Origin of the sequence: Kribbella monticola (assembly GCF_003261635.1) — a bacterium.
GTDB classification, from domain to species: domain Bacteria; phylum Actinomycetota; class Actinomycetes; order Propionibacteriales; family Kribbellaceae; genus Kribbella; species Kribbella monticola.
The window spans coordinates 453,566-511,236 of sequence record NZ_QFXK01000010.1 but is presented as its reverse complement, the minus strand read 5'-3'; the positions used below and the strand labels follow the sequence as shown (position 1 = coordinate 511,236).

Annotated in this window: 45 protein-coding genes (2 of these 45 running past the window's edge); 21 read left to right on the top strand and 24 right to left on the bottom strand. The window is 68.2% G+C overall.

Annotated features, from left to right (window positions below):
• The 3 genes in view from kamD to kdd are tightly spaced (at most 4 nt apart) and all read right to left on the bottom strand, a layout consistent with a single transcriptional unit that may run on beyond the window.
• Nucleotides 1–446, bottom strand: the start of a protein-coding gene (kamD, locus tag DIZ26_RS08315) for a lysine 5,6-aminomutase subunit alpha (protein ID WP_232828189.1). It extends 1,132 nt beyond the left edge of the window; the window shows 446 of its 1,578 coding nt (coding positions 1–446); its start codon is at nucleotides 444–446; its stop codon lies off the left edge, out of view.
• On the bottom strand, nucleotides 434–2,035 hold the full coding sequence (locus DIZ26_RS08310; RefSeq protein ID WP_198675972.1) for an amidohydrolase: 1,602 nt from the start codon (nucleotides 2,033–2,035) through the stop codon (nucleotides 434–436). The genes kamD and DIZ26_RS08310 overlap by 13 nt, the downstream gene beginning before the upstream one ends.
• Before the next feature lie 4 nt (nucleotides 2,036–2,039).
• Complete coding sequence (kdd, locus tag DIZ26_RS08305; protein WP_112239091.1) at nucleotides 2,040–3,101, bottom strand: L-erythro-3,5-diaminohexanoate dehydrogenase; 1,062 nt, start codon at nucleotides 3,099–3,101, stop codon at nucleotides 2,040–2,042.
• Between the two features lie 168 nt (nucleotides 3,102–3,269).
• Between kdd and DIZ26_RS08300 the strand changes: the two genes are divergently transcribed.
• The gene (locus DIZ26_RS08300) at nucleotides 3,270–4,730 is read left to right on the top strand and encodes a KamA family radical SAM protein (RefSeq protein WP_112239090.1); all 1,461 of its coding nucleotides are present in this window, start codon (nucleotides 3,270–3,272) and stop codon (nucleotides 4,728–4,730) included.
• Nucleotides 4,731–4,832: 102 nt separating this feature from the next.
• Nucleotides 4,833–5,180 (top strand): DUF4288 domain-containing protein, encoded by a 348-nt coding sequence (locus DIZ26_RS08295; protein WP_112239089.1) that lies wholly within the window; start codon nucleotides 4,833–4,835, stop codon nucleotides 5,178–5,180.
• A 1-nt stretch (nucleotide 5,181) separates the two neighbouring features.
• On the opposite strand, the gene DIZ26_RS08290 is transcribed toward DIZ26_RS08295, so the two are convergent.
• Both DIZ26_RS08290 and DIZ26_RS08285 read right to left on the bottom strand, forming a co-directional pair.
• Nucleotides 5,182–6,384, bottom strand: a complete 1,203-nt coding sequence (locus DIZ26_RS08290; RefSeq protein ID WP_198675971.1) for an MFS transporter — start codon at nucleotides 6,382–6,384, stop codon at nucleotides 5,182–5,184.
• 33 nt (nucleotides 6,385–6,417) lie between these two features.
• Complete coding sequence (locus DIZ26_RS08285) at nucleotides 6,418–6,858, bottom strand: Lrp/AsnC family transcriptional regulator (protein ID WP_112239087.1); 441 nt, start codon at nucleotides 6,856–6,858, stop codon at nucleotides 6,418–6,420.
• Between the two features lie 95 nt (nucleotides 6,859–6,953).
• Between DIZ26_RS08285 and DIZ26_RS08280 the strand changes: the two genes are divergently transcribed.
• Nucleotides 6,954–7,874 carry a 5'-3' exonuclease gene (locus tag DIZ26_RS08280; RefSeq protein ID WP_112239140.1) on the top strand — a complete coding sequence of 307 codons (921 nt, stop codon included), beginning with the start codon at nucleotides 6,954–6,956 and terminating at the stop codon, nucleotides 7,872–7,874.
• Between the two features lie 22 nt (nucleotides 7,875–7,896).
• Nucleotides 7,897–9,096, top strand: a complete 1,200-nt coding sequence (locus tag DIZ26_RS08275; protein WP_112239086.1) for a M20 metallopeptidase family protein — start codon at nucleotides 7,897–7,899, stop codon at nucleotides 9,094–9,096.
• 43 nt (nucleotides 9,097–9,139) lie between these two features.
• Here the strand turns inward: DIZ26_RS08275 and DIZ26_RS08270 are convergent, their stop codons facing one another.
• Entirely contained in the window at nucleotides 9,140–10,399 is a 1,260-nt protein-coding gene (locus DIZ26_RS08270; protein ID WP_157979644.1) for an alpha/beta hydrolase, read from the bottom strand.
• Between the two features lie 109 nt (nucleotides 10,400–10,508).
• On the bottom strand, nucleotides 10,509–11,327 hold the full coding sequence (locus DIZ26_RS08265) for an SDR family oxidoreductase (protein WP_112239084.1): 819 nt from the start codon (nucleotides 11,325–11,327) through the stop codon (nucleotides 10,509–10,511).
• A 103-nt stretch (nucleotides 11,328–11,430) separates the two neighbouring features.
• Here DIZ26_RS08265 and DIZ26_RS08260 point away from each other — a divergent pair, with 103 nt between their 5' ends.
• Together DIZ26_RS08260 and DIZ26_RS08255 are read left to right on the top strand one after the other, a co-directional pair.
• A complete protein-coding gene (locus DIZ26_RS08260; protein ID WP_112239083.1) occupies nucleotides 11,431–12,336 on the top strand; it encodes a LysR family transcriptional regulator in 906 nt (301 codons plus the stop codon).
• Between the two features lie 48 nt (nucleotides 12,337–12,384).
• The gene (locus tag DIZ26_RS08255; protein WP_112239082.1) at nucleotides 12,385–13,197 is read left to right on the top strand and encodes an alpha/beta fold hydrolase; all 813 of its coding nucleotides are present in this window, start codon (nucleotides 12,385–12,387) and stop codon (nucleotides 13,195–13,197) included.
• A 95-nt stretch (nucleotides 13,198–13,292) separates the two neighbouring features.
• Here the strand turns inward: DIZ26_RS08255 and DIZ26_RS08250 are convergent, their stop codons facing one another.
• From DIZ26_RS08250 to DIZ26_RS08240, 3 genes are read right to left on the bottom strand one after another with little or no spacing between them, the layout of a single operon-like run.
• Entirely contained in the window at nucleotides 13,293–15,380 is a 2,088-nt protein-coding gene (locus DIZ26_RS08250; protein WP_112239081.1) for an ABC transporter ATP-binding protein, read from the bottom strand.
• Entirely contained in the window at nucleotides 15,377–17,110 is a 1,734-nt protein-coding gene (locus DIZ26_RS08245; protein WP_112239080.1) for an ABC transporter ATP-binding protein, read from the bottom strand. The genes DIZ26_RS08250 and DIZ26_RS08245 overlap by 4 nt, the downstream gene beginning before the upstream one ends.
• Nucleotides 17,110–17,712 (bottom strand): TetR/AcrR family transcriptional regulator, encoded by a 603-nt coding sequence (locus DIZ26_RS08240; RefSeq protein ID WP_112239079.1) that lies wholly within the window; start codon nucleotides 17,710–17,712, stop codon nucleotides 17,110–17,112. Before DIZ26_RS08240 ends, DIZ26_RS08245 begins: the two co-directional genes overlap by 1 nt.
• 301 nt (nucleotides 17,713–18,013) lie before the next feature.
• Between DIZ26_RS08240 and DIZ26_RS08235 the strand changes: the two genes are divergently transcribed.
• The 4 genes from DIZ26_RS08235 to DIZ26_RS08220 all read left to right on the top strand — a co-directional run bounded on the left by DIZ26_RS08235 (nucleotide 18,014) and on the right by DIZ26_RS08220 (nucleotide 26,579).
• Nucleotides 18,014–19,885 (top strand): ABC transporter ATP-binding protein, encoded by a 1,872-nt coding sequence (locus tag DIZ26_RS08235; protein ID WP_198675988.1) that lies wholly within the window; start codon nucleotides 18,014–18,016, stop codon nucleotides 19,883–19,885.
• Nucleotides 19,886–20,076: 191 nt separating this feature from the next.
• Nucleotides 20,077–22,938, top strand: coding sequence for a DEAD/DEAH box helicase (locus DIZ26_RS08230; RefSeq protein WP_232828188.1), 2,862 nt, complete (start codon nucleotides 20,077–20,079; stop codon nucleotides 22,936–22,938).
• 168 nt (nucleotides 22,939–23,106) lie between these two features.
• Nucleotides 23,107–24,474, top strand: coding sequence for an SWIM zinc finger family protein (locus DIZ26_RS08225; RefSeq protein WP_112239076.1), 1,368 nt, complete (start codon nucleotides 23,107–23,109; stop codon nucleotides 24,472–24,474).
• 332 nt (nucleotides 24,475–24,806) lie between these two features.
• Nucleotides 24,807–26,579 (top strand): gamma-glutamyltransferase family protein, encoded by a 1,773-nt coding sequence (locus DIZ26_RS08220; protein ID WP_112239075.1) that lies wholly within the window; start codon nucleotides 24,807–24,809, stop codon nucleotides 26,577–26,579.
• A gap of 7 nt (nucleotides 26,580–26,586) precedes the next feature.
• Here the strand turns inward: DIZ26_RS08220 and DIZ26_RS08215 are convergent, their stop codons facing one another.
• Nucleotides 26,587–27,270 (bottom strand): GntR family transcriptional regulator, encoded by a 684-nt coding sequence (locus tag DIZ26_RS08215; protein ID WP_112239074.1) that lies wholly within the window; start codon nucleotides 27,268–27,270, stop codon nucleotides 26,587–26,589.
• A gap of 398 nt (nucleotides 27,271–27,668) precedes the next feature.
• On the opposite strand from DIZ26_RS08215, the gene DIZ26_RS08210 reads away from it, so the two are divergent.
• On the top strand, nucleotides 27,669–28,544 hold the full coding sequence (locus DIZ26_RS08210) for a GNAT family N-acetyltransferase (RefSeq protein ID WP_112239073.1): 876 nt from the start codon (nucleotides 27,669–27,671) through the stop codon (nucleotides 28,542–28,544).
• A 178-nt stretch (nucleotides 28,545–28,722) separates the two neighbouring features.
• On the opposite strand, the gene DIZ26_RS08200 is transcribed toward DIZ26_RS08210, so the two are convergent.
• Nucleotides 28,723–30,507: a M1 family metallopeptidase gene (locus DIZ26_RS08200; RefSeq protein ID WP_112239072.1), complete on the bottom strand. Its 1,785-nt coding sequence runs from the start codon at nucleotides 30,505–30,507 to the stop codon at nucleotides 28,723–28,725.
• A 175-nt stretch (nucleotides 30,508–30,682) separates the two neighbouring features.
• Here DIZ26_RS08200 and DIZ26_RS08195 point away from each other — a divergent pair, with 175 nt between their 5' ends.
• Nucleotides 30,683–32,239 carry an adenylate/guanylate cyclase domain-containing protein gene (locus tag DIZ26_RS08195; protein ID WP_112239139.1) on the top strand — a complete coding sequence of 519 codons (1,557 nt, stop codon included), beginning with the start codon at nucleotides 30,683–30,685 and terminating at the stop codon, nucleotides 32,237–32,239.
• A gap of 15 nt (nucleotides 32,240–32,254) precedes the next feature.
• Here the strand turns inward: DIZ26_RS08195 and DIZ26_RS08190 are convergent, their stop codons facing one another.
• From DIZ26_RS08190 to DIZ26_RS08180, 3 genes are read right to left on the bottom strand one after another with little or no spacing between them, the layout of a single operon-like run.
• Nucleotides 32,255–33,001, bottom strand: coding sequence for an SDR family oxidoreductase (locus DIZ26_RS08190; protein WP_112239071.1), 747 nt, complete (start codon nucleotides 32,999–33,001; stop codon nucleotides 32,255–32,257).
• Between the two features lie 19 nt (nucleotides 33,002–33,020).
• Complete coding sequence (locus DIZ26_RS08185) at nucleotides 33,021–33,812, bottom strand: GNAT family N-acetyltransferase (protein ID WP_112239070.1); 792 nt, start codon at nucleotides 33,810–33,812, stop codon at nucleotides 33,021–33,023.
• 21 nt (nucleotides 33,813–33,833) lie between these two features.
• A complete protein-coding gene (locus DIZ26_RS08180) occupies nucleotides 33,834–35,339 on the bottom strand; it encodes an SDR family oxidoreductase (RefSeq protein ID WP_112239069.1) in 1,506 nt (501 codons plus the stop codon).
• Between the two features lie 140 nt (nucleotides 35,340–35,479).
• On the opposite strand from DIZ26_RS08180, the gene DIZ26_RS08175 reads away from it, so the two are divergent.
• Complete coding sequence (locus DIZ26_RS08175) at nucleotides 35,480–36,271, top strand: ArsR/SmtB family transcription factor (RefSeq protein WP_112239068.1); 792 nt, start codon at nucleotides 35,480–35,482, stop codon at nucleotides 36,269–36,271.
• A 16-nt stretch (nucleotides 36,272–36,287) separates the two neighbouring features.
• Here the strand turns inward: DIZ26_RS08175 and DIZ26_RS08170 are convergent, their stop codons facing one another.
• The 3 genes from DIZ26_RS08170 to DIZ26_RS08160 all read right to left on the bottom strand — a co-directional run bounded on the left by DIZ26_RS08170 (nucleotide 36,288) and on the right by DIZ26_RS08160 (nucleotide 40,360).
• Nucleotides 36,288–38,411, bottom strand: a complete 2,124-nt coding sequence (locus DIZ26_RS08170) for a RecQ family ATP-dependent DNA helicase (protein WP_112239067.1) — start codon at nucleotides 38,409–38,411, stop codon at nucleotides 36,288–36,290.
• 144 nt (nucleotides 38,412–38,555) lie between these two features.
• On the bottom strand, nucleotides 38,556–39,035 hold the full coding sequence (gene soxR / locus DIZ26_RS08165; protein WP_112239066.1) for a redox-sensitive transcriptional activator SoxR: 480 nt from the start codon (nucleotides 39,033–39,035) through the stop codon (nucleotides 38,556–38,558).
• Nucleotides 39,036–39,088: 53 nt separating this feature from the next.
• Entirely contained in the window at nucleotides 39,089–40,360 is a 1,272-nt protein-coding gene (locus DIZ26_RS08160) for an MFS transporter (protein ID WP_232828187.1), read from the bottom strand.
• A gap of 70 nt (nucleotides 40,361–40,430) precedes the next feature.
• Here DIZ26_RS08160 and DIZ26_RS08155 point away from each other — a divergent pair, with 70 nt between their 5' ends.
• On the top strand, nucleotides 40,431–41,420 hold the full coding sequence (locus DIZ26_RS08155) for a GlxA family transcriptional regulator (protein WP_112239138.1): 990 nt from the start codon (nucleotides 40,431–40,433) through the stop codon (nucleotides 41,418–41,420).
• Nucleotides 41,421–41,454: 34 nt separating this feature from the next.
• On the opposite strand, the gene DIZ26_RS08150 is transcribed toward DIZ26_RS08155, so the two are convergent.
• Nucleotides 41,455–42,582, bottom strand: a complete 1,128-nt coding sequence (locus DIZ26_RS08150) for a M24 family metallopeptidase (RefSeq protein ID WP_112239064.1) — start codon at nucleotides 42,580–42,582, stop codon at nucleotides 41,455–41,457.
• Nucleotides 42,583–42,693: 111 nt separating this feature from the next.
• Between DIZ26_RS08150 and DIZ26_RS08145 the strand changes: the two genes are divergently transcribed.
• From DIZ26_RS08145 to hrpA, 6 genes are all read left to right on the top strand, one after another.
• A complete protein-coding gene (locus tag DIZ26_RS08145) occupies nucleotides 42,694–43,491 on the top strand; it encodes an alpha/beta fold hydrolase (protein ID WP_112239063.1) in 798 nt (265 codons plus the stop codon).
• A 186-nt stretch (nucleotides 43,492–43,677) separates the two neighbouring features.
• Nucleotides 43,678–44,559 (top strand): SDR family NAD(P)-dependent oxidoreductase, encoded by an 882-nt coding sequence (locus DIZ26_RS08140; RefSeq protein ID WP_112239062.1) that lies wholly within the window; start codon nucleotides 43,678–43,680, stop codon nucleotides 44,557–44,559.
• A 50-nt stretch (nucleotides 44,560–44,609) separates the two neighbouring features.
• Nucleotides 44,610–46,262 (top strand): AMP-binding protein, encoded by a 1,653-nt coding sequence (locus tag DIZ26_RS08135; RefSeq protein ID WP_232828186.1) that lies wholly within the window; start codon nucleotides 44,610–44,612, stop codon nucleotides 46,260–46,262.
• Between the two features lie 100 nt (nucleotides 46,263–46,362).
• The gene (locus tag DIZ26_RS08130) at nucleotides 46,363–46,770 is read left to right on the top strand and encodes a universal stress protein (RefSeq protein ID WP_112239061.1); all 408 of its coding nucleotides are present in this window, start codon (nucleotides 46,363–46,365) and stop codon (nucleotides 46,768–46,770) included.
• Between the two features lie 332 nt (nucleotides 46,771–47,102).
• Nucleotides 47,103–47,504 carry a VOC family protein gene (locus DIZ26_RS08125; RefSeq protein WP_232828196.1) on the top strand — a complete coding sequence of 134 codons (402 nt, stop codon included), beginning with the start codon at nucleotides 47,103–47,105 and terminating at the stop codon, nucleotides 47,502–47,504.
• Between the two features lie 585 nt (nucleotides 47,505–48,089).
• Nucleotides 48,090–52,010: an ATP-dependent RNA helicase HrpA gene (hrpA, locus tag DIZ26_RS08120; RefSeq protein ID WP_269815376.1), complete on the top strand. Its 3,921-nt coding sequence runs from the start codon at nucleotides 48,090–48,092 to the stop codon at nucleotides 52,008–52,010.
• 80 nt (nucleotides 52,011–52,090) lie between these two features.
• On the opposite strand, the gene DIZ26_RS08115 is transcribed toward hrpA, so the two are convergent.
• From DIZ26_RS08115 to DIZ26_RS08095, 5 genes are all read right to left on the bottom strand, one after another.
• Complete coding sequence (locus DIZ26_RS08115) at nucleotides 52,091–54,739, bottom strand: discoidin domain-containing protein (protein ID WP_112239058.1); 2,649 nt, start codon at nucleotides 54,737–54,739, stop codon at nucleotides 52,091–52,093.
• Nucleotides 54,740–54,920: 181 nt separating this feature from the next.
• On the bottom strand, nucleotides 54,921–55,370 hold the full coding sequence (locus DIZ26_RS08110) for a MarR family winged helix-turn-helix transcriptional regulator (protein WP_112239057.1): 450 nt from the start codon (nucleotides 55,368–55,370) through the stop codon (nucleotides 54,921–54,923).
• Between the two features lie 20 nt (nucleotides 55,371–55,390).
• Complete coding sequence (locus tag DIZ26_RS08105) at nucleotides 55,391–56,014, bottom strand: DJ-1/PfpI family protein (protein ID WP_198675970.1); 624 nt, start codon at nucleotides 56,012–56,014, stop codon at nucleotides 55,391–55,393.
• A 39-nt stretch (nucleotides 56,015–56,053) separates the two neighbouring features.
• On the bottom strand, nucleotides 56,054–56,929 hold the full coding sequence (locus tag DIZ26_RS08100; RefSeq protein ID WP_112239056.1) for an alpha/beta fold hydrolase: 876 nt from the start codon (nucleotides 56,927–56,929) through the stop codon (nucleotides 56,054–56,056).
• Between the two features lie 132 nt (nucleotides 56,930–57,061).
• Nucleotides 57,062–57,463, bottom strand: coding sequence for a VOC family protein (locus tag DIZ26_RS08095; protein WP_112239055.1), 402 nt, complete (start codon nucleotides 57,461–57,463; stop codon nucleotides 57,062–57,064).
• Nucleotides 57,464–57,628: 165 nt separating this feature from the next.
• Between DIZ26_RS08095 and DIZ26_RS08090 the strand changes: the two genes are divergently transcribed.
• Nucleotides 57,629–57,671: the beginning of a fructosamine kinase family protein gene (locus DIZ26_RS08090; RefSeq protein ID WP_112239054.1), read on the top strand. The gene runs 731 nt beyond the window's last position; the window shows 43 of its 774 coding nt (coding positions 1–43); it begins with the start codon at nucleotides 57,629–57,631; its stop codon lies off the right edge, out of view.

Here is a 57,671-nt window from a genome sequence, read left to right as displayed (position 1 = left end):
ATCAACCGGTCACGTTCCTTGCGCCGGGCATCGACCTTCTTCAGCCCGGCGGCCGCGGCCTTGCGAGACGCAGTACGGGCTCTGGTCGCGTCCTTGCCTTCCGGCAGCCGGAAGGTGACCGACCCGGAGGCGGCCTTCTGCGCAAGGACGGACAGGTCTTCCGCCTCACCGCGCAGCAGCGCGTCCCAGACGGGTAGCGCGAGACCGTGTTCCAGGCCGACGTCCGCACGCACGGTGTCGGCCAGCCGGTTGACCCACGGGATGCCCTCGCTGTCGGCACCCGCCAGGCCGGCCAACCGCAGTACGGCACGTTCCACTGAGACCGTGGTGTGCTGCTTGGCGATGTTGACGATCGGCTTACCGGCCTTGCGAGCCAGGGTGCGCGCCTTGCGGACGGTGACCGGGTCGAGGTCCAGCTTCTTCACTGCACGGGTCACGAGGACCATCCTTCTGCGTCGAACACGGTGCGGCCGCCAACCACGGTCCGCCGACAAACAGGCACGGGTGCCTCGTCACTGAGATCCGGCAACACCGGTACGCCGGCGCGCGGATCCGTCGACCAGGCGGCCACCCGCTGATCCGGTGTCTGCACGACCAGCTCCGCGTCGCTCTCCCAGACGGCGTACGTCGCTGCCGTGCCGGGCGCGAGCACTCCCGCGTCGTCGATCCCGGCCGCGCGCCAACCACCCCGGGTGTGAGCGGCGAAGGCGGCGCGCACCGTGATGCGCTGCTCCGCGTCGTGGTGGAACGCGGCCGCCCGGACTGCCTCCCAGCCACCGAGTTCGGTCACCGGCGCATCGGATCCGAAGGCGAGTACGACGCCTGCGCGGGCCAGCGAGCCGAACGGGTTCATGCCCTTCCAGCGTTCGCCGACGCGTTCGGCGTACATGCCGTCCGGGCCACCCCAGTGGCCGTCGAACATCGGCTGCACGCTCGCGACGACACCGCACCGGGCCAGCGTCGCGATCGCGGCGTCGTCGACCATCTCGACGTGTTCGAGGCGGTGGCGCGCGGCAACGAGTGCCTGGACGCCGACCTTCTCGGCGGCGAGCTCGAAGCCGCGCGCGATGTTGTCGAGGGCGGCATCACCTATGCAGTGGAATCCGGCCTGGACGTTCCGCTCGGTGCACGCGATCACGTGCTCGGCGATCTGCTCGGCGGTGAGGTATGCGTGACCACGGTGATCCGGACGATCGGCGTACGGGTCGCGTAGCGCCGCAGTACGGGAGCCGAGCGCGCCGTCCGCGTTGAGGTCACCGGCCAGGCCGGCGAGCCCGTACTGCGTGACGTTGTCGAAGACGCCCGGCTCTCCCCAATAGAGCGTCGCGGCGAGTCCTGCTTCCTCGGCTGCCTGGCGGACGAGCGGAAGTTCCCAGAGCGGTCCGATGTGCGGGGCCGCCATCTCGTGGAACGCGCCGATGCCGCGCTCCCCCATCGCCTTGACCGCCGCACGCGCATCGGCAAGCCGCTGGTCAGGTCCGACCAGCTCACTGAGTGCATCCCGTACGGCGTGGTGCGCGTCGCGCTCGACCCGGCCGTTCTCTTCATACCCAGCTTGCCCCTGCAGATCCGGCACTGCAGCAGCGAGGGACGACGAGATGACACCAGAGTGACCGTCGACCCGGGAGAGGTAGACGCGGCGTCCGTCAGCAGCGCGATCCAGCTCGGCGTTCGTCGGCGGGCGCCCCTCCGGCCACTTGGTCTCGTCCCAGCCCGAGCCGTCGATCACCGCGTCCGGCGCCAGGGTCGCCGCGAAGGCTGCGAGACGGTCGAGGGCCTCCGAGAGATTCGTCGTACCGGCCAGGTCGAGCCCTGTCAGCAGAGCGCCCGTCTGTGCGGTGTGGACGTGGGCATCGACGAAGGCTGGCGTGACGAGCTTGCCCCGCAGGTCGACGACCTCATCAGCACCCGACGCGTAGGCGGCGGCGCTGGTGTCGTCGCCGAGCCAGCTGACCACGCCGTCGTCGAAGGCGATCGCGGTGGCGTGGGGGTCGGCGGGTGAGTAGACGGAACCGTTGGTCAGAAGTGTGCGCACAGGGCTAATCCTGCCCCTCCGCCGCGAGCCTGCCCTCGAACAACTCCCGGACACCCCGCTCCGACCGGAGCAGGTCCATCGCGTAGTCGGCGTGGCCCGGCACATAGCCGTTGCCCACCAGCATCGTCACGTCGGCCGCGAGGCCCTCCGCGCCGAGCGCGGCGGCCGAGAACGAGGTCGCCATGGAGAAGAAGATCACCGTGCCGCCGGCCGCCGTGGACAGCACAGCGCCGTGCTCACAGCCCGGTACGTCGACGCAAACAACCGTGATGTCGGCCGGTCCCCCGGCCGCTTCGACCGCCTGGGCGAGCGCCACCGGGTCGCGGGCGTCAGCAAGTGCGACCTGGTCGGCGAGCCCGGCGGCTTCGAGCTTGGTCTTCTCGGCCTCGACGGGCACGATGCCGATGGTCTTGGCCGCGCCCGCGCGACGGGCCGCTGCCAGCGAGAGCGAGCCGGATTTCCCTGCGCCGCCAATTACTGACACGACAGGCTTTGTGCCTTTGTCGACATAATGGGCCACCACTCGCGCGGTCAGAGCGGGCGCGCCGCAGACGTCCATCACCGCAAGCGACAGCTCCGGCACCAGGTCGTCGGGCAGCTTCGCGACGATCGACCGGGCGAAGAGGATCGCGTGTCCCTCGGCGGGGACCTGTTCACCGCGGCCGTCCCAGCGAGCCAGTCCGTCGGTGATCTGCAGCGGCGTCAGGGTCAGCGAGACGAGCGTCGCGACCCGGTCACCCTTCTGGACCCCGAGCGGCGACTCCGGGCCCACCTCCTCGACGACGCCGACGAGCATCCCGCCCGAACCCGTCACCGGGTTCTGCATCTTGCCGCGCTCGGCCACGATCCCGAGCACCGCCTGCTTCACCGCTTCTCCGTCGCCGTGGTGCGCCTCGGCCAACTGCCGGTACGACGCGGCGTCCAGGTTCAGCCGTTCGACCGAGATCCGGACCTCGTCCGGCCACAACTCGGGCGACGCGTCGAGCTTCCGCGCGGCCTGCGGCAGTACGCCGGCCGGTTCGAGCACGCGGTGCAGTCCGACAGGTGAACCAGCAGTGTTCGGCACAGGGCCTCCTTCGTCGAGCGGCTGGTGGCGAGACTCGCCGATGGCCGGGCAAAATACTACTCTGATAGACATCTGACGGAAATCTTGCGGTGTTCCGTTGGATCTACCATAAGTTCTATCGCTATCCTCACATGAGACCGACGCCGTAGTGGAGCCCCAGGAGGACTCGTGACCGATCTGATCAGCCCGGAGCTTGCCGCTGCCGAACTCAACGGGCAGCCGTACGCGTATCACCGGGCCGAGCTCGTCGAGCCCGACTGGACCCGGATGCCGGGGTTCAAGGACGTGACCGCCGAGGAGTGGCGCTCCGTGCAGTGGCAGCGGTCGCACTGCGTGAAGAACGTGAAGCAGTTGCGCGACGTGATGGGCCACCTGCTCGAAGAGCGCGTCTACGAGGACCTGGAGCGCGACCAGGCCGAGCGGGCCACGATGTCGATGCTGCTGCCGCCGCAGATGCTGAACACGATCGTGCCTGAGGGCGCCGACGACTACACGGCTGCCTTCTATGCAGACCCGGTACGCCGGTACATGCTGCCGATGTTCACCGATCGGCGCACCGACTGGGCGTCGCACCCGCACGCGACCCGGGACTCGCTGCACGAGCACGAGATGTGGGCCACGGAGGGGTTGACCCACCGCTACCCGACCAAGGTGCTGGCGGAGATCCTGCCGACCTGCCCGCAGTACTGCGGTCACTGCACCCGGATGGACCTGGTCGGCAACTCGACGCCGGTGATCGACAAGCTGAAGTTCACCATCAAGCCGCAGCAGCGACTCGACGACATGCTCGACTACCTGCGCCGTACGCCGGGTGTGCGCGACGTGGTCGTGTCCGGTGGCGACGTGGCGAACATGCCCTGGCCGCGGCTGGAGTCGTTCCTCACCAGCCTGCTGGAGATCGAGAACATCCGCGACATCCGGCTCGCCACCAAGGCACTGATGGGCATGCCGCAGCACTGGCTGTCCGACGACGTACGGGCCGGTGTCGAGCGGGTCGCTCTGCTCGGCCGTCAGCGTGGCGTGATGATCGCGATGCACACCCATGTGAACGCGGCTCAGTCGGTGACTCCCCTGGTGGCCGAGGCGACCAAGGCGATGTTCGAGGCGGGTCTGCGCGACGTACGCAACCAGGGCGTGCTCATGCGCGGTGTCAACGACTCGGTGCCGCAGCTGCTGGACCTGTGCTTCGCGTTGCTCGACGGCGCCACCATCACGCCGTACTACTTCTACATGTGCGACATGATCCCGTTCTCCGAGCACTGGCGGGTCTCGGTGAAGGACGCGCAGCACCTGCAGCACGGGATCCTCGGGTACCTGCCGGGCTTCGCGACGCCGCGGATCGTCTGCGACGTGCCGTACGTCGGGAAGCGCTGGGTGCACCAGTTGTCGGAGTACGACGAGGTGCGCGGCATCTCGTACTGGAAGAAGAACTACCGCACCGGGATCGAGCAGCAGGACCCGGAGGCGCTGAACCGCACCTACGAGTACTACGACCCGATCGACACCCTGCCGGCCGAGGGCCAGGAGTGGTGGAAGCAGCACGCCGGCGACTCGATCGCCAAGGCGACCGCTCAGGCCGCCGCCTCCCGCGAAGCCGCCGAGTCCCAGAAACTGATCCAGATCAGCTGACCCCTACCCCGCTGGTGTCGTCGCACAGGGGACCCCGACACCAGCGGGCGGTTTCAGTTCCCCTCCCACTCTCAGCTGCCAACAAGTAGGGTTCGGGGACTGATGGGGGTGGGTGCCATGGGCTGGTACAGCGTTCGGTGCGTGTTCCAGTTGATCGATGAGAACGACGACGAGTCGCCGTACGAGGAGCGGATCACGCTCTGGCAGGCCTCCGACTTCGAGACCGCTATCGAACTGGCCGAGGACGAAGCCGCGGAGTACATCGAGGGCACCACCTGGGCCTATCTCGGCCTCGCGCAGTGCTTCTACCTGGGCGACGACGTCAGCACGATCCTGTCCGGCACCGAGGTCTACTCGCTGATCCGCACCAGCACCCTCGCGCCCGACGACTACCTCGACACGTTCTTCGACACCGGCAACGAGTACCAGCGCCACGTCGAAGACAGCTGAGCTAACTCCTCAGCTTCCGCAGAATCCAGGCCAGCCCGCCAAAAGCGATGACGTTTGCAACCAACACGAGCTCGACGGCGAGCGAGATGCTCCGGTCGTACGCCGCTCCCAGCAACGCGCCCGCGATCAGCAGCCCGAGTCCGCGCACGAAGGCCAGCCATCCGAACGCCACGGCTCGCGAACTGCTCGGCACCAACTCCGTCACAACGGCCTTCACGGTGGAATCCAGAACCCCGTTGACCACACCCCAGATGGCAACGCCGATCCAGATCCACAACACACTGCGGCTGAACGCGAGCGCCGACGCGGCCGCAGCAACCGGTACGGCAAGCAACGTGAGCGGTCCCCACGAGTCGTAGACCCGACCCATCACCAGCCCACTCGCGCCGTCCACGAACATCGCCACGGCGAACAGGATGGGCACCTGCGCATCAGTCAGCAGCCCGTTGGTCTGCGCGTGGTACGCGAGCAGCGGGAACGAAGCGACGCCACACGACAGCACCGCCACAGCTGCCACGTACTGCCAGTACCGCGCAGGCAAGCGCTGCGAGGTCGCGGTGCCTGACTGAGGCTTGTCTGGGCTCTCTTCGTAGGCCAGCGGGTTCGGCACCCGCCGGCGCAGCCAGAACAGCAACCCGAGCACCAGCACGCCCGGGAGAGCCAGCACACCGAACGCGAGTCGGTAGTCGCCGTCGCGCCATCCCAGTACTGCGGCCAGCAGCAGCGGACCGAGCATCGCGCCGGTCTGATCGAGCGCCTGATGTACGCCGAACGCCCGGCCGCGACCCGTCTGCGCCGACGCGTGGGACAGCAGCGTGTCCTTGGCCGGCGACCGCACAGCCTTCCCGAGCCGCTCCGTGCCATACAGAAGCAGCGCCGGCGTCAGCACGCCGGTCACCCCGATCAGCGGAACACTGAGCACAGTGAGCCCGTAGCCGAGGATCGTCCACGTCCAGTAATGAGCAGTACGCCGTACCGCGTACCCGGAGACCACTCGCAGCCCGTAGCCGATGAACTCACCGGCCCCGGCAACCACTCCGACCACGGTGGCCGACGCGCCCAGTGTCGCGAGATACGGCCCGATGATGCTGCGGGCGCCCTCGTACACCATGTCCGCCAGCAGGCTGACGATGCCGAACGCCAGCACGAAATGCCACGGCCGCAGCATCCCGCGGCCCGGCGCGACACTCGGCGAATCAGCCACCAGCCCTCCAGATCTCAGCGCCGCGGGAGAGGATCAGAGCGCGGGCGGGCGGCGTTCGTACGGCGTACTCAGGACGATCGTCGTCGTCGTGGAGACGTTGGCACGGGCCCGGATCACGGCCAGCAGGTTCTCCAGCGCGGCCGGCGTGGCGACCCGGACGATCAGGACGTAGCTGGAGTCGCCGGCCACCGAGTAGCAGGACTCGATCTCGCGAACATCGCGCAGCCGCTCGGGCGAGTCGTCGGGCTGGGACGGGTCGATCGGGCGGATCGAGATCAGCGCAGTCAGCGGCAGGTCGAGCGCGGAGTGGTCGATCGTTGCCGCGTACCCCAAGATGATGCCGCGCTGTTCCAGCCGCTTGACCCGCTGGTGCACGGCCGAGGTCGACAGGCCGGTCGCCTTGCCCAGGTCGGTGAAGCTCATCCGCCCGTCGGACGCGAGCAGCTCGACGATCTTGCGATCCAGGTCCTCCACGAGTGTGACCCTACTGCCGCGAGACCCCGGCATGAAAGCATCGCCTCATGGCTGAGACGACCACCTCCACGACTGGTATCGCCGGACAGCGGCTGATGCTGCTCGACACGGCATCGCTGTACTTCCGCGCCTTCTTCGGCGTGCCCGACACGATGAAGGCGGCCGACGGTACGCCGACCAACGCGATCCGCGGGCTGCTCGACTTCATCGCCCGGCTGGTGGAGAACCACCGCCCGACCCATCTGGTCGCGTGCTGGGACGACAACTGGCGGCCGTCCTGGCGGGTCGCGCTGATCCCGTCGTACAAGGCGCAGCGGGTCGAGTTCGTGACGTCCGGAGGTGACCAGGTCGAGGACGTGCCGGACCGGCTGGAGATCCAGGTGCCGTACATCCGGGCCTGCCTCGAAGCGCTCGGGATCGCGATCGTCGGCGCCGCCGACCACGAGGCCGACGACGTCATCGGCACCTTGTCACATCAGGCGAAGATGCCGGTCGACGTGGTCACCGGCGATCGCGACCTGTTCCAGTTGATCGACGACGCGCGCGGGATCCGGGTCATCTACACCGCAGCGAAGGGTGTCGGGCGCGCGGAGGTGTACGACGAGAAGGCGCTGCTGGCGAAGTACGAGATCCCCGCCAGCCGGTACGCCGACTACGCCACGCTCCGCGGCGACGCCTCCGATGGGCTGCCAGGCGTCAAGGGTGTCGGTGACAAGACGGCGGCCTCGCTGATCACGGCGTACGGCGGGCTCGACGAGATACGTGCCGCTGCGGCCGATCCGTCGACGCCGATGTCGCCTTCGGTCAAGCGCAAGATCCTCGACTCCAGTGACTACCTGGACGTCGCGCCGAAGGTCGTCGCGGTGGCGAAGGACGCGCCGGTCGGGACGTTCGACGCGACCATGCCCGCGGCGGTCAAGGATCCCGAACGCTGGCTCGACCTGGTCGAACTGCTAGAACTCGGCGGCAGCGCCCAGCGCGTGATGTCCGCCCTCAACCTCGGCCCGAAAGCCTGAACCCCGTTCTGGAAGGAACTGCATGAGCCGCACCCTCGACCTCGCCCAGCGCTACGCCGACGACATCATCACGCTCCGGAGAGCGCTCCACGAGGTGCCCGAATACGATCTCGACCTGCCGAAGTCCCAGGCGCTGATCCTGCAGGCATTGGAGGGCCTCGACCTCGAGATCACCTTGGGCAAGGAGCTCTCCTCAGTCACCGCCGTACTGCGGGGTGGTGGCGGGCCTGGTCCGGTCGTGTTGCTGCGCGGCGACATGGACGCGCTGCCGGTGACCGAGCGGGTCGACGTGCCTTATGCGTCGAAGCATCCGGGCATGATGCATGCCTGTGGCCACGATCTGCACGTCGCCGGTCTGGTCGGCGCAGCGAAGGTGCTGCACGAGCTGCGGGCTGAGCTCGCCGGCGATGTGGTGTTCATGTTCCAGCCCGGTGAAGAGACGAGTGGCGGCGCGCCGATCATGATCCGCGAAGGGGTGCTGGAGGCAGCAGGCCGGCGGGCGGACGCGGCGTACGGTCTGCATGTCGGGTCGGCGGGGCAGCCGTTCGGGATGTGGAGCAGCAAGCCGGGCTCGTTCATGGCCGCGGCCGACCAGTTGCACGTGCGGGTCGTCGGCGCGGGTACGCACGGCTCGACGCCGTACCGGGGGAAGGACCCGATTCCGGTGGCTTGCGAGATGGTGACCGCGTTGCAGACGATGATCACCCGGCAGTTCGACGTGTTCGATCCGGTCGTCCTCACGGTCGGGCGGATCGCGGGCGGCACGAAGGAGAACATCATTCCCGACGACGCGTTCTTCGACGCGACGGTCCGGACGTTCTCCGAGCAGGCCCGGGCGAAGGTGCAGCTGACCTCGACGCGGCTGGTCGAGTCGATGGCGGCCGCGCACGGGTTGACCGCCGAGGTGCAGTACCAGATCGGCTACCCGGTGACGGTGAACAACCCGGACGAGTACGAGTTCGCCCGCGACACGATCGTCGATCTGTTCGGCCCGGACCGGTTCCGCGAACGTGCCAATCCGCGGTGTGGTGCCGAGGACATGTCCTATGTCCTCAACGAGGTTCCTGGCGTCTATCTCAACGTCAGTGCGTGCGCCGGCCCCGACCCGGAGGCGGCTGCCGACAACCACTCCCCCTTGGCCGCCTTCGACGACGCCGTTTTGCCGGACGCCGCCGGCCTCCTTGCCGAACTGGCCGTACGGCGTCTGGTCAGGGGGCTCTAGAGCTGTCGCGACCGGCCGCGCTCCGGCAGGAGTCCGCGGCCGGTCACGCGAGGTCGAGTTGGGCGCTGAGCCAGGGCAGGGTTCGGGCGAAGACGTTCTCGGCGAACTGCCAGACGTGGCTGCCGTGCTGGACGACGACTTCGGCGGGAATCGCGACCTTGTGACAGGCGGCGGCGAGCTGCTTCGACTCCTTGATCAGGAGGTGCTCGTTGCTGCCGTTCACGAACCTGCCGGTGATGTCTCGGTAGTGGCCGTGGCGGGCCATCACCGTGAGCGGGTCGTGGGCAGCCCAGGCCGCCGCCGACCCGCCGTACAGGGTCGCGATCGTCTGCGCCTTGGTGCCGATGTTCGGGCCGAGGTCGCCATCGATGTCGACGAAGTGCCCGAAGGTCTGCGGGTGCTCGACCGTCAGGCCGATCGCGCAGGTGCCGCCCATCGAGAAGCCGAGAACGCCCCAGTGGCGCGGGTCGCGGGACGCCCCGAAGGTCGCGATGACGAACCGTGGCACGTCCTTGACCAGATAGTCCTCGGCCGTGCCGTGCGGGCCGTTCACGCACTCGGTGTCGTTGTTGAACGACTCGGTGGCGTCGACGAAGACCAGGATCGGGGCGCGGCCCTGGTGGTGAGCCGCGTAGGCGTTACTGGCTCGCACCGCGCCACCGATGCGTACCCAGTTCTCGGGTGCGGCGTGCTCGGCGCCGATCATCTCGACGGCAGGCAGTGGACGGTGGCCGCGGTGGAACCAGACGGGCGGGAGGTAGATGAGTTCCCGCCGTGGAGTGAAGGTGGTCGTCGAGGAGGGGATGTCGACGCTGACCAGTTCGCCGGTCTGGCCTGCGTCCGGCAGCCGGCCGCCGTGCAGTTGCTGCAGGGTGATCTGCCCTGCGGGTGGTCGTCCTCGCAGCGCGGCTATCGCCGAACCGACCGTCGGGTAGTACCCGACGAATTGGTTCACGCTGTTGCCGCACACGAGGCAGGCCAGCCCGAGCGCAACCACACCGCTGACGGTCTGCCACCACCGGGCGCTTCGCCAGCCGACGGCCACGACCAGCAGTGCGGCCGCTGCCACTCCTAGCCAGACCCAGACAGACCTCGGTAGTGGATCCGTGATGCCGAACAACGACCGACTCGTAACGGCAGCACCCAAGGCGAGTATGACCGCCGCTCCGGCGATGAGGGGCACCCGGCGAGTGCCCCATCGTCGATCGCGCCGGACGACCGCTGCTGCCAGGGCGACAGCGGCCGTTGTCTCCATCGCCACCGGTAGCCAGCCACTGAGGAGAGAGATCCCCAGAACAACCACCACTGCCTCCCGGCTACCAGTTCCACCATCGAGCGAGCTTGCTCACTGCACTGACGCCGAAAACCGTTCAAAGGTTGTCGATGCCGATGTGACCTCCGCCGCCCGTGCCCTAGGCGAAGCGGGCGCCGCCGTCGACGTGCAGGGTCTCACCGGTCATGAACGGGTTGGTGAGGGCGAGCAGCGCCGCGGAGGAGACATCGGCGAGTTGACCGATCCGCCGCGCCGGCACCTTCGCGGCGGTGGTGTCGAACAGCTTCTGCTTGCCCTCACCCAGGCTGTCCCACGCGCCGGAGTCGATGATCCCGGGCGAGACGGCGTTCACCCGGACCGGCGCCAACTCCACCGCCAGCGCCGACGCCAGGAAGCTGACCGCACCATTTGTTGCCGTCGTCACCGTCTTTCCTGCCGACGGCCGCCAGCCGACGATTCCCGAGAACAGCAACATCGCGCCGCCCTCGGCGAACCGCGGCCCGAAGTGCTTCGCCAGCATGATCGCCCCGATCACCTTCGCATCGAACGCAGCCAGTACGGCGTCGCGCTCGAGCGCACCGAGCGGTCCGTTCGCGGAGGCATTCGCGACACTCACCAGATAGTCGACCGTCCCCACCTGCTCGGCCAACGCCGCGATCGACGCCTCATCGGCCAGATCCACTTCGGCCGCTTCGATCGAGCCGACGCCCGTCGAGCCGGCGCCCGTCGAGCCGGCGCCCGTCGAGCCGGCGCCCGTCGAGCCGGCGCCCGTCGAGCCGGGGCCCGTCGAGCTGGGGCCCGTCGAGCCGGCGCTGAGCGAGGCGGTCAGCTTCTCTCGGTTGCGTCCTGCGAGCAGCACTCGGGCTCCGGCCGCTGCGGCGTCAGCGGCGAGCCGGCGTCCGATGCCCGAACTGCCGCCCACGACGACCATCGTCCTGCCCTGTAGTTCCACGCTCATATGTCCTCCTTGATCGGTGCTTGCCCTTCTTCCAACGGGCTGGCGGCGCTCTCGCATCCCGTCGCGCCATGAAGCTTCTTGCCAGTTGCCATAAGCTGAACGAATGACGACTCTGCGAGCCCTGGAATGCCTGGTCGCGGTTCTCGACACAGGCTCGGTCACCAAGGCCGCCGCCACGCTGCATCTCTCGCAGCCGGCGCTGTCACACCAGCTGGCCGGTCTCGAACGCGAGATCGGCACGCCACTCCTCGAACGACTCCCCCGCGGCGTCCGCCCGACCACCGCGGGCCGCGCCGTTGCCGACGAGGCCCGCGCCGCGCTCGCAGCCGCCGAGCGAGTCGTCACCGTCGGCCAAGCCGTTGCCAAAGGCACCGAAGGTCACCTCCGCATCGCCTGCGCCGCCAGCATGACCGCCGGCCTCCTGGCCCCCGTACTGCGAACGTGGCACCGCCGTCGCCCGGGAATCCAGATGACCCTCGCCGAACTCACCAGCGCCGACGCCCTGGCAGACCTGGTCGAGTCCGGCCAGGCCGACCTCGCCGTCGGCCCTCGTCCGACGACCTGGCACGCCACCGTCGACCTCATCGGCACCGAGGATCTGGTAGCCGCGATGACTCCGAGCCACCCACTGGCCACGGCCGACTCGGTCAGCCTCGCCGACATCGCGCAGTACCGGACCATCGGCTATGACCCGGAGAACGGTCTGCACGCCTGGCTCGCCGAAGTACTCGCCGGCCACGGAGTCGCCCTCACTCCGGTCATGCGCACCCGCCAAACCACCACCGCAGCCGAACTCGCCGCAGCCGGCCTGGGCATCGCCCTCGTCCCCACCACCGCCCTCCCGTCCGGCTACACCGGCACCATCCGCCGTCTCACTCCACCGCTGACCCGCGACATCGTCGTACTGACGCCGGCCGCGGGCGACCCCGCAGTACGGGCCTTGGTCAACGAACTCGTCCGGCGCGGACTCCCGGTCCCGAAACCCATCGCCGCGCGGTTGACCGGATAGGGAGAATTCCCGATACCGCAGCGCCGGCCGGCGGCTGAGACTTCGTGCATGGCTGATCACACGAAGGACTTCGTCGACGTACCGGGCGGCTACTTGTACTACGAGCAGCACGGCCGCGGACCCGATGTCGTGCTCCTCGGCGGCGGCTTGGCCGACCTGCGGATGTGGGATTCGACCGTCGAGTGGCTGGCGGAACGAGCACGGGTCACGACCTGGGACTACCGCGACACCGGGTTGTCGGCACCGGCGTACGGGCCCTACAGCGAGATCGACGACCTCGCCGCGGTGATGGACGCGGCAGGTGTATCGCAGGCTGTGCTCGTGGGTGTGTCCGAGGGCGGTCGGCGGGCGCTGGGATTCGCGCATGCCCATCCGGAGCGGGTGACGCGCGTCTGCGCCGTCGCCGGTTCCTTCGGCGAGTTCCCCGACCCGTCGCCCGAGGAGACCGCGGCCCGTGAGGTGATGCGCCGCCACTTCGCCGAATGCGAGCGAGTGCAGGCCGCCGACGGCATCCCAGCCGTCTCCGCGCTCGACGTCGACGCCTGGTGCCCCGCCGCTCCCCCGAACGCCCGCCGCCTCCTGATCGGCCTCCAGATCGCCAACGCCCGAATGCGACTCATGCCCGAGTACCACGGCCTCGAACTCAACCCGCCGATCAAAACCCGCTTCGACGAACTCAAGCCACCGATCTCCATCTTCATCGGCAACCGCGACTTCCAAGCCACCCAGCTCTGGGCCCACCGCCTAGCCACCCAAGCCCCCAACGCCACCCTGACCACCGTCCCCACCGCCGACCACATGCCGATGTTCTCCACCCCGAACGAGTTCCGCGACTACGTCCTCGCCGCCCTCCCAACCTGACCCACCAGGAAACCCTCACCCGACGGCGTTACTCGTACAGGAGAAGGGAAAGGGGACGCCCGGGTGGGCGTCCCCTTCTCGAGGTGGTGGGTGGGTCAGGGGGTCAGGGCTGATTCGTCTTCGTCGTCGGTGATCAGTTGGGCTGTGGTGGGGACGGGTGGGACGGGGGTGGGGGTTGGCTGGTCGGCGTCGTGGTCGACGACGGCGGCGCTGAACTGGGCGTTGTAGAGGCGGGCGTAGGCGCCGTTCACCGCGAGGAGCTGGTGGTGGTTGCCTTGTTCAACGATCGAGCCGTCCTCCATGACCAGGATCAGGTCCGCGTCGCGGATCGTCGACAGCCGGTGGGCGATCACGAAGCTGGTCCGGTCGGAGCGCAGCGCGGCCATCGCGCGTTGCACCAGGACCTCGGTACGGGTGTCGACCGAGCTGGTCGCCTCGTCCAGGATCAGCAGTTGCGGGTCGGCCAGGAAGGCGCGAGCGATGGTGAGCAACTGCTTCTCACCCGCGCTGACGTTGCTGCCTTCCTCGTCGATCACCGTGTCGTACCCGTCGGGCAGGCTGTGCACGAAGCGATCCACGTACGTCGCCTTCGCGGCCGCGAGCATCTCTTCCTCGGTGGCCTTGAGATTGCCGTACAGGATGTTGTCCCGGATCGTCCCGCCGAACAGCCAGGTGTCCTGCAGCACCATCCCGATCCGCGACCGCAGGTCGTGCCGGCTCAGCTCGGTGATGTCGACGCCGTCGAGCGTGATCCGGCCGCCGTTCAGCTCGTAGAACCGCATGATCAGGTTGACCAGCGTGGTCTTACCCGCCCCGGTCGGACCGACGATCGCGACCGTCTGCCCTGGTTCGGCGACCAGGCTCAGGTCGGTGATCAGCGGCTTGTCCGGCGTGTACGAGAACGACACGTGCTCGAACTCGACCCGCCCGTGCGCATCCGTCACCTTCGCCGGCGTGGTCTCGTCCGGCACCTGCTCGGTGGCATCCAGTACTTCGAACACGCGCTCGGCCGACGCCACGCCGGACTGCAGCAGGTTCGCCATCGAGGCGACCTGCGTGAGCGGCTGGGTGAACTGCCGCGAGTACTGGATGAACGCCTGCACGTCACCCAGGGACATCGAGCCCGAGGCGACCCGGAGTCCACCGACGACCGCGATCACCACGTAGTTCAGGTTTCCGATGAACATCATCGACGGCATGATCAGGCCGGAGATGAACTGCGCGCCGAACGAGGCCTGGTAGAGCTCCTCGTTCTTCTGCGCGAAGCTCGCCTCGATCTCCTTCTGCCGGCCGAACACCTTGACCAGTTCGTGCCCGGTGAACGCTTCCTCGATCTGGCCGTTCAAAGCGCCGGTGTGCCGCCACTGGGCGACGAACCGGGTCTGCGACCGCTTGGCGATCGCCGCCGTCAGCACCATCGAGATCGGGATCGTGATGAGGGCGATCAGCGCGAGCGTCGGCGAGATCACGAACATCAAGGTGACCACGCCGATCACCGTGAGCAGCGAGGTGAGCAACTGGCTCAGCGTCTGCTGCAGGCTGGTCGAGATGTTGTCGATGTCGTTGGTGACCCGGCTCAGCAGCTCACCGCGCGGAGCACCGTCGAAGTAGCTCAGTGGCAGCCGGTTCAGCTTGTCCTCGACCTCGGATCGCAGCTCGAACACGGTCCGCTGCACGACGCCGTTCAGGATGTAGCCCTGCATCCAGGACAGGAAGAACGACCCGACGTACAGGGCCAGGACCAGCATCAGCACGTTGCGCAGGGCATCGAAGTCGATACCGACGCCGGGGATCAGGTCGATCCCACCGAGCAGATCGGCCTGCCGGCCGTGTCCGGCTGCCCGGGCCTGCTCGATCAGCTGCTCCTTCGTGACGTCTTTCGGCAGTCCCTTGCCGATCGCGCCGGCGAAGATGATGTCGGTCGCCCGGCCGAGGATCTTCGGGCCGATCACCGACAGCGACACGCTGCCGATCGCGAGCAGGATCACGCCGCCGACCTGCAGCCGGTGCGGCCGCAGCCGCCTGAGCAGCCGCTTCGCCGACGGGCCGAAGTTCATCGACTTGTCGCCGGGGATGCCGCCGGGTGGGCCGAACGCGCGACCGGTGGTCGGCCGCTCGGTCGACTTGATCGTCTCGGCCGGCCGTTCCTCGGCCGCGGTGTCTTCCACCTTCTGGTCGGTCATGCTGCTTCCTCCGCGGACCGCTGGGACTCCACGATCTCGACGTACGTAGGACAGGTCTGGAGTAGTTCGTCATGGGTGCCCTTGCCGACGATCGCGCCGTCTTCCAGTACGACGATCTGGTCGGCGTCGATGATCGTGGACACCCGCTGGGCCACGATCACCACGCAGGCATCGGCGGTGACCGGCGCGAGTGCGGCTCGCAGCCGCGCGTCGGTGGACAGGTCGAGCGCGGAGAACGAGTCGTCGAACAGGTAGATCTCCGGCTTGCGGACCAGCGCCCGCGCGATGGCGAGCCGCTGCCGCTGTCCGCCGGACACGTTCGTCCCGCCTTGGGAGATCGGCGAGTCCAGCCCCTGCGCCATCGCCGCGACGAAGTCCTTGCCCTGGGCAATCTCAAGGGCTTCCCACAGCTCGTCGTCGGTCGCGTCGGGGTTGCCGTAGCGCAGGTTGCTGGCCACCGTCCCGGAGAACAGGTACGGCCGTTGCGGTACCAGCCCGATCCGCTCCCAGAGCAGGTCCGGCTCGATCTCCCGGACGTCGCTGCCGTCGACCAGCACCCGGCCGCCCGTGGTGTCGAAGAGTCGCGGCACCAGGGACAACAGGGTCGTCTTGCCGGCGCCGGTGCTCCCGATGATCGCCGTGGTCTTGCCCGGCGACGCGGTGAAGCTGACATCACGTAGTACGGGCTCGGCCGCACCGGGGTAGGAGAATTCGGCGTTCTCGAAGACCAGCTCGCCGCGGCCGACGAAGGTCCTGATCGGCGTGACCGGCGGGCGTACCGAGGACTCGGTATCCAGTACTTCGCTGATCCGGTCGGCGCAGACGGCCGCCCGCGGCACCATGATCATGACGAAGGTCGCCATCATCACCGAGAACAGGATCTGGATCAGGTAGCTGATGAACGCGGTCAGCTCACCGACCTGCATCGCGCCGCTCTCGACCCGGGAGGCGCCGAACCAGAGCACGGCCACGGTGGACAGGTTCAGGATCAGCATCACGACCGGGAACACCAAGGCCATCAGTCGGCCGGCCCGGATCGCGGTGTTGGTGACGTTGGTGTTGGCCTCGCCGAATCGCTCGACCTCGTGCGGTTCCCGGACGAACGCCCGGACCACCCGGATACCGGTGATCTGCTCGCGCAGGACCCGGTTGACCGCGTCGATGTTCACCTGCATCTTGCGGAACTGCGGGACCATCCGGCTCGCGATCAGCCCGATCGATGCCGCCAGCAACGGTACGGCGACGGCCACCAGCCAGGACAGGCCGACGTCCTGGCGGACCGCCATGATGATGCCGCCGACCATCGTGATCGGCGCAGCGACCAGCATCGTGCAGGTGGTCACCACGAGCATCTGGACCTGGGTGACGTCATTGGTACTGCGGGAGATCAGCGTCGGCGCGCCGAACTGGTTCACCTCCCGCGCGGAGAACTCGCCGACCCGGTGGAACACAGCGGCCCGGACGTCACGCCCGAACAACGCGGCGGTCTTGGCTCCGAAGTACACGGCGCTGACCGTGCAGATGATCTGCACCAGGCTGATACCGAGCATCCAGCCGCCGGTCCCGACGATGTAGCCGGTGTCGCCCTTGGCGACGCCGTTGTCGATGATGTCGGCGTTCAGGGTCGGCAGGTAGAGGGAGGCGATCGTCCCGATCAACTGCAGGACGACCACCATGGACAGGTTGCCGGCGTACGGACGCAGGTGCGTACGCAACAGGCGAAGCAGCATCAGTTGCCCCCGGAGTGGTGGATGCGGACACCGTCGAGTGCGAAGTCGACGATCTCCTCGGCGGTCATGGTCCGACCGTCCGAAATCAGTGGGTGAGTGGCGGAGAAGGTGATGAGCCGGAGCCGGTGGCCGACCTCAGCGGGTGGATAGCGCAGCAGGTCGGCGTCCTGGCGGAACACGTCGACGAAGGCCTCGTCGACTCGTTCGCCGTCGAGTTTGCGGCGGGCGGCCTCGTCCGGATCCGCCTTCCAGTCGGGTGGGCGGTGCATCCGCATCGCCAGCAGCAGTTTGAAGACGCCGCGCAACCGGGTCTGGGTGACGTCCACGGCGGCGACCAGGCGCTCCCGCAACGGCAGCGTCCGGTCGATCGCCGCCAGCGCGTTGATCAGCGGGTCGACGTCGAACGCGGTCCTGATCGCGGCATCGATCAGGGCGTCCTTGCTGCCGAACGCGCGGAAGATCGTGCCCTCGGCGACACCGGCCGCCTCGGCGATCTGCCGGGTGCTGACATCGGTGCCGTACTCCTCGAGCAAGGGCAGCGTGGCTTCCACCAGCGCGGCGCGGCGCTCGTCCGGTGGAAGTGGGGTCGCTCTGGGGCTCACCCGACTGAGACTAACTGAGTGAGTACTCACTCACAACTCTGTTCCGGCGAAAATGCCGAGCGCGATGCGGACCCGGCGCCCTACCTTGTCCGTGATACCAGGACGCGGGGTCAGTTGGTGCGCTGTGGCTACACTCGCCCGGCCACTTCGTCCAGCGACTCAGTGAGTGGGGCTGACTGACCTTGACCTCGAGCACAGTTGAGGTCCTACCTTCGGAAACTGTCGGTGCCCTGCGGGACCATCGGCAGACCTCAGACATCCAGGCCGACCGAACCGCCGGAGTATCGCTGTGAGTATGGAAATGACCGCGTGGACCTCGATGTACCACGCCATGCACCGCCAAGAGGACAAGAGACCCTTCTCCCGGGCGACCCTGCGACGGATCCTCGCGTTCGCGCGGCCGCACCGGCGACAACTCGCGCTGTTCCTGGTGCTGAGCGTCGGCGCCGCGATGCTGGCGGTCGCCACCCCGGTGCTGGCCGGCCGGGTCGTCAACGCCATCGTCGGCCACAAGGACTTCAGCACCGTACTGCGGCTGGCGATCCTGATCGCCGTGATCGCCGTGGGTGAGGCAGGCATCGGTCTGCTCACCCGCTGGTTGTCCGCCAGCATCGGTGAGGGACTGATCCTGGATCTGCGGACCGCCGTGTTCGACCACATCCAGCGGATGCCGATCGCGTTCTTCACCCGGACCCGCACGGGCGCGCTGGTCTCCCGGTTGAACAACGACGTGATCGGCGCGCAGCGGGCGTTCAGTGACACGCTGTCCGGCGTGGTGAGCAACCTGGTCATGCTGCTGCTCACGCTCTTCGTGATGCTCCGGGTCTCGTGGCAGATCACCTTGCTCGCGTTGGTGATCCTGCCGATCTTCGTCATCCCGGCCCGCCGGATCGGCAATCGGCTGGCCGCGCTCGGTCTCGAGGCGGCGAACTACAACGCCACGATGAGCACGCAGATGACCGAGCGCTTCTCCGCGCCCGGCGCGACGCTGGTGAAGTTGTTCGGCCGGCCGGCGCGGGAGTCCGCGGAGTTCGCGGTCCGGGCCCGGCGGGTGCGCGACATCGGCGTACGGACCGCGATGGTGCAGTGGGTGTTCGTCACCTCGTTGACGCTGGTCTCGGCGCTCGCCCTGGCCGTGGTCTATGGGCTCGGTGGTTTCTATGCGCTGCGCAATCAGCTCGACGCGGGTGCTGTCGTGTCGATGGCGTTGTTGCTGACCCGGCTGTACTCACCGCTGACCGCGCTGGCGAGTGCGCGGCTCGAGGTGATGACGGCGCTGGTGTCGTTCGAGCGGGTCTTCGAGGTGCTCGATCTCGAGCCGCTGATCAAGGACAAGCCTGATGCGGGTGAGGTGCCGGCCGGGCCGGTCGCGGTCGAGTTCTCGCACGTGAGCTTTGCTTATCCTTCGGCGGACAAGGTGTCGCTGGCGTCTTTGGAAGAGGTCGCGAAGCTCGATACCCGCGGTGGCGTCGAGGTGCTGCACGACGTGTCGTTCCGGGCCGAGCCGGGGCAGATGATCGCGCTGGTGGGCTCGTCAGGAGCGGGCAAGTCGACGATCGCGCAGCTGATCCCCCGGCTGTACGACGTGGACTCGGGTGCGGTCCGCCTTGCCGGGGTGGATGTGCGGGATGTGACGGCCGCTTCGCTGCGGGACACGCTCGGCATGGTCACGCAGGACGGGCATCTCTTCCATGACAGCATCCGGGAGAACCTCCTGCTTGCCCGTCCGGAGGCTTCGGACCAGGATCTGTGGGATGCGTTGACCCGGGCGCGGCTCGGCGACCTCATCCGGTCACTGCCCGATCAGTTGGAGACCGTCGTCGGTGAGCGCGGGTACCGGCTGTCCGGTGGCGAGCGGCAGCGGCTGACGATCGCGCGGTTGCTGTTGGCGCAGCCACGCGTGGTGATTCTCGACGAGGCGACGGCGGCGCTCGACTCGACGTCGGAGGCTGCTGTGCAGGCTGCCCTGACGGAGGCGCTGGCGGGGCGGACCGCGGTGGTGATCGCCCACCGCCTCTCCACGATCCGGGCCGCCGACCAGATCCTGGTCATCGAGGACGGGCGCATCATCGAACGCGGCACCCACACCGAACTCCTCGCCGACGGCGGCCGCTACGAAGAGCTCTACCGAACCCAGTTCGACCAACCTGCCACGGAGGTCCCGGTGCCCTGAGGTTGGTGCGTCGGCTGGTCGAGCTGCGGCTGGGTGGTGCTTGGCAAGGTGGGTGACTGGATCGCCGGCGGCCGGCGATCCAGGTGGTGAATTCTGGGTGTTGCTCGTGAAGGAGGTTCGTCGGGTTGGCGGGTACGGCGGCTGTGGCGGGGCAGGCGGGGGCGTTGACCGGGGCGCTGGCAGGGTTGGCGGTGGTGTTTCGGGCAGCGGATCCGCCGCGGGACGGGCGGCTGGCGTTCTGGGATCCGGCGGGTGGGGCGTTGCCGCTCGGGGTCGGTGAGCAGGCGACGCTCGACCTGGTGGTGGATGGCGACGACGGCATCGGCGTACGGGCGACTCCTGTGATCGAGGTGCCGGTTGCGGACGCCGTACCGGTCCTCGGCCGGGCGCGGACTTCTCCGGGTGCGCATCCGTCAGCGGCCTTCTGGGGTGCGGTCTCACTGATCGCCCTGCAGTTGGTCGCCCGCGGCCGGGTTCTCCCCGGCGTCTCCCCCGCCGGCAACGACGCCTGGCGAGTTGGCCCCCTCGACGCCGCGGACATCGACCGCATCCTCCGCCTCGCCGAAGCCATGCCACCCAGCGCTCGCGCCCTCCCCCTCACCAACGACACCCTCCCCGAGACCCAAGCCTCACCCTCTACGGCACCTCCAGCCACCCGCTCGTCTTCTTCAGCTTCAAGAGGAGAGCTGGATAGCTCGACCTCTGGTTCAGGGTTGGGGTTGGGTGGGGTTCGGGTGCCGGTGGCTGAGGAGTTGGTGCGGGAGTTTCTCGACGCGGTCGCGGATGGGATGCCCCGGTCGCCGGCGGCAGCCAAAGCGCACGGGCCGCTGTTTGCGGCGAAAGCACCACAGCAGGTCCCACGGCTGCGGTCGTGGGCCGACGAAGTATCGGCCGGACTCGACACCGGCGTACGGGTCTCGTTGCGGGTGGAGTTGCCGGAGTCGCAGGAGTTCCGGGCCGACGTACAGCTGCACAGCCTCAACGACCCGACCTTGGTTCGCGATGCGGCGGACGTGTGGTCGTCGGACGTTCCCGGATTCGGTCCGCGCGCAAGGATCGATGCGACCCTGGCTATCCGCCGGGCAGCCCGAATCTGGGCGCCGCTCAACCGATTGCTCGACTCCCCCGTGCCCGACCGGATCGAGCTGGCCGATGAGGAGATCGCCGACCTGCTGGCCGGCGCAGCTCAGCGGCTGGCGTCGGCGGGCGTCGACGTGCATTGGCCGCGCAGCCTCAACCGGGCACTGACCGCTCGCGCCGCGATCACCTCGGCCGACGGTCCACCCTCGGACCTGCCTGGCTTCTTCAGCGGCGGCGCGACGCTCGACTTCAGCTGGCAAGTTGCTCTCGGCAACGACCCGCTGACCGAGACCGAGATGGACCAGCTCGCCGAGGCGACCCGCCCCCTCGTCCGCCTGCGCGACCAGTGGATGCTGATCGACCCGGAACTGGCCCGCAAGGCGCGCGAGCGCGTCCTCAAGCCGGTCACCGCCATCGACGCGTTGAGCGCCGCACTGACCGGCTCCGCCGAGATCGACGGCCGCCAGGTGAACATCACGCCGACCCGCTGGCTGGCGGAGCTCCGCGAGCGCATCGCGGATCCCGACCGGGTCGACGGCGTCGTCGAGCCGCCGGCCGCACTCCAGGCGACCCTGCGCGACTACCAACTCCGCGGACTGCAATGGCTCGTGCGGATGACTTCGCTCGGGCTCGGCGGCTGCCTCGCCGACGACATGGGCCTTGGCAAGACGATCACGCTCATCTCGCTCCACCTCCATCGCCAGGAGTCCACCGAGACGGCCGGCCCGACCTTGGTCGTCTGCCCCGCCTCGCTCCTCGGCAACTGGGAGCGCGAGGTGCAGCGCTTCGCGCCCGGCACTCCGGTACGCCGGTTCCACGGGTCCGGTCGATCCCTCGACGGCGCCGACTCGGGTTTCGTGCTCACGACGTACGGGACTCTGCGCCGCGACGCCGCCCGGCTCGCGGCGCATCGATGGGGGCTGCTGGTCGCCGACGAGGCCCAGCACGTGAAGAATCCGGCCTCCGGTACGGCGAAGGCGTTGCGCACGATCCCGGCGGCCGCGCGGGTCGCGTTGACCGGCACACCGGTGGAGAACAATCTCTCCGAGCTGTGGGCGATTCTCGACTGGACGACGCCCGGGCTGCTCGGCCGGCTCGGGACGTTCCGCAGCCACTGGGCCACGCCGATCGAGGCCGACAAGGACGAGGAGGTCGCCGAGCGGCTGGCGAAACTCGTCCGGCCGTTCCTGCTCCGGCGGCGCAAGTCCGACCCGGGGATCGCGCCGGAGCTGCCGCCGAAGACCGAGACGGACCAGATGGTTTCGCTGACCCGCGAGCAGGCCGTGTTGTACGAGGCGACCGTGCGCGAGTTGCTGGCTGCGGTCGAGGCCAGCGATCAGATGGCGCGACGCGGGTTGATCGTGAAGCTGCTGACCGGCCTGAAGCAGATCTGCAACCACCCCGTGCAGTACTTGAAGGAGGCCGACGGCGCGCGATTGACCGGGCGGTCCGGCAAGCTGGAACTGCTGGACGAACTGCTCGCCACGATCCTCGCCGAGGACGGGGCGGTGCTCGTCTTCACGCAGTACGTCGCGATGGCGCGGCTGCTGGAGCGTCATCTGGCCGACCGCGGGATCGCGAGTCAGCTGCTGCACGGTGGTACGCCGGTGAAGCGGCGCGAGGAGATGGTCGAGCGGTTCCAGGCCGGCGAGGTGCCGGTGTTCCTGCTGTCGCTCAAGGCGGCGGGGACCGGGCTGAACCTGACTCGCGCGGATCACGTCGTGCACTACGACCGCTGGTGGAACCCGGCGGTCGAGGACCAGGCGACGGACCGCGCGTACCGGATCGGCCAGACCCGGCCGGTGCAGGTTCACCGGTTGATTGCCGAGGGCACCATCGAGGACCGGATCGCGGCGATGCTGAGCAGCAAACGCGAACTGGCCGACGCCGTACTGACCGCCGGCGAAGGAGCCCTCACCGAACTGTCCGATGCCGAACTCGCCGACCTGGTCCAGCTGCGAGGTGCTCGATGAGCGCCGGACTGCAGCGGTGCCGACCCCGTCGCTCCGGGCTTGCTGCGAGGTGTCCGATGAGCGCCGGACTGCAACGGCGCCGACGCGCCGCTCCAGGCTTGCTGCGAGGTGCCCGATGAGCGCCGGGCTGCAGCGGTGCGTAGCTCAAGGCTCGGTAGGAGGTCGCGGATGAGCGGGGAGGTGGCGCGGGGGTTTGCGGCGTTCGCGGCCCGGCGTGGGAGTACGAAGGCGCGGTCGTGGTGGGGACGGTCCTGGGGGCAGGCGCTGGAGGACACCTCGCTCGACCTGGGACAGCTGAAGAAGGGACGCCGGTGCGCGAACTCCGGGCAGGTCGGCACGATCACGATCAGCCCTGGCCGGATCGCGGCGACGGTCCACGCGCCGGAGGACACCTACGAGTCGGTCGTCGTGGTCGATCGGCTGAGTCCGGACGAGTGGGCCCGATTCCTCGACCAGGTGGGTTCGCGGGCCGGGCACATCGCGGCGCTGCTGGATGGCGAGATGCCGCACGACCTGGTCGAAGCCGCTGCCGACGCCGGGGTGCCGTTGCTGCCGGGGATCGGCGATCTCGATCCCTCGTGCACCTGCGACGGGTGGGAACTGCCCTGCCAGCACGCGGCCGGCCTGTGTTACCAGGTCGGTTGGCTGCTCGACGAAGACCCCTTCGTCCTGCTCCTGATCCGAGGCCGTTCCCGCGAACAGCTGCTGGACGACCTGCAGCAGCGAGCGAGCGGTACGCCGCTTCCCGAAGCGACGCCGGCTCCGGGCGGAGTACCGGCGAGCGAGGTGTTCGCAAGCGGCGAGTCTGCCGCGTCGCCGGCGCAGCCCGAGCTGCATGCGTTGCCGGCGCAGCCCGAGCTGCATGCGTTGCCGGCGCAGCCCGAGCTGCCCGAGCAGCATGCGTTGCCGGCGCAGCCCGAGCTGCCCGAGCTGCATGCGTTGCCGGCGCAGCCCGAGGTGCATGCGTTGCCGGCGCTGCCCGCGTTGCCTGCCAAGCTGGAACTCCACGGGCTGGTGGTGGCGGGATTGCAGGCGCCTGCCGGCATGGAGCCTGCCAGCTTGCCGCTGCTCGCGCTGGACGCCGCTCGGCGAGCCCGTGCTCAACTCAGCGCGATCCTGAGCGGCTCCCCCGATCCCTGGGTCCTGGACGAGTGGCAGGACGCCGTACGACTAGCTGCCGACTATCCCGTGCTCGCTGACCGGCTCGGCAGCGCCTTCGAACGACCCAGCGAACTGGCCATCGGCGTCACCGCTTGGACGTACGGCGGTGCGCCCGGTCTTGAAGTTCTCGAGCACGAGTGGGAGCCGGATCCCGCAGAGCTCGCCCGCGCGCGGACCGAAGTGAGCGCGGCCTGGGATGACTCCGACCTGGTGTTCGAGGTCAACGCCAACCGGCTGACCGTCGCGGACCGTCAACTCCGGCTGGACCGAATCGGGCGCTGGCACCCGTATTCGCTCGTCGACAACGCGTGGCTGCCGACCGGCCCCGCCGACCGCGACCCCACCGCCGCCCTCGCCTCACCGGACAGCTGGTGAGGTCACCTGCCCGACGAAACACAGCACGGTCGACTGGTTTCGTCAGCGCCCCATCGGAGAGGCTGGCATGCGCGGCACGTCGTCGCAGAGGCTGGCATGCGCAGCGCGTCATCCGAGAGGCTGGCGCGCGCGGCACATCATCCAAGAGGCTGGCAGGCGCGGCACGTCATCGGAGAGGCTGGCAGGCGCGGCACATCGTCGGCGAGGGTTGCCGCCGGTGCGACGACGGCGGAGCGGGAGACCCGTGGTCGCCCGGTTCACGCCAGCAGTTGCAGAACCACGGGATGCGGACGACGTACGGATGACCCTGAGTTGAGCAGAGGAGTCGCTTCATGAGCTTCACCACCCGGCCTACCCTGCGCGGTACCTTCGGGATGGTCTCGTCGACGCATTGGCTGGCGTCGCAGTCGGCGATGCGGATCCTGGAGCTCGGTGGCAACGCTTTCGACGCCGCCGCGACGGCCGGGTTCGTCCTGCACGTCGTCGAACCACACCTCAATGGCCCGGGCGGTGAAGTCCCCGCGATCATCGCCACCGCGGCCGATCCCACTCCGCGCGTGTTGTGCGGCCAGGGAATCGCACCGGCCGGCGCCACGATCGACCACTTCCGCGCACTGGGACTCGACTTGATTCCCGGCTCGGGTCCGCTGGCAGCCGCAGTACCAGGGGCGGTCGATGCCTGGCTGCTGTTGCTGCGTGACCACGGCAGCCTGCCCCTGCGCACAGTGCTCGAGCCCGCGATCGGCTACGCACGCAACGGTCATCCACTGGTCGGCCCAGTAGGTGCCACCGTCGCGCGCGTCCAGCAGCTGCTCACCGATCACTGGCCGACTTCCGCAGCGCTCTGGTTGCAGGGCGGCCGGCCGCCAAGAGCGAACGCGCTGTTCCGGAACACGGCGTACGCCGACACCCTCGAGCGGCTCCTGATCGCCGCCGAGGGCGCCGGTCCGGACCGCGTTGTCCAGGTGGAGCGCGCTCGGCGTACTTGGCGCGAAGGGTTCGTCGCCGAGGCAGTCGACAAGTTCGCCCGCCTGCCGCATCGCGATTCCAGCGGCTCCGACCACGCTGGTCTAGTCACCGGAGCGGACATGGCGGCGTACCAGGCGAGCTGGGAAGAGCCGGCGACGTACGACTGGCACGGACACACCATCGCCAAGACGGGTCCATGGGGGCAAGGTCCCGCGCTGCTGCAGTCGCTCGCTGTGCTGGCCGAACTCGGCGATGCGGCTGACCTCGACCTGACCAGCGCGGCCGGAGTACACACGACGGTCGAGGTGATGAAACTGTCGTTCGCCGACCGCGAGGCCTGGTACGGCGACGGGGTGGATGTGCCGCTCAAGACGCTGCTCTCCCCCGCGTACGCCGCCGAGCGCGCGGCTCTGATCGGAGAGAGCGCGTCCGCCGAGCTTCGGCCGGGCGCCCCGGACGGGCGCGGCCCGATCCTGCCATCGGTTGCTACCGGCAACTATGAGCTCGACGCGACGACCGGCGAGCCGACCGTGTCGAAGGAGGGCGTCACCAAGGGCGACACCTGCCATCTCGACGTGATCGACCAGTGGGGCAACGTCATCTCGGCCACACCGAGTGGCGGCTGGCTGCAGTCGTCGCCGACGATCCCCGAGCTCGGCTTCTGCCTGGGCAGCCGGTTGCAGATGTTCTGGCTGGAGGAAGGCCTGCCGTCCTCGCTCGTCCCGGGTCGGCGGCCGCGGACGACGCTGACTCCGACCCTCGTACTGCGTGACGGCGCGCCCGTGCTCGCCTGCGGATCACCAGGTGGCGATCAGCAAGACCAGTGGCAGCTGCTGTTCCTTCTGCGGCACCTCGCCGGTGGACAGGAGCTGCAGGAGGCGATCGACGCGCCTGCTTGGCATACGACGAGCTTCCCCTCGTCGTTCTACCCGCGCGCGACGGAGCCGGGTGGCTTGACGATGGAGAGCCGCCTCGGCTCCGCAGTACGGGATGAGCTGGTACGCCGTGGGCACGCGGTCACCGAGGCAGGTCCGTGGAGTCTGGGCCGGCTCTGCGCGGTCAGCCGGGAGGCGGACGGCGTACTGGCAGCTGCTGCCAACCCACGCGGCATGCAGGGGTACGCCGTCGGCCGCTAGCGCTGGTCTACTCGGAGGACTCGTCTGGTGCGAGCGCAGCCGCGGCGGCGGCTTCGACGTGCTGGCTCGCGGCTTCGACGGCGGCAGCGCGGTCGGCGGCGGCGATGGCGTCGACCAGGCGGATGTGCTCCATCCACGAATGCGGCGCACGCTTCGGCGCACCGACCCGGAAGACCCAGTGGACGTGGTGGTACATCGCCGACGAGAGCGACGCGAGCCACCGGTTGCCGCTGATCTCGATGACGGCGACGTGGAACGCGCTGTTGAGCTCCGCGACCCGATCGAAGTCCTCCGCCTCGGTCGCAGCACTCGCGTCGGCCAGCAACGAGCGCAGCCGCTCGACATCCGCCGGGGTTGCGCGCTCGGCGGCCAACCCTGCGGCGAGGGTCTCCAACTGCTCCCGTACTGCGAACAGATCCCGGATCGCCGTCTCGTCCAGCGTCGCCACGACCGCACCGCGGCGCGGCAAGATCTGCACGAACCCTTCGGCCTCGACGACCCGCAACGCCTCCCGCACCGGATTCCGCGACACTCCGAAGTCCTCGGCCAGCCGGATCTCGGTCAGCCGCTCACCTTGCGCGTAGTCGCCGTCGACGATCCGCCGCCGCAACTCGGCGAGCACCTGATCCCGCAGCGCCAGATGATCGCCACCGATCGTCCGCACCCGTCCACCCCCGAACTCCCGCTCCACCCCGAGCTCCCCTCTCCCACCGGTCTCCGCAGCACCGTAGCGGAAACAACGCTCACCTTTACCGAAACGCAGCCGCCGTCCTGCACATCCGCGCTAACCCACTCCCACGCCCTCGCCCCTTCCCGGCGCCCCCGCCGCCCCTTCCCGGCGCTCCCGCCGCCCCACGCCCTCCTCCCGGCGCACCCGCCGCCCCTTCCCGGCGCTCCCGCCGCCCCACGCCCTCCTCCCGGCACTCGCGGCTCGACGGCCGCCCCGGAGTACGGGCCCCTGGTTCGTCCTCGCCCTGTGTTGGCCGGAAACAAACTTGTACCTGGGGATGGTTTCTTTCCAGCTAGCAGCGTCGACTGCGCCGAGGAATGCAGTTGCCGTGGTGGGGGTGGGCTGGTTACGTTGCGGGCTTGTCCATCTCAATCACGCCGTTGACCGATCCCGACTATCGGCCGCTCAGTCGCCGGATCGCCTGGCTGGCGTCCGACGCCGACGGCAACCCGGTCGGCTCCGCGTTCCTCCGCCTGAACAGCAAGGCGTCCCTGGCCCACCTGAGTGAACTCGAACTGGCGGTCCACCCGGCCGAGCGCCGACGGGGAATCGGGTCGGAGCTGCTCGCCGCCGCGGCGACCGCCGGCCGGGAGCACGAAGTACGGACGATTCTGGCCGATGCAACCATCGACTCGCCCGGCGATCACTTCCTCCGAAGCCGCGGCTTCACGGTCGGCCTGACCCTGATCTTCGCGCGGCTGTCATTGGCTGACGTCGACCCCGCCGCGCTCTCGGTCGCCGCCCCACCTGGATACCGCCTCGAATCCTGGTCCGGTGTCGTCCCCGACGAACTCGTCGACACGTACGCCGCGGCGCGGACCGCGATGGACGACGCGCCCGTCGGCGACATCCCTTACGGACCGGAGGTCTGGGACGTCGACCGCGTCCGCCACATCGCCAAGGTCGTCGAGTCCCGAGGCGAACACCTGCACACGGTGGCTGCCATCGAGCAGGCCACCGGCAAGATCGTCGGCTTCACCGAACTCGTCGTACCGTCCGACGGCAAGGGTGACGCCCAGCACTACGGCACCGCGGTCCTCCCAGAGCACCGCGGCAACGGCCTTTCCTTGTGGATGAAGGCGGACTGCATCCGGCGTACAAGATCCGCCTACCCGGACCTAGCCGGCCTCCTCACCGACACGGTCACCACCAACGCCCCCATGCAACGCATCAACACCACCCTCGGCTACCAAGAAACCCACCGCACCCACCGCTACACCCTCGACCTCACGTAACCGAGCCCTACAGGAGCCCGGCGAAACGGCTTGGGTACGGCGAGGCACGCGCCGACCGCATCGCAGGTGCGGAGCAGCGTGCCGAGGTTGGCCTCGTGCTTCGGCCAGAGCGGCGCGATCAGCAGATGATCCCAGCAGGTGTGGGCTCGTCTACGGCGAGACAAGTCCGATCGCAAGGTCAAAGCATGGACTGCGCGGACGCGAGGATCTTTTCGACTGCTGTGGTGGTGATCGGGTGGTAGCCGGGGCGGGCGGTTTGGAAGACGTTGGTGGCGAAGTCGCGGCCGGTGCCGTTGTCGACGAGGGCGCGGTAGACCGGGAGGACCAGTTTCATCCGGCCGACCCTGGTGAGGAAGCCCGCCAGTTCGTCGTACGCCGGTGTGTAGGTGCTAGCGGCAACGATCGAATACCAGCGGCGGGCGATCTCGCCGTTCGCAGTACCGGTGAGTCCGAACTCGCGGTCGAGTTGCTGCACCTGGTCAGCCGTCCATACGTCCGGTGCGGCATCCAGGAACCGCAGCCACTCGTGGGTGGTCCAGCCGGCCGCGTCCGGCAGCTCGCCACTTGCGAGCCACTTGTCGCGGCTCTGGTCAACGACCTCGAAGCGTGCCGACTGCGCGCGCTCGGCAAACGCGGGGATGCCCGGTTCGTCCAGCCAGGCAGCGATCTCGGCGTCGGTGACCAGGCCGGGGTGCTTGTCCAGCAACTGTTCCTGCAGGTGCGCGGCGAAGTGCTCGGAATTGATGCTCTGGAAGGCGAAACGGTCGAAGTAGCCCTGGAGGAACGGGTCGAACACCTCGCGCGAGAACCGTTCTTCCAACCAGGCAAGGAACCACGAACCCTTCAGCGGTCCGAGCCCGCTCGTGCCGTGGTACTCCGACTTGTGGTTGAGCCCCGGCAGTTCGAGCGCCTGTTCGGCGGGTGACAGCGGGTCGAACTTCACCACCGTCGCGTGTTGCTTGATCGCGGTCTCCATCACGGCGAGCTCCCGGCCGTACACCGCCTCGATGATCCGGTTCTCGACGTACGACGTGAAGCCTTCGTTCAGCCAGATGTCGTCCCAGCTGTCCTGGGTGACCAGGTTGCCGGACCAGCTGTGCGCGAGTTCGTGCGCGACGACGGTGACCAGCGACTTGTCGCCGATCACCACAGTCGGGGTCGCGAACGTCATCCGCGGGTTCTCCATCCCGCCGTATGGGAAGGACGGCGGCAGCACCAGGATGTCGTAGCGGCCCCAGCGGTACGGGCCGAACAGCGCCTCGGTGACTCGCATCATCTCCTCGGTGTCGGCGAACTCGGCCGCGGCCAGCTTGGCCATCTCCGGTTCGGCCCAGACCCCGGAGCGATCGCCGATCGGCTCGAAGACGAGGTCACCGGCCGCAATGGCCAACAGGTACGACGGGATCGGCTCGGGCATCACCACGTCGTACGAGCCCGTACGCCGGGAGGCCGTGCCGTTGTCGGCGCTCATCAGCACCATCAGCTCCGGCGGTGCCGTCACGTGCGCGGCATAGCTGAACCGAACGCTCGGGGTGTCCTGCACCGGCACCCAGCTGCGCGCGTGGATCGCCTGGGACTGGCTGAACATGTACGGCAGCACGCCGCCCGCGGTCATCGACGGCTCGAGCCACTGCAGTCCGGTCGCCGTCGGTGCGGTCCGGTAGCTCACCCGGACCCGCTCGTGCCGGTCGGTACGGATCCTCAGAGCAGAGCCGAGCTCTGCGTCCGGCACGGCCAGGCTGTACTCCAGCGGCTCCCAGCCGCCCTCGGTGGAGCCCTCGACCGCCAGCACGGTCAGATCGCGCGTATCGAGCACCAGCCGATCGCCCGGGCCACTCCAGGCGAGCGTATGCGTGGCGGAACCAGCCAGCACCTTGGCGGTGAAATCCAGGTCGAGCTGAAGCTCGAGGTGAGTGGTGCGGACCAACGCCGGTTCGGCGTAGGAGTGGCGGTCGTGCGTCACAGCGGGCTCCCGGGGCAGATGTCGTTCGCAGGACACTACCCATGCAAAGCTCCGATGACGCGGCCAATTAGAGCCATGGGCATCTCAGTGCCAAACCGCCTTTTTCAGCGGTATCGGGCGCTTGGGTGGGCGAGGCGGTGACAGTCCGCCGCAGCCGAGGTAGCAGACTGTGAGCGTGTTGCCGGAGAGTAGTGCCGAGGCCGTACTGCGGCGGCGGCCGTTCGGCTCGTGGCTGCTGGGTCCAGCAGATCAGAACCCACGGCTGTTGCGGATGCGGGTGCAGATACTGCTGACGGTCTTCGCGATCGGCACCAACGTGATCGGCGCGCTCGTCGTCTTCGTGCTCGCCGTGTTCGTGCTACCCGGTCCGGCCGGCAACCAGGAACTCGACCTGGCCCGCTCGATCGCCATCCCGGCGTACGTCGTGTTCGCCCTCGTGGTCGGGTCTTGGTGGTGCACCCGGCTCGGACTCCGAGTGACGAGTTGGGTCCTCGAAGACCGACCGGCGACCACGCGCGAGCAAATCGCGACCCTGCAACTGCCGTTGCGGCTGACGATGATCGAGGTGTTCCTCTGGTTGCTGGCGACCGTGATCTTCAGCCTGCTCACGCTCGTTCTGCGACCAGAGAGCGTTCTCCGCGTTCTCGTCACGACGTTCGACGGCGGCATCGTCACTTGCGCCGCCTCCTATCTGCTGAGCGAGTTCGCCCTCCGCCCGATCGCTGCCCGCGCGCTCGCCGACGAGGCTCCGCCGCGCCGGTTGCTCGCCGCCGGCCTGAAGGCGCGCACGGTGTTCTTCTGGGCGGTCGGATCGGGAGTCCCGGTCGCCGGTCTGATGCTGACCGCTGTCCTCGCGTTGATCGACGGCGATGTCACCGCGACCCGGCTCTCGGTGATCATCCTTGCCCTCGGCACCGTTGTGCTGGTCTGCGGCTGGCTCCTGACAGCGCTCTCTGCGCGTTCTGTCGTTGCTCCGGTCCGCTCGGTGCGCAACGCGCTGACGTTGATCGGCCGCGGCGACCTGAACGTCCGGATCCCGGTCTTCGACGGCACCGAACTCGGCTCGCTGCAGGCCGGCTTCAACCGGATGGCAGCGGGCCTTCGAGAACGCGAACGCCTCCGCGACCTCTTCGGCCGGTACGTCGGACCGTCGGTGGTACGGGAAGCCTTGAGCAGTGACACGCTCGGCGGCGAAGAACGCTTCGTCGCGGTGCTGTTCGTCGATCTGACCGGGTCGACCGAACTTGCCGCGACCCGGCCGCCGGCCGAGGTGGTGCAGTTGCTCAACCGCTTCTTCGCCGTCGTCGTCGACGAGGTGGACGAGCACGGCGGCTTCGTGAACAAGTTCGCCGGCGACGCCGTACTGGCCGTGTTCGGCGCCCCGACCGAGTTGGCAGATCCGGCAGGGAGCGCTCTCCGGGCGGGTCGCGCGCTGGCTGCCCGGTTGCGCGATGAGTTGCCCGAGGCAACGGCCGGGATCGGGGTGACGGCGGGAATCGTCGTCGCCGGGACGGTCGGCGACGTACGGCGGTACGAGTACACGGTGATCGGCGACCCGGTGAACGAGGCAGCGCGGCTCACCGAACTGGCCAAGTCGGTGCCAGGCCGCCTGGTTGCTTCCATGGCCGCCGTGGCCGAGGCGTCCTCGGACGAAGCCAAGCATTGGCAGGCCGGCGACGAGATTACTGTCCGCGGCCGAACCAAGCCCACGCGACTAGCTACGCCACGCTAGTGCCGGGCGTTGGGGTCAGCGGCCGCCGGCCACGTCGACCATGGAGCCCGTCATGTAGGAAGCGCGATCCGAAACCAGGAACGTGATCAGCGCGGCGACTTCGCCGGCCGTGCCCGGTCGTCCCAGCGGCGGCGTGGTTCCGATCCGCTCGAGCCGGCCCTCCGCATGGATGTCGGTCTCGATCAACCCGGGCCGGATCCCGAGCACCCGGATGCCCTCCTTGGCGACCTCGTTCGCGAGACCGATCGTCAACGTGTCCACCGCGGCCTTGCTGCTCGCATAGTCGACGTACTCGTTCGCGGACCCGAGCACAGCACCCCGCGACGACACGTTCACGATCACGCCGCCGCTCCCGCCGCGCGCGGTCGACATCCGGCGTACGGCGGCTCCCGCGACCAGAAACGCCCCGATGGTGTTGATCCGGAAGACCTTGTCCAGCCGCTCGACGTCGTAGTCTGCAACCTTCGCCGCGGGCGACACGATGCCGGCATTGTTGATCACGGCACCGATCGGCCCGAGGGCATCGGTCACCTCGTCGAACATCCGCTCGATGTCCTCGGCCTCGGCGACGTCGGCCTGCACCGCAACCGCGCGTCGTCCGACGCCCTCACAGGCAGCGACCACAGCCGCGGCGTCATCAGCCTGCGTCCGGTAAGTGATCCCTACATCCCAGCCGTCATTCGCCAGCGCGACCGCGGCAGCCGCCCCGATCCCCCTGCTCCCACCCGTCACCAACGCGACTCCGCGCACGATCTCCGTCATCCCCCAACCCTTTCATGCCTCAGGAAGCGGGCCTCACGAGCTGGATCTGCGTCTCGGTGTCCTCGAAGCCCAGGGCGCGATAGATGCGGATGGCAACGTATTCGGGATCGGCGACCATCACCAGTGTCTTCGCCCCCAGCTCGTTCAGCCCGTACGCCGCCGCCCGGTGCACCAACGTGCTCGCCAGTCCCCGGTTGCGCGCCTCGGAATGCGTCTGCACGTTCTGGAACCGGGCAGCGCCCTGACCGTCGGGCACCAGACCGAGAGATGCCAGCAACCGCTCGCCCTCGAACGCCCCGAACCAGAATCCCTGCCCGGACTCGACCAGTTCACGAGCAGACCGGGTACGACCTCGGCAGAAGTCCTCGTACGCCTGGTCGACCGTCATCGTGGCGGAGGCCAAAGACAACCCGGTCAGCTGCCCCCAGTCCCCGTCGCCCGTCAGCTGCCTGTACTCCGCGGCTTCGTTCGGCCGCGCCGGTTCGATCACGCGCGAGGCGGTCATCACCGAGTTCCGCTCCAGCTGGATGCCGGCGGCCAGTAGCTCGTCTTCGGCGCCGACCACTCCGTCCACGCTGTCGATGCCCAAGGCAACATGCTTCGCCTCGGGAAATTCGCTCTGGAACAACGCCAGGCGTTTCGTCGTGCCACCGGGCCCGAACGGCGTACGGAAGAGCAGGAAGTTGCCCCACCAGAAGGCCGGGTTGCGAGGCGTCCGCGCCACGACGTACTCGCCTCGATCGATCACCTCGCTCCCGGCCAGTTCGAGGAGTCTCAAATCGGTTCGGTAGCCCAGGCTGCTGATGTCCACCCTCCCATGGTGCGGCCACCGTCAAGACGATTTCCGGGACGCTTTCCATTGAGCGGATCCGGCGCTGCGCTGGGCGGCTTCGGCGATGTTGCGCTGCATGCCGCCGAACACGATGCCGTGGAACGGCTTGATCGCGTTCCAGTACAGGTGACCGGGCAGGCCGTGCGGATGGAAGAGCGCTCTCTGCCGGAAGATCGTGTTCCCGTCGGCGTCGGTGTCGACGATCAGTTCCAGCCAGGCGAGTCCGGGCAGCCTCATCTCCGCGCGGAGCCGGAGCAGCTTCAGGTCCTCGATCTCCTCGACCCGCCACCAGTCGAGCGGGTCGCCGACGGACAGATCCTGCGGATTGCGCCGGCCACGGCGAAGACCTGGACCGCCGAACACTCGGTCGAGCACTCCCCTGGCCCACCAGCCGAGCCGCCAGGAGTACCAGCCGTTGCCGCCGCCGATCCCTTCGATCACCGACCAGAGTCGCTCCGGAGTCGCCGAGACAGCGCTCTCCCGCTCGTCCACGTACAAGGAGCCGCCCGACCAATCGGGGTCACCTGGCAGCGGATCGCTCGGCGCACCCGGCGTGGACGCGGAAGCCCAGGTGGTGCTGACGTCGAACTCCTGCACCCGTTTCAACGCAAGCTCCACCGCCCGATCGAACCCGATCAGGCCGGCCTCGGGATCGGCGACGTACTGCGCGATGTCGTGCTCCTTGCACACCACCTCGTGGATCAAACTGTCCACGAGGGGCCTGGCGATGCTGCTGGGCACCGGCGTCACGAGCCCGACCCAATGGCTGGACAGCGAGGGAGTCAGGAGCGGCAGGGTCACGATGCGGCGCGGCTGGAGCCCGGCGACCGCGGCGTACCGCTGCATCATGTCGCGATAGGTGAGGACGTCCGGGCCGCCGATGTCGAATCCGCGGCTGACCTCGGCCGGCATCGAGGCGCTACCGACCAGGTAGAGCAGGACGTCCCGGACGGCGATCGGCTGGATCCGGGTCCCCAACCAGCGCGGTGTGACCATGAACGGCAGCCGGTCGGTGAGATGCCGCAGCATCTCGAAGGACGCCGACCCTGACCCGAGGATCACCGCGGCCCGCAGTACGGTCGTCGGAACACCTGAGGCGAGCAGGATCTCGCCGACCTCACGGCGCGAATCCAGGTGCGGCGACAACTCCTCGCCCTGCGGATAGAGCCCGCCGAGATAGACGATCCGCCGTATGCCGGCCTCGCGGGCGGCGGTACCGAACGTCAAGGCCGTGTGCCGGTCCCGCGATTCGAAGCGGTTGCCGGTGCCGAGCGCGTGGATCAGGTAGTAGGCGATGTCGACGCCCTGGAGCGCGGCCGCGACCTGCTCGGGATCGCCCGCATCCGCCTCGACCACCTCGACGTCGCCGAACCAGTCTCGGTCCCGCAGCCGCTGGGGATTGCGAGCCATCGCGCGGACGCGGAACCCGGCTTCGAGCAGTTCGGGAACGAGGCGACCACCGATGTAGCCGGTGACTCCCGTGACGAGGACCAGTGGTTTCTCCATAGGTGCTCACTGGTGCCCGCCGCAAGGTCGGAACATGCGACTCCCCAGCGGCTTGCTCGTACCGGTTGTTGACATGCAGCCAACTGGCTGCCTATTGTGAAAAGGCAGCTGAACGGCTGCCTGTTGGAGCGGGAGTGGGGATGGACGACGAAGTGTTCCGGGCGCTGGCTGATCCGAGCCGGCGGCGGCTGCTCGACAACCTGAACCAGCGGAACGGGCAGACGCTGCGAGACCTCTGCGCCGGGCTGGAGATGGCTCGGCAGTCGGTCAGCAAGCACCTCGCCGTCCTTGAAGCGGCGAACCTCGTCACCACGGTCCGGCGCGGACGGGAGAAGTTGCACTTCCTGAACGCGGAACCGATCAACGCCATCGCCGACCGCTGGATCACGCAGTACGACCGGCGGCGCGTGCAACTGTTCGCCAACCTCAAGATGACCTTGGAGAAGGAGACCATGAACGACTTCGTCTACACGACGTACATCAAGACGACCCCGGAGCGGCTATGGCAGGCGCTCACGGATCCCGAGTTCACCAAGCAGTACTGGGGGCTCTACCACGACACCGACTGGCAGGTCGGCTCGCCGATGGAGTGGAAGATGGGCAACGTGACGATGGCCGGGGAGGGCCAGGTCGTGTTGGAGCACGATCCGTACCGGCGGCTCGCGTTCACCTGGCACCGCATCACGCCGGAGTTCGCCGAGGCCGTCGAGATGGACGACGAGCTGCGCGCCAAGACCGCCGCCGAACCGCTGTCGCGGGTGAGCTTCGACCTCGAGCCGGACGGAGATCAGGTCAAACTGACCGTCATCCACAGCGGCTTCGAACCGGACAGCGCCATCCGCCCCATGATCGAGGACGGCTGGACCCGCCTCATCTCCGACCTCAAGTCCTTCACGGAGTCCCTCACCCCGGCTCCGGCAGTCGAGGTGTGAGTGGCTTTGGTGTGGGTCAGGGCTTCCGATGGATCAGGAGAGGGAGTACTGCGTCGGCGCCGGACTCGCGGAGCTTGGCGGCGGCGACTGTGATGGGCCATTGGGAGGACGAGGCGTCGACGACCAGGAGGACCGACTTGCCGATGATCGCCTGAGCGGTGGTGGGGTCGACGCTGACGCCGTCTCGCCACACGCGGGCCTCTTCGGCAGAGGAGAGGTCGTCGGCGAAGCCGGTTGAGTTGACTGTGAGTTCGGCTCGTTCGAGGCGGCCGATCTCAGCGAGGTGAACGGCGATCTCGGTGGTCAGCCAGCGATAGCCCGCCGCCGGTAGCGTGACGACAACCTCCGGCCGGCGCGACCACGCGTCGCGCCAGCGAGACAGAGCCGCGACGCAGCCTGCCTTCAGCGCGTCCATGGCCGCCGGGTCTCCCCCGGTCCCGGAGTTGAAGGTCTCGCTGATCACCTCACGCCACTCGGGAGCATCGGCGAACACCACCGTGCGCCCCGGCTCGGCCATCAACGCCGGCGGAATCTTCCCCTTCGCACCGAACGCTCCCCCGGGCCACATCTTGCGTGGTTCCAGCACGTGCGTCTCGCCGCGCAGCAACCGGGTGATCGCCTGCACGGTCTCCGGATCGGGCTTCGCCGTCAGGGGATCCGGCAACAGTCCGAGGCAGACGGAGCACCGCCCGCAGCGCTCGGCCGACGGGTCGTCCAGCGACTCCTGCAGAAGTTGCATCAGGCAACGTTCGCCGCGGGTGTAGGCCCGCATGATGTCCGCCTCGCGACGCCGTACGGCGACGATGCCGTCGTAGTGGTCCGCGTCGAACGTCCAGTCGGTTGCCGTCCGGATCCAGCCGCGTTCCACCCGCTCAACCGCGCCGTCCACCGCCAACTGCTTCAGCATCAGCTCGACCCGCCCCCGACGCAGCCCGGTTTCCGCTTCGAGGGAAGGCACCGTGGCCGGCTGATCCGGGCCGTAAGCCTCAAGCCCGCGAAGCAGTCGGTTCACCTGCTCAGGCACCGGAATCGTCGCTGTGGCGAAGTAGTCCCAAACCCCCGCGTCCGCAGGCGACGGCAGTAGCGCGACGACCGCGTGGTCGATTCCACGTCCCGCACGCCCGACCTGCTGGTAGTACGAAACCGGCGACGGCGGCGAGCCCACGTGCACGACGAACCCGAGGTCAGGTTTGTCGTACCCCATGCCCAGCGCCGACGTCGCCACCAACGCCTTCAGATTGTTGCCCCGCAAGGCGTCTTCGAGGTACTCGCGCTCGGACGCTTCCAGCCCGCCCGTGTACGCCGCGACAGGCACCGCGGCGCCATGGACCTCCTGGATGGCGGCGGCCAGGCGCTGCGCGTCGGAGACGGTCAGCGTGTAGACGATGCCCGATCCTGGCAACTTCGGCAGTTGATCGACCACCCAGGCGAAGCGGTCCAGCGGGGACAACGCGTCCACGACGGCGAGTTGGAGACTCGACCGGGCAAGCGGCCCGCGGAGTACGAGAGTCGACTGGCCCAGTTGGTGCGCCACGTCGTCCGTCACTCGGGCATTCGCGGTCGCGGTCGTTGCGAGGACCGGTGTCTGCGGGTTCAGCTTCTGGAGCACATCGGACACCCGGCGGTAGTCCGGCCGGAAGTCGTGCCCCCAGTCCGACACGGCGTGCGCTTCATCGATGACGAGCAGACCGATCTGTCCGGCGAGGCCGTCGAGCACCCGCCGGCCGAAGCCAGGATTGGCCAACCGCTCGGGAGAGACGAGCAGTACGTCGATCGCGCCCGATCGCAGGTCGTTCTCGATTCCGGACCATTCGTCGACGTTCGAGGAGTTGAGCGTCGCGGCCCGGAGTCCTGCGCGAGCCGCGGCGCCGACCTGGTCGCGCATCAGTGAAAGCAGTGGTGAAACCACCAACGTCGGCCCGGCGCCTTCGGACCTGCGAATCGCAGTCGCTGCCCAGTAGACGGCCGACTTGCCCCACCCGGTCGCCTGCACGACGAGGACTCGCGCGTTCGGCTCGCACAACGCTGCGACCGCGGTCTCCTGGTCCTCCCGCAACCGGGCGGCGTCACCGGCGATCGCGCGGATCACGCCCGCCGCGGTACTCGCCCGTTCGTCCGACAACTTCAGCAGTTCACCCATGCCGACGACCCTAGACGCCTCCACCCCCAGTTCGCTCGCCGCCGGCTCGAGCCTGTGGATAACAAGGATGGAGCCTGATCGAGCAGCAGGTCCGGCACAAGTGACTGGTTGCACGAAGCCGCCGACTCGAAGACGCCCGTCAGCTCAGCGGCAAGATCCCGGGTGGCATGGCTCCCCTGCCGAGTCGACGAGTCGCCGTGGCCCGGAGCCCTGCCCCGCGAGTACGTCGTACGGGTTGGCCAAAGCGCAACGGTCGAGCGAGAGGCAACCGCAGCCGATGCAGTCCTTGAAATCGTTGCGCAACTGTTCGAGATGCAGGATGCGCTTGTCGAGCTCCGCCTGCCAGCACTCGGAGATGCGCTCCCAGTCCTTCCGCGTCGGCGTCCGGTTGTCCGGCAGCAGCGCGAGGATTGCAGCCACCTCAGCCAGCGGTACGCCGACTCGTTGCGCGATCCGGATGAGCGCGACGCGGCGCAGCGTGTCCCGCTTGTACCTTCGCTGGTTGCCGGACGTACGCCGGCTGACGATCAAGTTCTGCCGTTCGTAGAAATGCAGTGCCGAGACGGCGACCCCGCTGCGTTCCGCCAACTGCCCGACCGTCAGCTCACCCGGCTCGATGTCCACGCGTGCCCTCTCCGATGTCAGACCTCAACCAATGTCGAGGCTAGCCGACATCCTCAGGCCGGAGCCAGGCGCCTGCCGACGCTCGCGGACATCAAAGCGGCCGCCGCGCACAGCCCGCCGGCGAGGTACCAGGCCAGGTTGTAGCTGCCCTGCGCATCCCGGATCGCTCCCGCGCCGGTCGCCGCGATGGCCGCGCCGATCTGGTGCGACGCGAAGACCCAGCCGAACACGATCGGGCCGTCCACGCCGAACCACTCCCTGCAGAGCGCGACGGTCGGAGGCACGGTAGCGACCCAGTCGAGACCGTAGAAGATGATGAAGACCCACACGCTCGGCTGGGCGGTCGGGCCGAGCAGCGAAGGCAGCACGAGCAGTGACAGGCCGCGCAGCGAGTAATAGGCGATCAACAAGTACCGCGGATCCCACCGGTCCGTCAGCCAGCCAGACACGATCGTGCCGCCGACATCGAAGACGCCAACCAGAGCGAGCAGCGAAGCAGCCGTGGTCGCCGGCATCCCGTGGTCGTGCGCGGCGGTGACGAAGTGTGTACCGACCAGCCCGTTCGTCGAGGCACCACAGATCGCGAACCCGCCCGCCAGCATCCAGAACGCCGGCCGATGCATAGCCGTCCACAGAGCGCTCAACGCTCGCATCGCGCTGTTCCCCGTCGTCTCCACGCGCTGCCCGGCGGTGCTTCCCTCGGGAGCTCCGTACGCCCGCAGACCCACATCGCTCGGGTAGTCCCGCAGGAACAGCAGCACGAGCGGCACTACGGACAGCGCGGCGCCGGCAGCGACCAAGGCAGGCACCCGCCACCCGTACGAGGCAGCAAGCCTTGCGATCAGCGGCAGGAAGACCAGCTGACCAGTAGCACCGGCCGCAGTCAGGATGCCGGTGACGAGCCCCCGACGCTCCACGAACCAGCGACCAGTGATGGTGGCGACGAATGTCATCGACATCGAGCCGGTCCCGACGCCGACAAGGAGTCCCCAGCAGAGCAGGAGCTGCCAGGACGACGTCATGAAGATCGTGAGGCCGCTACCGAGCGCGATCAGTACCAGCGCTCCGCTGACGACCCGGCGCAGGCCGAGCTTGTCCATCAGCGCGGCGGCGAACGGCGAGATCAGGCCGAACAGCATCAGGTTGATCGACACCGCGGCGGAGATCGTGGCGTGCGACCAGCCGAACTCCTCGTGCAACGGGTCGATCAGCACACTCGGCACCGAACGGAAGCCGGCGGCCCCGATCAAGGTGATGAAACCGACGGCGGCGACCGGCCAGGCGCGGTGCAGCCGGGCGGTCTTCTTCTCCAGAATCACTGTCACCCGGCGAGGATGCCGGAATTTCCCGCCCGCCAACAGTGGCCGGAATGCCACCATGTGTCAAGATATGGCCATGGCCTCCTCCAGCCACCTGCACGCGGTCAAGCCGCACCGGATCGCCGTGCTCGCACTCGAACCGGTGGTCGGTTTCGACCTCACCATCCCGCCGACCGTTTTCGGCAGCGCCACCCGCTCCGACGGCACGCCCCTGTACGACGTGCGCATCTGCGGGCTGACCACAGCGCCCGTCCGCGCCGCCGCGGGGTTCTCGCTGGTCCCCGACTACGGCATGGAAGCGCTGGCCGACGCCGACACAGTGATCATCCCGGGCACGTACATCCCCCAGCCGCGGCACGAGGGCACCCTGCCGGACGACGTCGCCGAAGCGCTCGCACTGATCCGTCCGGGCACCCGGATCGCTTCGATCTGTACAGGCGCGTTCGTGCTCGCCGCGGCCGGGCTGCTCGACGGCCGGCCGGCGACCACGCACTGGCAGCGCGCTGACCTGTTCCGGTCTCTCTATCCGAAGGTGCTGCTCAACGAAGACCTCCTCTTCATCGACGACGGCGACATCATCACGTCAGCCGGCCTGGCAGCCGGGGTCGATCTCTGCCTCCATCTCGTGCGGCGCGACTTCGGGAGCGAGGCCGCGAATCGGTCCGCCCGGCACTGCGTCGTACCGCCGTGGCGTGACGGCGGGCAGTCGCAGTACATCGAGCGGGTGATGCCTGATGAGGGCACCGAGGGAACCGGTCCGACGCGGGCATGGGCGCTCGAACGACTTGACCAGGAACTGAGCCTCAGCACGTTGGCCGCACAAGCGCGGATGAGCGTGCGGACGTTCAGCCGACGGTTCAAGGCCGAGACGGGTCAGTCCCCCGGCACGTGGTTGCTGCAGCAACGCGTCCGGCACGCGTGCCACCTGCTGGAGACGACGGACCTCTCGGTCGACCGCGTGGCGGAATCGGCCGGCCTCGGTACGGCGGCGTCGCTACGCCACCACCTCCGCACCGAACTCGGCGTCTCCCCGCTGGCCTACCGCAAAACGTTCCGCGCGGGCTGACAGCCCGCGCCGGCCCGCGACCCGCAGTACGCGATCAGACGATCGTCAGGGTGTGGGGGCGTTGGTTGAAAGACTCCACGCCGGTGTCTGTGACCACCACGATGTCTTCGATTCGTGCCCCCCATCTGCCGTCGGAATAGATGCCTGGCTCGACGCTGAAAGCCATGCCTGGTTCGAGAATTAGCTCGTTCCCACTGACAATGTACGGCTCTTCGTGCACGTCGAGGCCGATCCCATGACCGGTCCTGTGGATAAACAACTCACCGAGCCCAGCATCCGCGATCACCTCCCGGGCAGCCTGGTCGATCGACTCCGCGGTGACCCCCGGACGCACAGCATCGACGGCTGCCTGCTGCGCCTCCTGGAGGACTGCATAGGTCGCGAGTACGTCGGCCTCGCGCGGCTCTCCCACGCAGTACGTGCGAGTGGAATCCGAGTTGTACCCCGATGCGATCGGCCCGCCGATGTCCACCACCACGACGTCGCCCGGCTCGATCACCCGGTCGGAGACATCGTGATGCGGGCTGGCCCCGTTCGGTCCACTGCCGACGATGACGAAGTCGGCGCTCAGATGGCCCTCCTCGACGATCGCCGCGGCAATGTCGGCTCCCACCTCGGCCTCGGTCCGGCCGGCTCGCAACCATTCGCCGACGCGCGCGTGAACACGATCGATCGCGGCACCCGCCTCGCGCAGGGCGTCGATCTCGGCCGCTTCCTTGCGCATCCGTAGCTCTCGCACGATCGGCCCGGCGAGCACCTGGTCGACGCCGGGCAGCGCCTCGCGAAAGGCCAGGACGTGGAGGGCAGGCGTGCAGTCGCTCACCGCGACCCGCTTCGACCCACCCAGGCGCGCCGCGGCCACGGCGTACGGATCGTCGCCGTCGACCCAGGTGAGAACCTCGATCCCGAGGTCATCGGCCGGCACGTCGGCGAAACCGGGCGCCTCCATCTTCGGTACTACGAGTGCCGGGTCGCCGTCGGCGGGGATGACGAGCGTGGTCAGCCGCTCCCAGGAACCGCCCGCCTGGCCGATCAGGTAGCGCAGATCCGAGCCGGGGGCGATCAGGAGTCCGGTGCCGGCGGCGGCCTCCTTCGCTCGCTCCAACCGCCCACGCAGGACGGTGACGTCAGGGGTCTGGAGATGCAATGAACGTGAGGACATGGGTCGAGACTAGGCGAGCTCGCGGAAATTGTCGGAGCGAGTTGTTAGAACTTCTGCCAGCTGGATCGCCACCCCGAGACCGGCCTGCTTCGCGCACGGAAAGGCACGACCATGACGCTTCACCACGTCTCCCACGGAGAAGGCACTCCGGTCCTCGCTCTGCACGGCTGGACACCGGATCACCGGCTGATGACCGGGCCACTCGAGCCCTTCTTCGCCGACGTTCCGGGCTACCGAAGGCTCTATCCCGACCTCCCTGGGATGGGCGCCAGCCCAGCCGGGACCATCGACAGCTCCGACGGGATCATGGCCGCGCTGATCGAGTTCATCGACACAGAGATCGGCGACGAACCGTTCGCGGTCATCGGTGAGTCGTACGGCGGATATCTCGCGCGCGGCCTGGTCGCGCAACGGCCGGCGCAGGTGCTCGGGCTCGGGCTGATCTGTCCCATCGGGGTGGCACTCGAGCATGCCGAGCGGACCGTTCCCGACCATGTGGTTCTGGAGGTCGACCCCGGACTGGTCGAATCGCTCAGTCCACAAGAGGTCGAGGACTTCACCGAGATTGCCGTGATCCAGACGGCCGAGACTCTCCAGCAGTACCGCGCGGATGTGATGCCCGGCCTGGACGCTGCCGACACCGAGGCGATGGAGAGGATCCGGAAGAACTGGGCGCTGACGGTCGCGCCGGAGAGCGGCCCGGTGTACGAGCGCCCGACGCTGGTCCTGTGCGGGCGGCAAGACTCCATCACCGGGTACGCCGATCAGTACGCGCTGCTTCCCCACTACCCACGCGCCACCTACGCCGTGCTGGACCGGGCTGGACACAATCTCCAGATCGAGCAGGCGGGCCTGATGGGGGTCCTGCTCCGCGACTGGCTGGAACGCATCGCCAGGGAGGCCAACTGAGGCCGCCCGACTGGCGCTGCGCGGCTTGCCGAGGTGGCAACAGCTCAGCCTCCGACATGACCGGCCTCGACCACGGCCGGCGTCATCCGGCGGACCGGTGTCGCTGGTGGTGGGCGGCTACCGAAGCGCGGGAATTGCTCCAAGCTGCCTCTGCCGAGATTGGCTACTAGCCGGTAATGTCGGGGCATGGTGACTCGGAAGCGTCCGTTGGGTTGGCCTCTGCTCGTCGCGCTGACCAATGGGCGCAGCCGGGTTGCCGACGACCGGCTCGCTGCGGCGGTGGGCGGCAAGGTCGTGATGGTGACCGGCTCGTCGTACGGGATCGGTGAGGCGACGGCCAAGCGGCTGGCGCGGGCGGGCGCGACGGTGCTCCTCGTCGCGCGGACCGCGGAACAGTTGAAGGTCGTCGCCGACGAGATCCGCGCGGACGGCGGGAAGGCGTTCGACTATCCGGCGAACCTGGCGGACACCGCGTCGATCGAGCAACTCGTCGCCGGCGTGCTGGCCGATCACGGGCACGTCGACGTGCTGGTGAGCAACGCCGGCAAGTCGATCAGGCGGTCGGTCGCGGACTCCTACCAGCGGTTCCACGACATCGAGCGGACGAACTCCGTGAACTATCTCGGGCCGGCCAAGCTCGTGCTGGAGTTGCTGCCGTCCATGCGCGAGCGCCGGTCCGGGCACATCGTCAACGTGTCGACGGCTGGGGTGCGCACGCCACCGATGGCGCGCTGGTCGGCATACCTGGCTTCGAAGAGTGCGTTCGATGTCTGGCTGCGCTGCGTGTCGCAAGAGGTCCGGAACGACAGAGTGACGACATCGACCGTCTACATGGGGCTGGTTCACACGAGGATGAGTTCACCGACTCCGCTGCTCAATCAGCTGCCAGGGTTGAGTCCCGAGCAGGCGGCCGACCAAGTGTGTGCGGCCGTCGCCAACAAGCCGCACAACATCACGCCGCCCTTCGTTCGCCCGGCCGATGCCATCGGCAACATGCTCCGGGTGCCAACGGACCGGTTGCTCGAGCAGTATTTCCGCCGTACCGACAAGCCGAAGCGCAAGCCATGACGTCACCAGGACGATCAGAAGTAGACCGTGGTCGAGCGGAGATGAGGTCGATGGGGCGAGCGGGGATGATGCCGCGGCCGATCGGGCCGATGCGGCCGCCGGAGTGGCTGGTTCGTAGTGCTTCCGAGGCCGCGGGGGTATCGGTCGGGTTGATCCGGTCAGGGGTGTGGCGATCGGTGCGGCCGTCGCAGCTGTTGCCGATCGAGCGGGCGCTTCGGCAGTGGGGTCAGTCGATGGCGGCGCTCGGAGCCGTGGCGGCGATCAGGTACCCGGATCAGAACGCCGTGATCGACGAGCGCGGCAGCTTGACCTACCGGGAGCTCGACCAGCGCTGTTCGCAGCAGGCTGCCGAGTTGCACGCGCAGTACGGGATTGTTGCCGGTAGCAAGGTTGCGGTGCTCTGCCGGAACCACCGCGGTTTCCTCGAAGCGACGCTGGCGACCTCTCGGCTCGGCGCGGACGTGCTGTTCGTGAACACCGAGTTCGCCGCGCCGCAATTGAAGGCCGTGCTCAAGAAGCATCAGCCGGATCTGCTGATCCACGACGAGGAGTTCGCGATCGATGCCGAACTGCCTACCCTGCTGGGGTGGAAGGACCAGTCCAGCGCAGTCGGACTCGACGAGCTGGCAGCCGGTTCGGCGCCTCCCCCGCCTGTGCCGGACAAGCCGGGACACATCACCATCCTGACGTCGGGCACCACCGGTACGCCGAAGGCCGCGCCCCGAGCGCCGACCGCGGCCGGGCTGATCGGACTCACCGCGAGCATGCTGGACCGAATCGGCCTTCGCGCCGGTGAGCCGATGGTGATCTGCCCGCCGCTGTTCCACGGCCTCGGCCTGCTCACCTCGATGCTCGCTTTGTTCCTCGGCTCGCCGCTGGTCCTGGCCCGCCGGTACGACGCCGCGGCCGTGCTCGCCTCGATCGAGGCGAATCGGGCGGGATCCGTCGTCGCCGTACCGGTCATGCTGCAACGGATGCTCGCGCTCGGACCGGCCTGGATCGCCGGTTACGACCTCAGTTCGCTGCGGGCGGTCATCTCGGGCGCGTCCGCCCTCGGTCCCGCGTTGGCCGAGCGGTTCATCGCGCAGTTCGGGCCGATCCTGTCCGACGCGTACGGGTCCAGCGAGATCGGCATCGCGACAATCGCCACGTCGGCGGACTTGGCGGCCGCACCTGGCACTGTCGGCCGGCCGTGTCTCGGGAGTTCGGTGCGGATCCTTGGCGAAGACGATCAGGTGCTGCCGGTCGGCGAGGCTGGGCGGATCTTCGCGGGTGGCGGATTGGTGTTCGGTGGGTATTCCGACGGCAGTAGCAAGACCGTGGTGGACGGACGGATGAGCACGGGCGATCTCGGCCATCTGGACGCCGCCGGGCGGCTCTTCGTCGACGGACGCGAGGACGACATGATCGTCTCCGGCGGCGAAAACGTGTACCCGGTCGAGGTCGAGGACTGCCTGATGAGCCACCCGGGTGTGATCGACGCGGCCGTGGTCGGCGTTCCGGACGAGGAATTCGGCCAGCGCCTGATCGCGTACGTCGTACCGTCGGACGACGCCTCGCGAGACGCGCTTCCCGACGAGCTGATCGAGTACGTCCGCTCGAACCTCGCCCGCTACAAGGCGCCTCGCAAAGTGGTCCTCCTCAACACCCTGCCCCGCAACGCCACCGGAAAAGTCCTCCGCCGAGAACTCCCCACCACCTGACACCAAGCAAGCAGTCCGTGGGGGATCTCTTGCGGGGGTTGGGTGCGTTGGTGCGGAGCGGGTTCGGGGGGTTGAACGGGGGTGATGGGAGAGTGGAGGTATGAAGATCCTGGTCGGGTACGTGCCGACGCCTGAAGGTGAGGCTGCTCTCGAGGCGGCGGGCGCGGAGGCTCTGTTGCGTGGGGCTTCCATCCTGTTGCTCAACACCAGCCGTGGTGACACGTTTCTCGACAACCGGTACGCCAACTCCGAGGAGCTGGCCGCGGCCGAGACGAAGCTTCGCGAGCGGGGCGTCGAGGTGACGATCAAACAAGCAGTCGGTAGCGGCGACGTCGCCGGGGAGCTTCTGAAGGCCGCAGCCGAGGAGGAGGTCGGCCTGATCGTTCTCGGCCTGCGCCGCCGGAGTCCGGTCGGCAAACTCATCCTCGGCAGCACCGCACAGCGCGTACTCCTCGAAGCCCCCGTCCCGGTCCTCGCCGTCAAGGTCCCCACCTCACGCGACGACTGACCCCCGAGGCCAACCGGCCGCCCGAACTGCCGGCGGTCGGATCGGATGCCGGGTGGGAGCGGATGCCCGGATCGGATGCCGGGTGGGAGCGGATGCCCGGATCGGATGCCGGGTGGGAGCGGATGCCCGGATCGGATGCCGGGTGGAAGCGGATGCCCAGACCGGGGGGCCGGATCGGATGGTCCCGGCCGCGAACACCATTAACAGCCGCAGGACCGGCAGGGCGACCTGGGCGCCCGGATCGAGGAGTCCGCGGATTCTGCCCGGGCTCGACTGCGACGTGCCGGTTTCGCACTTCGAGGTGCCGGAATTGGGCGGCGTTCGGCGTGCGGATGGTGGCGTTAGAGTCGGGCATGGCTTGTCGGATTACTGAGCTTGTCATCGACTGTGTCGACCCGCAGCGGCTGGCGGACTTCTGGTGTGAGGTGCTCGGGTATGTCGAGCTTCGCTGGGACGGCGATGATTTGGAGATCGGGCCGCCGGAGGGTGGCGGGGCTTCGCCGATTCTGGTGTTCAACCGGAGTACTGCGCCGCGGCGGGGCAAACTTCCGATTCACTTCGATGTGAATCCGACCGATACCGATCAGGATGCCGAGCTCGAACGGTTGCTCGCGGCGGGCGCACGCAGGGCGGATGTCGGGCAGACCGGCGACGAACCGTGGCATGTGCTTGCTGATCCCGAAGGCAACGAATTCTGTCTGCTGCGCCGACGCGTCCAGCCGCTCAGCGGCTGACGGGCGAGGTGTCGGTGGGTAAACCACGTGAGCGGTTGGAGTCGGCCGCCTAAACTGGACTTCGACATGCCTGATGCCCGGACCGATTCGCCGCGTCCTTCCCCAGTTGCCTCCACCTCACCGGACCCGGCCGCCGCGCAGGGTGCGGCGCCACGCCGTCGCCGACGCCGCGGCAAGAACCCCAAGTCCCCGCGCCCGGCGGCCGGTGCGGAGAGTGCGCCCCCAGCCAGCACCTCCGAGGACGCACCGCCCCGCAGCGCTCCAGCGGATCGGCACCCAAGCAGCGCCTCAGAGAGCGCGCCCTCAAGCGGCGCCTCAGAGAGCGCGCACTCGCGCAGCGCCTCAGAGACCGCGGACTCGCGCGGCGCCTCGGGGGATGCACTCTCGCGTGGGGGTTCGGAGAGCGCGCACTCGCGCAGCACCTCGGAGAGCGCGCCCTCAAGCGGCGCCTCGGATAGCGCGCACTCGCGCAGCACCTCAGAGAGCGCGCACTCGCGCAGCGCCTCGGGGGATGCGCACTCGCGCGGCGCCTCGGGGGATGCGCACTCGCGTGGGGGTTCGGAGAGTTTGTCGGTCGGTGAGTTGGTGAAGCGGCTCGACGGGGTGATGACTGGGGATCGGGAGCAGCTCGGGCGGCGGTTGGAGCGGGTTCGCGGCATCAAGGAGACCGCCAAGCGCGATCAGGCGCTGCAGGGCGTCGCGAACGCGATCGAGCAGGCCGAGCAGAAGGTGGAGCGCCGGCGGCTCGCCGTACCGGAGATCTCCTATCCCGAAGAGCTGCCGGTCAGTCAGCTCAAGGACGACATCGCGGCGGCGATCCGGGACCACCAGGTCGTCGTGATCGCCGGTGAGACCGGTTCCGGCAAGACCACTCAGATCCCGAAGATCTGTCTCGAACTAGGTCGCGGCGTGCACGGCATGATCGGCCACACCCAGCCGCGCCGGCTCGCCGCCCGCACGGTCGCCGAGCGCATCGCCGAGGAGCTCGGCACCGAACTCGGCGAGACCATCGGGTACGCCGTACGGTTCACCGACAAGGTCAGTGAGCGCTCTCTGGTGAAGCTGATGACGGATGGCATCCTGCTCGCCGAGTTGCAACGCGATCGCGACCTGAGCCGGTACGACACGCTCATCATCGACGAGGCGCACGAGCGCAGTCTCAACATCGACTTCATCCTCGGGTACCTTCGCCAGCTCCTCCCCCGTCGCCCCGATCTCAAGGTGATCATCACCTCGGCGACGATCGACCCCGAGCGGTTCGCCGAGCACTTCGCCGACGCGCAAGGGCAGCCCGCCCCCATCGTCGAGGTCTCCGGCCGGACCTACCCGGTCGAGGTGCGGTACCGCCCGATCAACGACCCCGACGACCCGAGCACGATCGATCGCGACCAGACGCAGGCGATCCTGGATGCGGTCGACGAACTCGAGTACGAGGCGCCCGGCGACATCCTGGTGTTCCTCAGCGGCGAGCGCGAGATCCGCGACACCGCGGACGCGTTGAACGAGAAGTACGCCGCACAGCGCGGCCGACCGGGCGGTGGAGTCGAGGTCCTCCCCCTCTACGCCCGCCTGTCCAACGCCGAGCAGCATCGCGTCTTCTCCTCGCACGGCTCCAGCCGCCGCATCGTCCTCGCGACCAACGTCGCCGAGACCTCGCTGACGGTTCCCGGCATCAAGTACGTGATCGACCCCGGTACTGCGCGGATCTCGCGCTACTCCCATCGCACCAAGGTTCAGCACCTGCCGATCGAGCCGGTCTCCCAGGCCAGCGCGAACCAGCGCAAGGGCCGCTGCGGCCGCACCAGCGACGGCATCTGCATCCGGCTGTACTCCGAGGAGCATTTCGAGAGCCGGCCGGAGTTCACCGACCCGGAGATCCTGCGCACCAACCTCGCCTCGGTCATCCTGCAGATGACCTCGATCGGGCTCGGCGACATCGCCGCGTTCCCGTTCATCGACGAGCCGGACAAGCGCAGCATCACCGACGGCCTGCAACTCCTCACCGAACTCGGCGCGATCGACGGCAAGAGCCAGTCCGACCGTAACCGCCGGCTCACCCCGATCGGCAAGCAGCTGGCTCAGATCCCGCTCGACCCGCGGCTGGCCCGCATGATCGTCGAGGCCGACAAGCACGGCTGCGTCCGCGAAGTGATGGTGATCGCCTCCGCGCTCTCGATCCAGGACCCACGCGAACGCCCCACCGACGCCGAGGCGCAGGCAACCCAGCAGCACGCCCGGTTCCGGGACCCGAACTCCGACTTCCTCGGGTTCCTCAACCTGTGGAACTACCTGAAGAAGCAGCAGAACGAGCTCTCCGGCAACCAGTTCCGCCGGATGTGCCGCAACGAGTACCTCAACTATCTCCGCGTCCGCGAATGGCAGGACATCTTCGCCCAACTCCGCCAGGTCGCGGCGCAGATCGGCGTCACGCTCAACTCCGGCGGCGCCGCCGACCCGCAGAACGTGCACATCTCGCTGATGGCGGGCCTGCTCTCGCACCTCGGCATGAAGGATCCCGCCAACCAGCACCAGTACCTCGGGGCGCGCGGCGCCAAGTTCGCGATCTTCCCCGGCTCTGGTCTGTTCAAGAAACCACCGCAGTTCGTGATGGCCGCCGAATTGGTCGAGACCTCGCGGCTGTGGGCCCGGGTGAACGCGAAGATCGAGCCGGAATGGGCCGAGGACCTGGCCGCCCACTTGATCAAGCGCAGCTACTCCGAGCCGCACTGGGAACGCAAGGCCGGCGCGGTGATGGCGTACGAGAAGGTCACCCTGTACGGCGTACCGATCGTTGCCCGGCGCAAGGTCAACTACGGCAAGGTCGACGCCGAGGTGTCGCGCGAGCTGTTCATCCGGCATGCGCTCGTCGAGGGCGACTGGGACACGCACCACAAGTTCTTCCACGAGAACCGCAAGCTGATCGAAGAGGTCGAGGAGCTCGAGGAACGGACCCGGAGGCGCGACCTGCTGGTCGACGACGAGACGCTGTTCGCCTTCTACGATGAGCGGCTCGGCCCAGAGGTCGTCACCGGCCGGCACTTCGACACCTGGTGGAAGAAGGCGCGGCAGCGCGATCCTGATCTGCTCGACTTCGAGCGGTCGCTGGTGGTTCGTGAGGGTGCGGAGATCGAGGAGCGGGATTTCCCGCTCACCTGGACGCAGAACGGGATGACGTTCGATCTCACCTACGCATTCGAGCCGGGCACAGACGCCGATGGCGTCACCGTGCACATCCCGTTGCTGGTGCTCAACCAGGTCACTGCTGACGGTTTCGAGTGGAGCGTCCCCGGGTTCCGCGAGGAGCTGGTCACGGCGCTGATCAAGTCGTTGCCCAAGGCAGTTCGCCGCAACATCGTGCCGGCGCCCGACCATGCCCGGCGGGTGTTGCCGGCCCTGGATCAGAGTTCGGGGCCGCTTACGGACGCACTGGCACGCGAGTTCCGGTCGCTGCGTGACGTCCAGATCGAGCCAGAGGACTGGGACTGGAGCCGGATCCCGGAGCATCTGCGGATGACGTTCCGGGTCGTCGACGACCACGGCAAGACTGTGGCCGAAGGCAAGGATCTCGCCGCGCTGAAGGAACGCCTGAAGCCCAAGACCAAGGCCGCTATCTCCCAAGTGGCGTCGAAGGCGGTCAGCGGGCTGGAGCGCTCCGGGCTGACCGACTGGACCTTCGGCGACCTGCCGAAGACCTTCTCCGAGCACCGCAACGGGCTGACCGTCGCCGGCTACCCGGCGCTGGTCGACGAAGGCAAGACCGTCGCGATCCGGTTGCAGGAAACCGAACGCGACCAAGCGGCGGCAATGTGGACCGGCACACGACGGCTCCTGCTGCTGACGATGCCCTCGGTGATCGACGTCGTCCAGCGGAACCTGACGAACCAGCAGAAGATGACCCTGCTGGCCGGACCGCACCGCAATGTCGGTGACCTGCTCGACGACGCGATCTCCGCGGCGGTCGACCAGTTGATGGCAGCCGCGGGCGGCCCGGCCTGGAACCTCACCGCCTTCTCCGTACTGCGGGATGCCGTCCGCTCGGAGCTCGCGGACACCGTGCTCAAGATCCTCCAGCAGGTCGAGCAGGTGCTCGCTCACGCCCGCACGGTCGACAAGCAGATCTCCCGGGCATCCAGTCCGGCCCTGCTGGCCGCGCTCTCCGATGTTCGGGGTCAGTTGGAAGGTCTCGTACATCGCGGCTTCATCACCGAGGCGGGTGCGCAGCGACTGCCCGATCTGGTCCGCTACCTGCGCGGGATCGAGCAGCGACTGGACAAGATCGGCGCGAACGCGATGCGAGACCGGTCCGGGATGGCGATCGTGGACACGCTGACCGCGGAGTACGAGAAACGCCTGAAAGCAGTCCCCACGGGCAAGTATCCGAGCCCGGAACTCCTCGAGGTCCGCTGGATGCTCGAAGAACTCCGCATCAGCCTCTTCGCCCAAACCCTCGGCACGCCATACCCCGTCTCCGACAAACGAATCCGCAAGGCCCTGACTACCGCCTGAGCCACCCAGCCCCGGAGGAGTGGGAGACGTCCGAAGAGCCGTGGGTTGTGACCCTCGGCTCTTCGGACGTCATGGGGTGATTATGGGTAGCTGACCAGGTAGCGCTGTTGGGTGGTGGCGTTGGCGGGGCCGCCGGTGTTGTTGATGACGTTGGCGATGGTGCCGACTCCGCCGAGCGAGACCGCGACCAGGTCGTGGAAGCGGACGCCGGGGGTGTCCGGGACCTCGAAGGAGTGGCTGGCCACGATCGACGGGTTCGTCTGGAAGAACGAATAGCTGCCGACGCCCCAGGCTTCATGGGTGTTAACGCTGTTGGCCACCTTGTACGCCGCCCAGCCTTGCGTCCCGCCGCCACTCGTCCAGGCCGCTTGACTCGGTACGTCGTACGGCATCTCGTTCTGGTAGAAGTACGTCCTGCCGCCGTTGCCGTTCCAGAGCGTCTCGAACTGCTGGTAGTGCTCGACGAACAAGCCGTACATGGTCACATCGTTGCCGTTGACAACCAACCCGTTGGCCGCGGTGTTCACGTCCCAGCCGACCTGATCGCCGTGATCGGCCCGCCACAGCCACATATGGTCACCGATCACGTTGTTGCTGTTGACCTGCAGGCTGACCGTGGCCTTGCCGAGATGCGATCCGCCGCCGATCCGGACGAACACGTCGTGCAGCGAAGTCGGGTTCGTCGCGTGGTTCGCGCTCGACCCGGCCGGGCCGATCTCGACCAGGACGGGGCTGTTGACCGGGCCGGCGTCGATCAGGAGGCCGCCTAGCTTGACGCCGTCGACGTCGGCAACGGAGATCGCGCTCTTTCCCGTGTCCGGGGTCAGCGTCGCCATCCCGAGCCCGAGGACGACGGTGTTCGGCTTGGTCACCTTGATCGTGTCGGTCAGGTGGTAGACGCCCGGCGTGAACAGCAGGTGCTTGCCCTGATCAAGCGCCGCGTTGATCGTGGCGATCGGCGTGTCGGGTTTGGCGACCAGGAACTGGCTGAGCGAGATCGACGTACCGGCAGCAGGTCCGTGCGACCAGCTGGTGCCGGACGAGTTCTGGCGAAGGGCCGGGACGAACACGTTGAAGCTGCCCGCGTTGTCGACGTACAGGAACGGCTTCTCCCGGATCACCGGTGTGGTGCCGACGACGGTGTGGGCCGGGTCCGGGAAGTGCTGCGGCGGAGCGCCCGTCGTGCCGACGAACACCATGTTCCACACCGATCCAGTCCATCCGCCGAACTCCGAGTTCCGCGAGAACCACTGCTGCTGCGAGCCGGACACGACGGTGTTGTCGATCTTCGTGTCGGCGAACAGGCCACCACTTGCCCAGCCGTCGCCACCACTCCAGAGCTGGATCTCGGGCGCGCCCTTGAGGTGCATCCGGCGGTACGGCGCTGCCTGGGCGACCGCCCAGCGCTCAATCTGGCCGTTCGGCGGGGTCACCGCCATGTTCTCGGCCGAGCGCCAGAAGTTCTGGGTGGCGTTCTGCTTGTTGTTCGGGTTGTCGCCCTGCTGCAGCCAGTCGGCCTCGACCCGGACGTGCCCGTTGATGTTTACGTCGTCCGGCGAGAGACCGAGGCCGGCGACCTGGGTGTTGAAGCCGAGGTTGACGTCGGCGGCGTACGTGCCCGGCTTGAAGAGCAGCGCGTACCGCTCGGTGCCGAACTGGTTCGTGTGTTGCTGTGTGGCGACCTGGTCGAGCTTCGCTTGCATCTGCGCCTGCGGAGTGGCCGGGGTGAACACCGAGACGTTCGGACCGAAGTCAGGGTTCATCGGGTCGGTCGGCGGAATCACCGGTCCGCTCCCGCCGCCAGTGGTGTGCACTGCGAGCTCCCAGAGTGAGTAGCCGTACGCCGTACCGCGCTGGGTGCCGTTGACTCGCAGGTACCGGCCGGTGCCGGTGACGTCGAGGCTCTGCGTCCCGCCCGTGCCGGTCGTGGTTGTGTAGATCGAGGTCCATGGACCGGCCGCGTTATCGGAGACCTGGAGCTGGAACGCCTTGCCGTACGCCGTTTCCCAGCTGAGCACGACCTGACAGATCGTCTGTGTGCCGCCCAGGTCGACCTGGAGCCACTGAGGATCAGCTGCGGCACTGGACCAGCGGGTGCCGAGATTGCCGTCGACTGCTGCGGCGGCCGGGGTGCCACCGTTCTCGGTGCTCGACGCGGTCGCAGTCTTGCCCTGGGCGGTGTTGGCGGTGCCGCAGGTAGAGGGTCCGTCAGCGGTACCGCCGTACACCTGGAACTCCCACAGTGAGTAGCCGTAGCCGGTGGCGCGCTGGGTGCCGAGCATGCGGACGTAGCGGCCGCTGCCGGTCACATCGATCGACTGGGTGCCGCCGGTGCCGGTGGTCGTCGTGTAGATCGAGGTCCACGGGCCGTTGGCGCTGTCGGAGACCTGGAGTTGGAAGGACTTCGCGTAGGCCGCTTCCCAGTTCAGTACTACGCGGCTGATGGCTGAGGTCGCGCCGAGATCCACCTGCAGCCATTGGGGATCGGCGAACGCGCTCGCCCAGCGGGTGCCGGTGTTGCCGTCGACCGCGGCCGCGGCGGGGGTGCCGGCGTTCTCGGTGCTCGAGGCGGTAGTCGTCTTGCCTTGCGACAGGAGCGTGACGGCAGCCTGAGCTCTGCCGCCGGGCGCGACCACTAGAGCCGTCGCAATCAGGAGAGCGGCTGCCAGCAGAACCAGCCAGCGTCGGAGAGCCGGAGAGCGCGCTCCGGCGAGAGAAGAAGTAGGCATGAAGGAACCAATCAGGAGACGGATGGGCGGCATCGTCCTGCAGGGTGAGAGAGCGCTCTCTGAGAGAGTCGTCGGTCAGCTCCCACGTGTCAAGGGAACGTTCCCCGAGATCGGTTCCGGAACTCCGGTGTCCTGCGGCGTGCGAGAAAGACGGGCGGGTGGGGCGCTGGTTCCGGAACCTTCAGTCGGACAGATCCAAGGCGTCGAGGGCCTCTGAGAGCTTGGCAAGCACCGCCACAGCGTCAGCCAGTTGGTCCTCGCCGAGTACGCGGCTGAGCTGGCGGGCGTGCTGGGCGTGGTGCGGACCGATCGACGAGTTCGCGGCGCGCCCTTCGGGAGTGAGGGCAACCAACTTGGCGCGGCGATGGGCGGGGTTGTCGTGGTACTCGGCCAAGCCGCGGTCGACCAGGACGTCGGCGGTGCGTTGCACCGCCTGGCGCGTGATGCCCATCTCGCGCGCGATCGCCGACACCGTGAGCGGCTGATGGATGACGGCGCCGAGCACCTGCCACCACGTAGCCGTCAGCCCCGCCGGCCGAGCCAAGTGCTCGGCCAGCTCCAGGAACTGCCCGTTCAGCTTGAAGGTGGTCAACGCGGCAGCGCTGAGCAGTTCCTGTTCGCGCTTGGTCATCGTGCTGTCGGTTCCTCTGGTCAGGCGGACATCAGCTCGTAGAACCCGGCAGGGTCCCGCTTCCCGTACAGCTTGTACCAGGATGCGAGCACGTGCGGCTCCATCACCTCGAGACGCGCCAGGATCTCGCGCGCGAACTCGACCGGCGCCGACGCGCTCGCGGTGATCAGGTCGCCGTCAGTCACGGCCGGCTCGTCGCGATACAGCTCTCCGCCCTTGTAGCCAAGGCTGTCCAGGAACGCCGCCGCGTTGCTGGTGTGCGCCCGGTCGTCCAGCAGCCCGGCCATCGCCAGACCTCCGGTCGCGCCGCAGATCGCGGCAACGGGCACGCCCGCGTCGAGGAACTCACGGGCCTTCTCCGCGAACGGCACGAACGCCTCGGTCGCGAAGATGTCGTTGCCCGGCAGGATCAGCATCGCGCTGTCCGCCGGCTTCAGATCCGCGAGCACGACGTCGGGCGTGACTCGTAGACCGCCCATCGTGGTGATCGGCGCCGCGCTCGGCCCGACGGTCGAGACCGCGAACCGGCCCGGCGTCTTGTGCCACAGCGGCTTGTTGATGTGTGCCGTCGCGAACCCGGTCTCCCAGTCGGCGAGCGTGTCGTAAACGGCGAGGTGGACAACGGAACGGATGACTTCTGACATGACAACAGCCTGTCACTCTGACAACATCTTGTCAATCATCTACAGCAGAAATGCGAGCAGTCGCTCAAGCGTCGCGTCCGGCGCCTCTTCGGCGAAGAAGTGACCGGTGCCGACCGCTCCCCCGCTGAGGTCGGTCGCCCACTCACGCCAGATCTCCAGCGGGTCGTACCACTGAGCCACCGCGCCGCCGGGATCCCAGAGCGCCAGGACCGGGCAGGTGATCCGCCGGCCGTCGGCGCGATCGAGCCGATCATGCTCGTGATCCAGCGTGGCCGCCGCGCGGTACTCCTCGCAGATCGCGTGCACGGTCGCCGGATCCCGGAACTTCTCGATGTACTGCGCGCGCACCTCGGCGTCGAACACGTCCGGCCGGGTGGACCAGCCGTCGAGCAACTCCCCGACGAACACGTCAGGTGCTCCGCCGATCAGCGTCTCGGGAATCGGTTCGGGCGCCGCAAGGAACGACCAGACCCAGTAGCCCAGACTGAAGTCCCTGCCGGCGCGATCGAACGCGTCTCCGGTCGGCACGATGTCGAGCACCGCCAGCCGGTCAATCCGTTCGGGATGATCCAGCGCCATCCGATAGGCACACCGCGCGCCGCGATCGTGGCCGACCACTGCGAACTTGCGATACCCCAGCGCCTCCATCACCTCGACCTGGTCCCGGGCGATCTCCCGCATGCTGTACGGCGAATGGTCTGCCGCGCTGTCCGGCTTCCCGCTGTCTCCGAAACCTCGCAGGTCAGTGGCTACCACCGTGAAATGTTCTGCGAGGCCGGGCGCGACCCGATGCCACATCAGGTGGGTCTGCGGGAACCCGTGCAGCAGCAACACCGGCGGGCCCGTTCCACCACGCCGGCCTCTGATCGTCGTACCGGATGTCGGGAGCTCGAACTCCTCAAAACCTTCGAACAAGGCAGCACCTCCGTGCTTCCGCTGCCCGTTCCACCCGAACGTAAACGGACTGGACCAGAACCGGTCCGGGCCGCAAAAAGGCGCCGGCCGACCCAAAGAGCTGGGTCGGCCGGCGCCGCGGAGTACCGGCTGTTATTCCAGGCAGATCCGGAACGGGTGACCGGCCGGGTCCGCGTAGACCCGCCAGCCTCGCTCGTTCTGTGCCGGTGGGGCGTCGACGGGGTCGAGCGGCTCGGCGCCGAGCGCGACGACCGTCGCGTGACCGCTGGCCAGGTCGTCGACGATGAGGTCGAGGTGAAGTTGCTGCGCGTCCGTACTCGGCCAGGTGGCGGGTACGTAGTCCTCCGAACGCCGGAAGGCGAGGGTCGAGCCGGGGCCGGTCAGGCTCCGCCAATCGCTGTCACCGTGCTCGTCGATCTCGAGACCGAAGAGCGCTGAGTAGAACTGGGCGAGCTCCAGTGGATCCGGGCAGTCCAGTACCACCGAGCCGAGCCGCCCGGCAGTACTGCCCGGCTGCTCTGCCACCTGCGTCATCTGTCCTCCAGCTTCGTGAATCAGGGTCGTTCCCTGCGGCCAGGCCCGTCCTGGTCAGAAGGCCCGGCCGCCAACGATGACAGGTCGGACACCCCTCGCGCATCTTTCGACACGGCTTGTTGACACTTCAGTCGAATCGGCCGCGGAACTGGCAGAGTTCCGGTCATGACCGTCCCGCCCGTCGCGTTCGTGAAAGAGCGCCACGATG

Excerpts from the sequence above, each read along its gene's own strand:
- DIZ26_RS08295 (WP_112239089.1), top strand. The coding sequence starts at position 4,833 with ATGGGGGTGGGTGCCATGGGCTGGTACAGCGTTCGGTGCGTGTTCCAG.
- DIZ26_RS08280 (WP_112239140.1), top strand. The coding sequence starts at position 6,954 with ATGCTGCTCGACACGGCATCGCTGTACTTCCGCGCCTTCTTCGGCGTG.
- DIZ26_RS08275 (WP_112239086.1), top strand. The coding sequence starts at position 7,897 with ATGAGCCGCACCCTCGACCTCGCCCAGCGCTACGCCGACGACATCATC.
- DIZ26_RS08265 (WP_112239084.1), bottom strand. The coding sequence starts at position 11,327 with ATGAGCGTGGAACTACAGGGCAGGACGATGGTCGTCGTGGGCGGCAGT.
- DIZ26_RS08260 (WP_112239083.1), top strand. The coding sequence starts at position 11,431 with ATGACGACTCTGCGAGCCCTGGAATGCCTGGTCGCGGTTCTCGACACA.
- DIZ26_RS08255 (WP_112239082.1), top strand. The coding sequence starts at position 12,385 with ATGGCTGATCACACGAAGGACTTCGTCGACGTACCGGGCGGCTACTTG.
- DIZ26_RS08250 (WP_112239081.1), bottom strand. The coding sequence starts at position 15,380 with ATGACCGACCAGAAGGTGGAAGACACCGCGGCCGAGGAACGGCCGGCC.
- DIZ26_RS08245 (WP_112239080.1), bottom strand. The coding sequence starts at position 17,110 with ATGCTGCTTCGCCTGTTGCGTACGCACCTGCGTCCGTACGCCGGCAAC.
- DIZ26_RS08235 (WP_198675988.1), top strand. The coding sequence starts at position 18,014 with ATGACCGCGTGGACCTCGATGTACCACGCCATGCACCGCCAAGAGGAC.
- DIZ26_RS08225 (WP_112239076.1), top strand. The coding sequence starts at position 23,107 with ATGAGCGGGGAGGTGGCGCGGGGGTTTGCGGCGTTCGCGGCCCGGCGT.
- DIZ26_RS08220 (WP_112239075.1), top strand. The coding sequence starts at position 24,807 with ATGAGCTTCACCACCCGGCCTACCCTGCGCGGTACCTTCGGGATGGTC.
- DIZ26_RS08190 (WP_112239071.1), bottom strand. The coding sequence starts at position 33,001 with ATGACGGAGATCGTGCGCGGAGTCGCGTTGGTGACGGGTGGGAGCAGG.
- DIZ26_RS08180 (WP_112239069.1), bottom strand. The coding sequence starts at position 35,339 with ATGGAGAAACCACTGGTCCTCGTCACGGGAGTCACCGGCTACATCGGT.
- DIZ26_RS08175 (WP_112239068.1), top strand. The coding sequence starts at position 35,480 with ATGGACGACGAAGTGTTCCGGGCGCTGGCTGATCCGAGCCGGCGGCGG.
- DIZ26_RS08170 (WP_112239067.1), bottom strand. The coding sequence starts at position 38,411 with ATGGGTGAACTGCTGAAGTTGTCGGACGAACGGGCGAGTACCGCGGCG.
- DIZ26_RS08155 (WP_112239138.1), top strand. The coding sequence starts at position 40,431 with ATGGCCTCCTCCAGCCACCTGCACGCGGTCAAGCCGCACCGGATCGCC.
- DIZ26_RS08150 (WP_112239064.1), bottom strand. The coding sequence starts at position 42,582 with ATGTCCTCACGTTCATTGCATCTCCAGACCCCTGACGTCACCGTCCTG.
- DIZ26_RS08145 (WP_112239063.1), top strand. The coding sequence starts at position 42,694 with ATGACGCTTCACCACGTCTCCCACGGAGAAGGCACTCCGGTCCTCGCT.
- DIZ26_RS08140 (WP_112239062.1), top strand. The coding sequence starts at position 43,678 with ATGGTGACTCGGAAGCGTCCGTTGGGTTGGCCTCTGCTCGTCGCGCTG.
- DIZ26_RS08135 (WP_232828186.1), top strand. The coding sequence starts at position 44,610 with ATGGGGCGAGCGGGGATGATGCCGCGGCCGATCGGGCCGATGCGGCCG.
- DIZ26_RS08130 (WP_112239061.1), top strand. The coding sequence starts at position 46,363 with ATGAAGATCCTGGTCGGGTACGTGCCGACGCCTGAAGGTGAGGCTGCT.
- DIZ26_RS08125 (WP_232828196.1), top strand. The coding sequence starts at position 47,103 with ATGGTGGCGTTAGAGTCGGGCATGGCTTGTCGGATTACTGAGCTTGTC.
- DIZ26_RS08115 (WP_112239058.1), bottom strand. The coding sequence starts at position 54,739 with ATGCCTACTTCTTCTCTCGCCGGAGCGCGCTCTCCGGCTCTCCGACGC.
- DIZ26_RS08110 (WP_112239057.1), bottom strand. The coding sequence starts at position 55,370 with ATGACCAAGCGCGAACAGGAACTGCTCAGCGCTGCCGCGTTGACCACC.
- DIZ26_RS08105 (WP_198675970.1), bottom strand. The coding sequence starts at position 56,014 with ATGTCAGAAGTCATCCGTTCCGTTGTCCACCTCGCCGTTTACGACACG.
- DIZ26_RS08095 (WP_112239055.1), bottom strand. The coding sequence starts at position 57,463 with ATGACGCAGGTGGCAGAGCAGCCGGGCAGTACTGCCGGGCGGCTCGGC.